A 55,482-nucleotide genomic window follows, 5' to 3' on the forward strand; every position below is an offset into this window, starting at 1 on the left:
CTCGCCGAACTCTGGCACCATTGGCAAGAGAACACCCTGGAATTTGCTCGCGAAGGACCCAACCTGGACGAGCAAGCAACGACACCACTCAAGACTCGCTCGACCTTTACCGAACTTGCTGACTTGCCACCACACCTCCAGGAGATCGCGCGACATCGCTATCAATTGATTCGTCCACTCCTTCTGTTATCATCTCGCCAGCGCACCAAAGAGGTGGTCGAAGCACGTATTCAAACATACCTCTCGTCTCTCAATCCGGCCAGTGCTCCACACACGCCTCAGCCACTTGAGCCTGAGGAACATCAAACCATGCTTGCATCATCCCCTCACCTTGCTCCCTTCTTTGACATCACCCCTCGTACGGTTTCGCGTTGGATTCGTCGCTACCAAGAGAGTCACGAAGACATTCGTAGCCTGGTCCCTTCCTATCATCAACGTGGTCCTCGCCACCACCGCTTCAGTCCTCTTCTTGAACATTTCTTGCAAGAAGCCATCAAAGAAACATATCTGACCAACGTTCGCGCTCCAGTGACGCATGTGATCACAGCCTTTAAGAAACGCATCATTCTTGAGAATGCGACACGACCTGCGGAAGAACATCTTCTTGCTCCTGGCAACATGACGATCTACCGCTACATTCAGCGGCTTGACGCCTTGGACGTTGACACGGCTCGATTGGGGAAAGCGCATGCCCAGCGCAAGCACCATCAGACCCAACTCGTCCTCTCCACACCCGGCCCAATCAGCGAGCAGAACTCGACTTCGCGCGCCTCGACCTTCTCGTTGTTGATCCCAATGATCGCCTCCCTATCGGACGGCCAACCATCGCAGCTATCCGCGATAAGTACACCGGCTACCCTCTTGGGTCTTTATCAGTTTCGACCCACCCTCGTATCGTGTGGCCATGGAGTGCATGCTCTATGCCTTTTTGCAAAAGAGCATGTGCAAACACAGTTTCACACCCAACATGCCTACCTGGCCTTTGGCATTCCAGAAGTGCTCGTCGTCGATAATGGCATGGAACTTGATCGAGATTTAGAGCTCGCGTGCTTGCAGTTGGGCATTGAACTCCAACACATGCCAGTACGCAAACCCTGGTTTAAAGGCAGTATTGAACGGTGGTTTCGCACGCTCAATACCGATCTCATTCACGTCACGCCTGCACCACCTTCTCTCACTTTCTCGAACGCGGTGACTATCAATCTCAGCACCATGCCTGTATCACGCTCGACAAACTCTGGGAACTGCTTCATCTCTGGATTGTCGATGTCTATACGCAAGAGGTTCACCGCGGGGTGGGAGGCCATCCCCGTGGGAAAGGAATACCCGCCAGGCTCTGGGAGCAAGCGCTTGAAGAACACTTTGTTCCACGTCTTCCCCCCAGCCGCAATGACTTACTGGTCCTGGTCAGCAGAACCGCCACACGCACCATTCATCACTATGGCATCGAATTTGAACAGCTACGCTATCAGGACCCAAGCTGGCCGCACTTCGCAGCAAGCTTGCACGTGCCAAAACATATCGGTCAACGCACAGCGCCATCGCTCGCCATCGGGAAGACGAGATCAAAGAAGGCATCGTCCACATCAAATACTATCCAGGAGACCTCTCACGCATCTGGGTCCTTGATCCTTTTTCCAACCGCTACCTCGAAGTGGAAGCCGTGGACAAAGACTATACCCAACAGCTCTCCTTATGGAAACATCGTGTCATCAAACGCTATGTTCAGGAGGAACTCAAGCGCCAGGTCAATCAGCAGGCTCTTGTGCTCGCCAAAGCGCGCTTGCAGCAATGTATTACGGATGAGATACGTCTGACACGCAAGCTTCGCACCCGCCAGAGCATGACACGCTGGTGGAATGAACAAGTGACGACATGGATCAATGCATCAACGCATGCGGCTGCCGAGACGTTCATCAACACTCCAGTGGACACATCGCAAGACGGAAACAGAGAGGTCACAGAAGAACATGCACCGCTGGAATCTTCTCTTGAAGCCGAGGCAATGGACCCACATTACCACTCAACCACCACAACACTCGCCGGTGTTGCCGATCTCTCTGCCCTCTCGGGACATACAGGAGCAGGTCTTCCTCCAGCCTGACCAAAATGGACAAACCCCATTCGAGCCATTCCCGCCTCTTTCGTTCGAAGAGTGTACCCCTTTCGACAAGAAACAGCGTCCACCGCGCAAGTCGACCACAGCCCCAAGACACAGGAGAGCGAGACAGGGCCAATCATCGGCCACCGCCCAGGAACCAGAGGAACATATCCCCCCTTACACACAGGTCAGCAGGAACACACAAGTGAACTCCCATTGACTTCCATAACAGAACTCACAACCACCATTACTGAACGGCAACAATCCTTTGGAATTGCCGTTCGTTCCACACACTGGCGCTCGTAACCGCGCCAAGGAGACGAAGAAACCATGACACAGGATCCTTCACCCACACCCGCATGGCAAACTCTCAGTGATGCTGAACGTTACGCCATCATTGATCACATCCTCATCATGCATAAAGGATTTACCGCCCTGCTTGCAGAACTCGACTACTGCAATCGCTTCACCCAAAGCAGCTCCACACATAATCCACCCTGCTTGGCCATTCTTGGCGAGACTGGAGCTGGCAAAACCACCCTGGTCCAGGAATGGTTAGCACGCAACAACAATACGCGCAGCGAAACACCGCAAGGGAGTATCATCCCCTATCTCTACGTCTCCGTTCCCGCTAAGGCCAGTATTAAAGGCACCGCTGCGGCGTTTCTCTCCACCCTGGGAGATCCCAACCCGGGACGTGGCACCCAATGGAATATGGTCACTCGCCTGCACATGCTGCTCAAAAGCTGCCAGGTACGCATGATCTTCGTCGATGAGTTCCAGCACATTCTCGACCGAGACACCCTCCGCGTCCTCAACGCCGTCACGGATTTCCTCAAAGATATTATCAATCAGAGCAACATCCCGATGATTCTTATCGGGCAAAAAGGGGAAGCAGAACCTATCCTTCAGACCAATCCACAACTCAGCCGACGCGTCGGGACACCTCGCTATATGACCCCGTTTCCCTGGGACCGCTCCCAATCCAAAACCACCGCCGAATTCCGCACGCTTATGGAAAGCATTGATCTCGAACTCCCCCTTGATCCTTCAGGGTTGGGAAGCCTGGACATGGCCTATCGCTTTCACTATGCCACCAATGGATATCTCGGCTGGATTATGCATCTGGTTCGCCATGCCGCGCACCTCGCTATCTCCCAGGGCTGCTCCACCCTCAATCGCATCTTATTAGAGCATGCTTATAACGCCTGCATTGCTGGCACCGTGATGGGCGAGAAAAAAATGAACCCTTTTTCGGTCAAGCGTTTTACCTAAATGCCCAGGCTTTCCGGCCACAAACGCGCCATCTGCGCTCACGACGCCGAGATGGCGCACACCCTGTCACGGACAGTCCGCTCATAGGCTCACACGTGCGCGAGAAAAACAGGAGAGACACGTTCACATGCACACCACCACACACAGCATCGCACCACTGCCAGTGCGCGTTCCTCCACAACCCTGGGAAGACCTGCATTCCTTCCTCACCCGTACCGCCAAACAGATGCACTACGAACGCGTGAATCAGGTCATTCAACCTGAGATGAGTCATTTCCGCATTGCCTCTTCTCAGGTGTCTCTGCTCGCTGAGCGAGCTGACTATCGGTTCCTTTCAGATCTTCTTCTTCTCAGTGAGGAAGCGCTCTACCAGATGACCTTACATCGGTTCTCGGCCCCATTTAAGCACCTCGAATACTTTCCCGTCATCAAAGTTCCTTCTTGGCGCTCCGGCCTCACTGAGTATCTCAAACCGAAAATAGCCCTCCACCACGATCCTATTGAGCGACCGCGGCTTCAACGAGATCTTCACCGCACCTTTTTTCTTCCCAACCAGACCACACAAATCTGCCCTCTCTGCCTCCAGGAGGAGGTCGCCTATGACCGCCTGTACTGGAAAGCCAGATACCTGCTGACCTGTCACAAGCATAGGCTGCTGCTCCTGCGACATTGCCCACACTGCTCCAGGCGCATTCCCTCACAACGGCTTGATCCAACCTCCTGTCCCTATTGCCGACACTCCTATGCTTCCACAGTAACGCTGCGCATCGCACCAGAAGCCATGGGGTTGGTCTCTGGGGATCAGTTGACCTCCGTGCTCTTGGCGTTCTTCCTCCTCTTGACCATCCATCTATTCCTTTGGAGCTCAATGATCCACGCACCCTCTTACCACCGCAGCAGTATATTGCGCTTCTGCGCGCCTTTTGTATCAGCCTCCATCGTCTCCAACCCGCTGACGTTCAATCGTTGCTGCCCAACGCGTTCACCGCCTTCCTTCACACCAACCAGCTGTTCCAACGTCCCTATCCAGACGCGGTCCCCCCACTCCAAGTCGCCATCACGCACTGGATCTTTAGCGCCTGGCCCGACCATTTCCTCGCCTTTCTCGATGTCCTCGCATGTTGGTCTCGGAAAACAAAAAAAAAGCATGCCTTTGACAACTTCCCCCACCACTTCCTCCTTGGCGACCTCGCCAAAGACGCCCTCGCCATCGTCTCCCACGCCTACCAGCAGTATCAACCAACCTATTCGTTGCAAACCCTTGAGCACCGCATCCAAGAACACCTCGACGCCTGCAATACCGCCTCCTCCTCTTCCCATAACACCTCAATATGCCTAATGACTATAGGATAAACTGGCAGCTGATGACCCAGCAGAGAGCGCAGTCCAGGAACCTCAAGGACACTATTTCTGGGATTCCCCACAAAACTCCTCTCCTGCACAGACGCCAAGTAGGATCCCACCAATCGTGTCTTTCTTCCCACAATTCCTGTCTTTGGACCCATCTCCCATCGCACTTATCGCGCGCAAAGAAGCCTATCAGCCGACTCCGCCATCACCAAGCCAGGAACACGCTGGAGGGTAAAGACATGTTTTGTGGGAATTCTGTAGGAAAATGACACATGTTGTGGGAAGCAAAGACAGGATTTGTGGGATTTTTCATATGAGGCGAGCTGAGGCAAAGACACTAATTATGAGATCCTACAGAAACATTTACAGAACAAATATGCCGCATGCACAATATATTACATCTGAAATGCCCTTAATACTTTCCAACATTCTTTTGCATTTTTCTCATGGCACCAAGAGAGGGATTTTTTCCTTGAGGTGAGTTGAGCCAAGGACACGAATTTGGGGATTCTACAAATGGAGATGTTACGGCGAGAAGAATCTCTGCCGTGGGGAAGGAAGTTCAGGCCAACAGCTCACCCAGGAGATCCATACCATCGACCTCACTCTCTTGCCCGCGCAAGCGACATGCACCAGGCCCGCCGCCAAACGCCCTCCTCCCAACTCCCGGCGTTCTCGCGCTCACCAGGAGCGCGCCTCGCGCCGTCCTCTCGCACACCATCATGACACCATCTCTGAGACGGACGTCATCTTACGTGAGACGGGCGACAACGCGCGGTGAGAACCGACACCTGCTCAAAGGGATCACTCCCATTCCATTACAGCATCATGAGGAGCAGCAGCTTTCAAAGCCGCTGCTCCTCATTGCTTCTCCTCACTCTGCATATGGTGCTCTTACGAAAAGTGGCAACCGGTTACCACTTTTCCATAGCCATGCCGCGCGAGAAAGGGACCATCATCAGAGCCAGGTGAATGGTGGCCATCGTGACAAGTATGCCCTTTGTCTTTTACGGCATCGACTCATACCTTCTTCCAGTATTTCGAAACATGACCTGCAGGCCATTGACCCTCACCACCAGATCCGGATGGCGCGCATCCCCTGAGAAAGTGAGGAGAAGAGGTGCCAGGTCAGCACCAGGACCAACCAGGTGAGGGCCCTGTAGGAGTCGGACATGCTGCGAATCGCCGCCGGGCACCTCAAAGATGAACACCTGGCCTCTGAGGTTCAGAGCCGTAAAGTGGGTTGGGACGTGTGGATCCAGTTCATGACCGACGATGTGGTCGACGTGCGTCGTTCGCGGATACCCATAGCGCATATCGTCCATGAGCGTGCTACTCCAGGTGACCACCACAGACCCGGCAAGGGCCAGGAGCAGCGCACACAACATCCCCAGCCCAAGGGGCAGGAGCCAGCTTCCTCCTCGGGACGCTTTCGGCTGTGGCGCGACCTCCCGCACGAATTCTGGCACCTCTTCGGTTGTGGTGGGACGCCGCGCTCGCGCTTTGGCGAACTGAGAGGCGCGCGCCGTCTGAACCGCTGACGCTTTCCCGGAGAGGTCCTCGCCGAGGACCTCGGACGGCGACGCACAACAAGGCTGCGTGGCGCGAGACGAGGCTCCTCTCCCTCGATGATTGCAGGCATACTGGTTCCCTCCTTTGATAAGCAAAGCACAACAAGGACGAAGAAGAAATAGAGGGACCACCGTCGGGCAGAGGAGAGGGAAGATCGCTCCCTCAGAGAGAAGCATACCTGAACCAGAGGCAAACGCACAACCCATTTTTCCACGAAGTTTTCCAGGGGGTGTGCACCAATTGTGCAGAGCTTCGCCAACGTTGGAGACAACAGCAGTCAGGACAGGATGAATATCGACTCATCCCGTCTCACGTCCAATCGCATGCAGAGACAGCTATCTCATGCATTTACATATTTTCATCTAGGGCATTGCAAATTGCGGTATTCCATGCTACAGTACAAGATGAAAAGAGGCATTCGTGCGTCGTGCGAATGCCTTCCCCAGGCGTCAAAAACACAGGCGCCATTTTTCACGGGGACATATATATAGCCCCGCAAACAGACACGCAACTGACGAGAGAAATCATCTGCTTCTCTCGTCAGTTGCGGACCAGACACGGCTGATCAGCACATCACTGATTATGTCGAGCATCCCTTTTGCTCTTCACCTTTTGAGGCAAGAAGGACAAAGCGTGTAGAGAGCACTGGAATGGTTCTGCCCCCCGTCTCTCCATGCTGCGTGATATTCGACGGCTCTAGAGTTTCACCGTCCCTTGATTTTTTCGCGATACTCAGGTATACTTTCTAGGTAAGCTTTTTTGAGAGATCCACATTGATCTCTCTTTTTTTGTGCCCTCTTCCTCACAGCACATCTCATTGTGATCCCATCCATCATCATCCTAGCAACACTCTTCTCCATGTGGACATCGAAATACACACCTCTGGGACGTCTCACGTTGCGTGCACATCATCTCCGGCCATGCTCACCCGGTCCTCTTGCAGCGCAACAGCTTTTCCCCAGGGAAACGCCGTCGGCTCCTCCGCGATCGTGATCATCTCCGTAATCGGTTCGGCCTTCCTATTGTAGGATGGCTTGATGTCCAGTTTGCGATGATGCTCCGCGATCTCTTCATGATAGGCCTCCAGATAGGTATTGATTGCCTCCTTCCGGCCACCGACCAACTTCTGGATCGAGAGCGTGGTAATAGACCACTGCTCCAACGGACCGTGGGTCTTGTTCCACTGCATCAGGGTATATACCGCTCGTCGATACCGTTCATGGCCTGCCTCCGGCACTTTCATCCCGACCAGTTTGGACGTGGGGAGCGCCCCGTAGCGCTCACGTTCCCCTCGCCTCGCCTGGCGGCACAGCTGCCTCGCATCCCGCACTCCGACCTCCAGCAGATACGAGAACAGATCGGGAGCACCGGTCAACGCTATCGCTTCCTGCAGCACCGCTTGTGTCTCCGCTGACAAATGAAGCTGCTCCAACGACTGCATCGGCCTTCCTTCTGGCAGGAGGACCCCTCCTTGTTGCTCACCGGCGACCATGGCATCATGGCACCCACACCCTCTTGCTTCTTGATCCTTCTTGCTGGACAGGGGAGACACATCAGTCAGCGCTTCCACTTCTTCCTGTACCAAAGCACTACGGTCTCCTCCCACCACCCCATCTTTGCTCTCCTCAGAGCGCATCCTCTCCTTGAACACCGAAAGCACTTCCACATCCGGTTCACCCAATCGAATCCCACGCCTCTGGTCAATCTTCCCGGCACCATCCGCAATCACATAATCAAAATAATGGGCGGCCCTCGCCAACTGATCCCGCCTCTCCGCAGAAGGTGCTTCTCTGATATATCGATGCCCTTCGATCGTTGCGAGATAGATGCTCGTTGAGACGGTTGCCGGACAATACCAATACAGCGCCAGGCTCCCATACACTGAGCGATAGAGCACCGTGTAGACATCGTGCTCCCCTGGAAAGAGGGGCACCCATCGGAGTACATGGCGATAGGCCGCCTCCCGCACCGCTCGTCCATACCTCAGGCTCACATCACGCCTCGTCAGTCCCTCGCACTCCACAATCCGACGCACACGCTCCACAGCCTCCACCACCAGGGACGCGGGTGCGAACGTCGGGATCTCAACGTGGCTCTCTCGAAAATCTGATCGATTCGGCGCCCCTTCATACCACACGGAATATTTCGTCTTTACGTGAAATTGCCCTGTCTTCACGATTTCTGCCACGCTTCGCGCCTGTATTGATCACCACCCCAAGCACCACCTCTGGCCACGACCTTGCCCGCAACAGCCGTTCTCCACATGCCACTATCGCCTCAGGATCTCGTAAGCGCAGCGGATGAGCCACCTTCCTCTGCACATCCTCCTGGCTGGGCAGATTCATGTGCAACCACTCCTCCTGAGAAAAATTGAGATCCTTCAGGGCAATATGCTCCCACTCACCCGTTCGTGGATTGAACCACCGATTCTCCGCTGTTAACGGCAATTGCCGCACACGCTGCCGGGTTTGGGTCAGCGCAATCCGTAAGGAGTTTGCCTTCCTCAGACCGCTTCTCCCTCGCCATGCCGCAACCTCCGCTTCACAGATGACACGAATCTCCTCTTCTTGCGTGCTCCATCTCTCTAACTCCGGAATCAACGTCCTCCATCGCTCTTCGAGCCACTTCAACGCCATACCTGTTCCCTTTCTCAGCCCTCTGCTCCCTTACCGCAACAATTGCGCACATGCCACATCGACCAGCTTCATCGTCACCCTCCTCCGCTTATTGATGCGCAACAAATACTCAATTTGAAGCAATACTTGACGCACCGATCGAAAATTTCCTTCCGTCCGCTGAAAAATAACACTCGCCAGCCTCCGCATCTATCTCGACTCCAGCCCCCTGGATATACCGCTGCAACAACACGTCCAATTCCTGAGCGTTCAGCCCGGCAAACTCCAGACGCATCCCCACTCGCGATGCCAGTGGCGCAATACTCCTCACCATCCTCTCCAGTCCTGGTCGCCCCACCAACACCAGTCCCATCTGCCCCCGGTCAAACACATCTCGCAACATCTCTAAGCTCACCGGACACAGGCGATTCGCCTCATCCACCATCAGCAAATCGACCTGCCCTGGACGAATATATCCACTTGTTGGCACATCCTCCCCATCCTTGCCCATGTCCCTGGCTACAGCCATATCAGCCATTTGCTGGATTTCCCACCGCAATAACGCCACATCCTGCTCCGTCCGCTTCGGCGTCGCGGTCACCTCCGGCGTATAGAATGCCGTTCTTGGCACCACTTCTGCCTCATTCAGATCATCCGGAGACAGCACATGACGGGCTAATCTCGGTTCAATCACATCCCGCTGGCTGTACCGACGGGCCGCCTGCGTTTTCCCGACTCCTGTCACCCCAGAACAGATCCCGATCGTCCTCGTTTGCCGACTCTATTCACACACATCCACAAACATCTGATACGCCTTCGTCACAAGAAAACGCTCGAACACAGCAACAGCACCATCACTTCCACCTCCAACCACCAGATGTTCTCCCGCAACGAGCTCGTTCCTCTTCTCCAATGGATACTCCTTCTCTCTCCTGCTCTCACTCATGCTCATATCTCTTCCACTGTGGTTCCTCTTCCTCCTGCTCAAATGGTTCCTCTCTCTCCTCTTCCACCACGACCTTGCCCGCTTTGTCCTCACCACGTGCGACCGCTTGATGCGCCACTGCCTTCCACCGCGCGCGCTCTCCTTCCGTTGACACATAGCCTTCCACACTCGCTCGATGCTCTCGTAATTCTCTTCGTAACACCTCACGGCGCCTCGCACGCACTTCCACCACCTCCCCAACAACTCTCCCCTCTCTTCCCACCTCCCAGCACCTCGCTCGGCACACAAACCGCTCTCGTACATCTTCCAATGCATTCGCCAGAGGGAGCTCTGGCACATACACCGCAATCTCCTCACGATTGGACGGATCATAACGCACCACCACGTCTTCCCCAACATACTCGGCTAATGCCACATCGAAATACCGCTGACCCTGGAACGCAATCCCATCTTGCTGGACTCTTCGACGCGTGGAAAACGTCAGCAACAAGACATCAAGGTGTTCTAACGACGCGGGCATCACTGGCACCACCCCTCCTGCCTCCCAGCGCCGCATCGGGGCCTCTCCTATCCCCTCCTGCACCTGCGTGTGATAGCGCAGAGCGCAACCATGTCCGACATATCGCGTCAAATTCCTCTAGCGTCAGACACGCCCCTGGTTTGCTCTGCCTGTCACTCTCCGCCTGCAACCGCCAATCCACCCCTCGCGTGCATATCCGGGCAGATCCACTAACAACTCTTGTTCCACCGTCCGAAAAAAACGCTCGATTTTTCCTCGCCCTCGGGGTCGCCCCTGCTGGGAATAAAGCAACTCAATCTTCAGATCAACCGCCAGGGCTTGCACATGATTCGACGTAAAGTCACTGCCATGATCACTATACAGGCTCTCGGGGATCCCGCAGATGGGCCAACGCTCATCACACGCGCGACCAAATCGCTCCCCGTAACGCCAACGCCGTTTGCGCGGCTGATAACCCTCCCCAACGAGAGCCGATATCCGGTCATACAACGACTATCGTCGTCAAGCACGATCGTCAGATACGGTTTGCACGCTCTTCCACGCTCGTTCACCAGCCAGATATGCAATCGGCAATGATCCACCTGCCACAACTCGTTGCCTCGACTCGCGCGCAAAACGGGTCAGGACCTCAAACTGCTCTCGATACGCCTTCGCACCCTCATGCGCCAGCGTCTCCAAGGCTGGCGACATCCTCCTCACAATTCGATACACGCGGATCATAGCTCGGCTCCTTCCATCCCTGTTCCCTGGCCACCCGACACACCTTTCGATACACACTCCTCAGCTGCGGACGTGGTCGGCTCAGATAGAATCCCTCGATCAGCTCGATCTCCTCCTTTGACAAATCACGACTGTGCCCACGATCTGCTCGTTCCTCTCGCGCTAGGCCCACCAATCCCTGCTCTCGGTAGCGCTTGATCCACCGCTGCACCGTCGAGGACGACACTCCATGCGCTCGCGCCACCTCCGCTTGCGACACCCCTTCTTCCACGCATGGCCGAATCTTCGCAAACCGCTCCAATGCGCGGCTCCCGTTGCCTTTCACTCAACTCCGCACTCGTCTTCGCCTGAGTTCTCATCGGCTTCCTTTCCCTTTCCTTTCTCTCCTGGGTGCTGGCATGTACTTGTCCCAGTTTGGATGACTCAATAAACTGAATGTGAAGAGTCGTAGAAGAAGTGAGGAAATGATGGCAACGGGACAGACATACGATAAGACATTGAAGCAAGAAGCAGTGCAATTGGTGAAAACGAGTGGAAAATCACAGAGACAGGTTGCTGAAGACTTAGGGGTAGCGATGAGTACGCTTAGCCGCTGGTGCTCAGAGCTGGCTACTCATGGAGAACAAGCCTTTGTCGGCAGTGGACATCTGCAGCCAGAAGCTGAGGAGATGCGCCGCTTACGCCGAGAAAATGAGACCCTGAGGCAGGAGCGTGACGTCCTAAAAAAGGCGCTCGCCATCTTCTCGCACCCGTAGAAGAGCGTTTTCGTTTTATCGAGCAGCATCGAGGGCAGTTTGAGGTACGCCTCATGTGCCGCGTGCTCTCGGTCTCAGTAGGCGGATTCTACGCCTGGAGGAAGCGCCCTCCCTCGGCGAGGGAGCAAGAAGATGGCACCATTACAGAACAGATTGTGAACATCTACCATCAACACCAAGGGCGATATGGCAGCCCACGTATTCATGCACAATTGCGTGACGAAGGCATCTCTCTCGGGCGCAAACGGGTTGTGCGCCTCATGAAGCAGGCCCAACTCGCGGCTCATCACACGACCCATCGTGTAGTGACAACACGCACCGATCCGAGAGCAACGCCTGCGGACAATGTGCTTGATCGCGCCTTCCAGGCGCAGCGGCCTGATGAAAAGTGGGTCGCTGATGGGACATACATCGCGACAGGAAGTGGCTGGATGTATTTGGCAGTTGTGCTAGATCTCTTTTCTCGGCGCATTGTCGGATGGGCGATGAAAGGGAGGCAAGACGAGGTGTTGGTGGAGCAAGCTGTCGCGATGGCAGTGAAGCACCGCAAGCCAGCGGCGGGATTGCTGCATCATTCCGATCTCGGTTGCCAATATACGAGTCAGGCTTATCAAGCCTTTCTCAAAGACCATGATATTCTGGTCAGTATGAGTCGCAAAGGGAATTGCTGGGACAATGCGGTCATGGAACGATTCTTTGGTACCCTCAAGCGAGAGTGTACCTCACGGACACACTTTGCGACCTATGAGGAGGCTCGTACGGCCCTTTTTGAGTACATAGAGGTCTACTACAATCGAGTGCGCAAGCACTCCACGCTGGGCTATCTCAGCCCAGTGCAGTTTGAGATCATGAAGCGTTGACTTTTCACTTCATCTGATCATTCAAAGCGGGACAACAACAGGCACAAGATAAAAAAAAAGAGCCATTCCTGTCAATGGCTCTAGGACGCGCCTCGCATCTACCTCGCAAAAAATTCATTCAATTAGTTCGCACATCTCATACCATATCTTCCCCTCTCTCACGATGCGTTTTCTTTGCTTCTCTTTTTTGCACGCTTTTTGCTCGATGCACTCTGTCTTTCCCTCCCCTACACTCCTCCTTCTCCCCCTGATCTGCCTCTCCTCTTTCTTTCTTTAACGACTATAAGAAATAGTCCGCCCAAATAAGTCGCTCATAGTCCCTTCTTTTTACAGACACATTTACATTCACAGATAAACGCTTCATGCTTTCTTTTCTGTGTTCGTACTAGGGGTCATTGCATCATTTTGTGAAAACTGGGGTTTGCCCATAGTTGGGGTAGCGCTGGGCTGGCTCTATTGCCTCTTTTACTCCTTTCTCCTATGTCCTATTTTCCGCGTATCTCGGCTTTGGGTCTTCTTCTCTCCACAAGAGATCATGGCATGTGATTGTGGCTGATCCAGGGAGCGGCAAAACGATGAGCATTCGCGACCTGGTCGAAACAACGGGTGCTCCGGCGATTCTGGCCGTGACGTGCCGCAAAAACAATGATGATGAACAAGCACTGGGAGACCAGTTATTTACTGCATTGGGACTCAAGCTTGGCGGCCATTGGCGCACCCGCAAGCCCAAACTGATGGGGCAGCTTCACCAGTATGGGACGAAATTGATTGTGGTGGATGATGCGCATGATCTCTCGCTCCAGCATTTGATGTTCCTCAAGGAAGTCACCGATCAAGGACGATTACAATACAATCACCGCCTTGGCCTGTGTCTGGTCGCTGCCGGGCGTGGAACCACGATCCCACTGAAGGAAATCCTGGATCAGCCTGAGACCATGTGGTTGCAATTCCGCCGTCGCATGGACAAGTTAGAGCCATTCTGTCGAATTACAGGACATACCTCCGAAGAAGTGCGCGAGGTCCTGGCGACGTTGGAAACCCCGTACCGGGAACTGTTTCCCCAATTGAACTTGCGCCAATGGTCAGGCATCATCTACACCTGGCTTACCCACTCGCTTCTTGATCCAACCAATTCTGGCCGTGCAACAATGGATAACCTGATGAAATTGGTGACGACAGCTCTGGAATGGACATATGAGGATGGGCAGACGGATGTGCAAGAAGAAACGCTAGAGCGAGCTGCCGAACTGCTCATGCTTCGTCGTGATACATTTCGGATTATTGATGGTGCAGGGCCGAGCGTCGATGAACAGGATGCAGCATCGATCAGTCCGGCACAAACTGAGCCTGGCAACACGAAAAAGGAGAGCCAGGCACTTTCCCCGACACTTGAGCAGATGTCTGATCACAAGAGAGAGCAAAGCCAGAAACAACCTGCCACCCAGCCAAAATGTGCTTTCTTCGGGGAGGTTCCCATTGACCTGGAGCAGTTTCTGGAGAGCGGTGTTTCCCTGGTCCAATGCCCCGACTGTACCAGCACCAGTGCGCTTTCTCCACACAAGGGAATCCTGCACTTCAAACCTCACAAACGGCGCAAAAGGCGCTCGACTTCCACAGAACCACGATGGGTCAGACGCGAAATGATCTGGGCGGTCGCGAACTTCTAGTGCTTTTTCTCGGCCCGAATGTGTAAATTGTTTCATTCAATACCGGAAAACCTTTACAATTACGTCAGATAATTGTAAAGGTTTTCCGGTATTGAATGAAACAATTTACAGCCTCTTCCTGGCCGGTGCCTGGCAACACAATATGCGTGTTGGCATTCGTCACAATGGTCGGACGGCGGGCGCGTCCATAGATATCGTCAAGCTGCGCAAAGTTCTGCACGGCGTAGATTAACGCGACTCGACGCGAGCGCAGCATCGCAAGGTGCTGCGCAAAGTCGATCAGCCGTCCGGCTGCCGGCAGGTCCCCGCCCGACGCCGGCCGTCCGGCGAGCACCGCGTCAGCGGCGCCTTGATCCCGTAGAGCCGGATTCCGCAACGCAGAGGTACGTGCCGTTGCCTTGTGCCAGGTGATGCGCGACACCCGCGCCAGGTGACGAGACGTTATCGCGCAGGACGATGACGTCGCCGTCGAGCTGGTCCTCACCGCCGAAGTGCAGAAGCGACGCGTGCGCAAGCGCGACCTCGGTGCGGTACGCACCAACGAGGACGCCTCGGATCGACCGCCCGTCCCGCGTATGTACGACGACGGTGTCGGCCGTGACGGACTTGAGCCAGCTCACACGCCCAGATTCGGGTGCAGGTCACGATGTCCCGTGTAGGCGCGAAGACGACGACCTACCAGACGAGTCCATCTAGATGGTTATGGCCGGAAAGCAGGCGAGCGATGCGGTCCTGCGCGGCTTCGCGTATGTCAGGCAGGGGGTGGTGTGCGTATAGCGCGAGCTCCCCCTGCATGTCATAGAAGAGCAACCGCTCGCGCAGATGCTCGCGCTCGAACAGCTCCGGATACGCGCCGTGCAGCCATCCGGGGACCTCTGTGAGTGTGGTCTCGTCGAGCCCTCGTTCGTCGGGTACGGGTGGGTATTCTCGCGCCTTCGCGCACCAGCGCAGGATGGTATCGAGCTCGACATCCGCTGGCTGAGCCAACGCCTCCGCGAAGTCGATAAGACCGGTGACGCGTCCTTGGTCGACGATCACGTTGGATCCATGTAAATCACCATGGACGAGGACGGGTTCGTCGGCGGCGAACAACGCCAGCCGCTCCTGGATCCAATCGGCGACGTCCGCGAGCAGGCGCGAGTCATGACCGGGCAGTCGCCGGGCAGCCTCGACCTGCTGGAGCGCCGCACTCACTACGGGTGGGTGGTACGCAGCCCGCGGCTTGCCGGCGAGCGCGTCGGCCAGCCAGGGCGGCAGCAGGTCGGCCGTGACAGGAACGCGGTGAAGTGCGCGCAACGCAAAGCCGAGGCTTTCGATCATTGCTTGGCGCGTGTGCGAGTCCGCCGCCGGCCATACGTCGTACATGGTTCGGCCGGGCACGCGTTCGGAGACACACCACGGCCCGTCCGGGCCGTCGCCGTGGGCGAGGTGCCGGGCGTGTGGGACCTCGCTGCCGGCGAGCAGGTTGACGACTGTAGCCTCGTGGCGAAACGAGTCGCGGAACTGTCCGTTGCTCAGTCGTACGACGTATTCGTCGCCGACCCACACGCGGCTAACCCAGCCGGCCTTTGAAAGAAAGCGCCCGGTTGCTGGCAGACCAGCGGCCGCCAGCGTCCTCAGCAGCGCCGGATCGGTAGCCGGCTCGACGACTACCGGTGCTTGCTCGTTCATGCGTTTTTCTCCCTTCTAACTCGCCCTGGCCGATTGTCGGCCAGGGCCATTATATCATGACAAGTACGCTATCGCGATCAGCTTTCGGTGCTTGATCGCTCCAGCAGCCAGGACGGAGGCCGACCGCCTTGCTTTTTGTGGTACTCTCGCCAGTGGCAGCGAGCACACACGACCGCCAGGATTTCAGGCTCATAGCTCAGGTGATGCGCCTGGAGCCATACAAAGACATCACGCTCTAAAAATTCGCTATACCGTTTGGAACCATGCACCGCGCCGCACTTCGTACACTTCCAGTTCGCCGCCTCTTTGGAGGCCCGTGACTGTAAATTGTTTCATTCAATGCAGGAAAACCTTTACAATTATCTGACGTAATGGCGGTATTGCTGTTCTCTTTCAGTAACTCCGCAAAGAGCTTTGCAGGCCGCTTCAAAGATTTTCACTTGGGAAAGATGTACCGGGATGTACGTCAGATAATTATCAAAAACTGCGTCATCGAATTATCATCTTTACACCGAATGTGCTCCTAATTTACAAAATGGTGATGGGCGAATCCAGGTGAGAAGCTCTTCCTCCTGGTGTCAAAATGCTTCTGCTCGCTCTTCTGGGCAAAAGCTTGTTCTCTTGGGCAAGAGCTGCTCACTCTTCGGGTCATTTACTAATTGCGTCAATGTGGCGAGAAAATGCGGCAACACCTTGCTTTTGAAGGAGTCCGTTACTTGCCATCTGGGCTGCACCGCTGCTATGCTACAGGAAGATCCATTGTCCACTCTTACTCAAGGAGGTAATGATGCCCGCTTTGTCAACCGTGACCCTCTTTCTCTTGGCGGCGTTGGGATTGCTCCTCATTCCTGGCCCCTCTGTCTTGTATATTCTTACTCGCAGTGCAGCTCAAGGGAGGCGAGCAGGACTGGCCTCAGTTGGAGGGATTGAGCTTGCGAGCCTCGCGCATGCAGTTGCAGCGACGCTTGGCCTCTCAGCTCTGCTGCTGACCTCAGCCCTCGCCTTTAGTCTCGTGAAATACCTGGGTGCTGGCTATCTGATCTATCTTGGTGTGCGTACCCTGCTCTCACGGCAGGAGCATGCTCAGGCACCAGTACCCGCTCCCAAAAGCGTCTCTCGGTTGTTTGCCCAGGGATTCCTGGTGCAATTGCTCAATCCCAAGACGGCCCTCTTCTTTTACGCATTCTTACCCCAGTTTGTCGATCCTACCAGAGGGGCAGTGACCGAGCAGATTCTCATTTTTGGGGCGCTGTTTGTGCTGCTGGCATTCTGTACGGATTGTCTCTACGCTCTCCTGGGATCGACCGTGGGGAAGTTGCTTACTAGAAATGTGCGCTTCCGACAAGTCCAACGGTATGTGACAGGAGGCGTGTATATCGCGCTTGGTGTGACCGCAGCAGTCACAGGCGAGACGAAAAAGTAAGCAGAGAGAAACCGAAACTTTCTCGATGACATCGAGGAGCCTTCCCGGCGATGGCGCAGGCTCCTCGGCAGAGTGCTCAAGTATTCAAAGGGGAACTTTCCCGCTGGAAATGATGAAGTTCCTCTTTGAATAGATGATCGAAATTTGACACATATCCTCGCCATTTCCCTCTTCTGACGCATATCTCGGATCTTGATTAGATTTGATGCATAATGCTTGTTTGCTGAGAGTAAAGATATTAAAGGGGGACATATATGAAAAATCTGTTTTCACTCATCTTGCAGGGGAAGGAGTAGGCTGATCGAGCACTACTCCTTTTCTTGACCCTTTAACAGAGATGTGAAATGTCATTGATGCTGAGGATTTCTACTTCCATACGAGGATAGAGTGGGAGATACGCTATCTGTTTTTCCTCGGGACGAAGCGAACATGATTGATTGCACCATACATAACGTCAAACCAGCTTGGGGTGAGTGGCGAGATCTGGAGCAAAACATGGAAGAGATAGGTGAGCATTCCTCCGTGAGTTACGACAACGATGGTATCATCGGGCTTGAAACATTGGCGCAACAGGTTGATGATCTGTCGGCAACGCTCAAACATGCTTTCTTGCGTATCACCGCCATGGTCCCAACCATCAGGTGTAATTGTAGCGGGCAGGACTGCAAGTGGAAAGCGTTGGAGTAATTCCAGGCTTCCATATCCTTTGTATGAACCATCAAGGCCTTCACGAAGCTCCGTCCATACCTCAACCGGACAATTTCCGAGATGGTGGGCGATAATACTGGCAGTCCCTAATGCTCGCAAGAGTGGGCTACTCAAAAGTGCTGTGATGGGTACACTTGCCAGCCGCCCAATTTGCTGTGCCTGCCATTCTGTTGATTGTCGAATAAATAAAACGGTTCATACACAGCTTTGGTGAAACTATGCTCCCTTGTTTTTGATGCATTGAGAAAGGATGATATATTCTCCAAGAGAAAGGAGTTTCTAGTGTTCATGAGGAGTTGATGATGGAGGGATTTGCTTGTTTGCCTCTTCCCCCAGGATTGCGCATCGTCGAAATCTGCCAGCAGGAAACCGGCTTGCTCATCACAGTGTTCTCGGAACGAACCATGGCTTCCTGCCCGCTTTGCTCTCAGGAGTCAGATGCGCTACATAGCCACTACCAGCGGCGGCTCAAGGATGTTCCCAGCGGAGGGCAGACTGTCTCTATCCTGCTTACGGTCCACAAGTTTTTCTGCCACAATACTCAATGCCAGCGCAAAATCTTTACCGAACGTCTCCCAATGTTTGTTGAACCCTGGGCACAAATGACGCTTCGTCTTGTTGACGCTCTTCAGGCAATTGGGTTAGCGAGTTCAGGGAGCTTGGGAACACGATTGGCAGCACGGCTTGGGATGAAAACCTCTTGGATGACCATTCTCCGGCGAATCATGGATATCCCTTCTCCCGAGGTTCCCTCTGTGACGGCTTTGGGCATCGACGATTTCTCTTTCAAGCGGGGCCGCAATTTTGGGACGATCCTGGTGAATCTGAGCAACCACAAGGTGATTGATCTGCTGCCTGAGCGCAACGTTGAGAGTGCCGCCGCCTGGATGCAACGTCATCCAGAAATTGAGTATGTGAGCCGAGATCGCGGTAACGATTACACGCAGGCAACACGCGCAGACGCACCTCAGGCAACCGCTGTTGCTGACCGGTTTCATGTCTTAAAAAATCTCATTGAATCTATCGAGCCTGTGGTCGCGAGTTGTTACAAAGAACTGAGAAGAGCGCAGGAGCCGCTTCCAGCACCTCCGGTTTCTCACGCGAAAGAGTGGCGCCAGGCGAGCGCCCCTCAGCATGAACATCAACGGATGACACGGCTTGCCACGAATCAAGGGCGATACGCAGAGATGCTTGAATTACAGAAGCGGGGAGTCAAAACTAGCGAGATTGCCCAACGACTCGGAGTCACCACGCGTACCATCCAAAACTGGATCAAGCGAGGGGGGTGTCCGGGGAGCCAACGTCGGCAGCACCGCAAAAGCATTTTTGACCCGTATGCACCTTACGTCTTCTCACGGTGGAACAAAGGCTGTCGAGATGTGAGTCTCTTGCATCAGGAAATTCAAGCCCAAGGTTTTTCTGGGAGCATCCGTGTCGTCTACCGCTTCATACAAACGCTCCGTCACCAAGGAACGGTCGAACTCCCAGTCCACCCTATTCTGAACCGTATTTCTGTTCGAGAAGCGCTCTGGCTCATTGCTCACCCATCTGACGAGTTGAATGAAGCGGAACTGGTTGATCTGAAGATGCTTTGTGAGGCAAGTGCCCGCCTTTCGACCTTGCATAGCCTCATTCAAGCATTTGAGAGGATTGTCCGCAAACGCGAAGGTCATCAACTAGAGCATTGGAAACAGCAGGTTGCCGAGAGCGGAATCGCAGAAGTACAGCGTTTTGTCAAAGGACTTGAACGGGACAAAGAAGCAGTTCTTGCTGGGTTAACGTTGGTTTATTCCAACGGTCAGTAGAAGGATTTGTGAATAAACTTAAGCTGATTAAACGTATGGGTTATGGGAAAGCCAGCTTCCCGCTCCTGCGTCAACGTGTTCTACATGCCCTGCAGCGCCTTCACATCTCTCTGTCTAGCAAGAAAAAATAGATACTATTTTACTCAAGCTGTGTAAGAACTGGAACGTTCTTCAAGTAGAAGAACATTTCTCTATCTGCTATTCTATTGCCCGTTTCTCAATTTTGATACTCTCCCAAAGAATATGTTGACGGCAGCGAAAAATAGCGTTAGAAAAGGAACTAGAGCTAAGATAATAATACGGGCAAAATTTAGATTGCCACTAGGTATAGAGTAAGTATAAGACCATGCTAATATCAAGCAAAACAGCGTGCTTATCCATAATATAAGTGAAGCAAGAGCGAGAAGTATTCTTTGAATTTTTGGACTTTTATGAATGATGAGCCTCTCTCCTTGAAAAGTGGATAATGAGTGGTCTCGCAGGGAACCTTCATAAGGAGAATTAATGGAATGAGATCTCTCAAATTGAAAATCTTCATACGATTGTTCTGGCATAGAATAGCATCCTTTCCTCTTTTAGGCTGTGCTGGAATTGTAGTGGCTATTACAAGTAATTCTTTAGTTTATCATACCTATGTTAGGTGTGGTGTAAAAATTATTTAGAGGAGAGATGAAGCAGCAGATGCCATATGACCATTGAGATAGTTTACTCTTTGCTCTCAACAGAAGAGGAGAAATCAAGTGGACAGTATTTCACCAAAGCTGTGTATGAACCAAGTTATTCGACAATTAACACATTCTCCCAGAGAGGTGAGAACATCATCAGTTGAAGTGGTGCCACATTCTCCATGGCGAATGAGGATGAGATCCATAAACCCTTTCTCAAAAGAAATATGTGTTGAAAAATAAAAAAAGCTTCAAAAGAAATATATCTCAGTTGCCTGCTGAAAACAGTATGGCTCGTTACAGACGTATGAAGCGTTTTCTGTTATACTACTATAGCGGGAAGAGCAATATGTTCTCTTTCCTGCTATAGAGCATGAAGCACACGTTGACGAAGCAAAGCAAATCCTGCTCTGCCATACATAGTTCGCTTGATCAGTTTGAGTTTCGTCACATGCCCTTCCACCATCCCGTTGTTGATGGACCAGGTCAAACCCGCTCTCACTGCATCTTTGTCCTTTTCTATCCCAGCAGCAAAGGACTGAAGTTCTGGAAGTCCACTCTCTACCACCCTAGCAAGCCACGTTTCTAACCGTTGTCCTTCTCTTGTATGGACCATTGACAAAAACGCTTGGAGAAGGTTATATGCCTTTTTGAGAGCAGTACTGGCCTGGCAGTAGGCGGCCAAATCCTCTCGCTCGCTCTCATCCAGCTTCTTGGGGTCACGTACAAACAGCCACATTGCAGTCTTCACTGAATATTTCTGGATACGCCTGGGGTGACCACGTTCTAAGTACATCACTGTCACCACCGCTACCAGTTGCAGAAAGACAAAAGGCCCAGCAATGAGGAGATCTGTCGTAATATCAGGAGTAAACACGTTGGTCGTGAGAAAAATAGCGATGGCAATCACTCCAAGCACAATAGAGAACACGGCGGGACCAATTCCCCAGATCATGGCCACCATGACGGAAGCCAGGCCAAAGGGGCGCCGACAAACAGTGGAGCATTGGGAAAGTATTGGTCAATCTTTTCGATTACTACCAGCGCACCAATGAGGAAAACGCAAGCAAAATATCCAAAGATAGGCGATTGAATCCAAGGGAGGCGCGCCAGGACACGCCGATGAATTTTACCCCGGCGTTGAGAAGGGACTCTTGTGGAGCATGACCATTGCTTGTTGTTTGCATAAAAGGCATCTCAAACGCTTTCTCCTCTTTTCGCCTCGTGTAGAAAGGTTGACCAGGGAGTGAAATACGTTCACTCCCTAGTATATGCTTTGGAAAAAAGAGAGGCATTTTGTCTCTGGTGAAGAGTGCTCGTGGGCTTCGCTTTTATCTTTCCCATCCATACTAATCATGGACTTTCCTCGGCTTCAATGTACTAGGGGCGTGCAGACCCAGGCCATGGGATCATCCCTTCCAGGACACGCATCGCCTTGTTCTTGTTTTTGGCAAACACCTGGACCCGTGGGAGGAGCTTGGCCGCTTGTGCAAAAGCTGTCACTGCTTCACGATAGTTGCCAGTCATCAGAAGAAGACCTATGCCTTTGAGAACGTACACACTCATGAGCGTGTCTGGCCCATGCTCCAAAGCCTGGTTATAGGCGGCCAGCGCCTGGTCGTATGCGCCTTCTAACGCGCATACGACTCCGTCGAGCATACCAGTATACGGGCTATCGGGAGCAAGCCCACGTAGTTCTTCGTGAAAACACTCACCAGCGCTACGCCCAAACCGTTGGTAATTTTGCAGTGCCTGGGTAAACAACCGTTCCAGGTATGCGTGGTCTGATTGAGTCGTACCTGTCATCATCCTCGTCCAGATTGTATTTACACAAAACAATCCTCATTCCTGTTCATCACACTCCATAACATCTTATGCATGTCATACATCTCTAAGTGAGTTCGGTAGCATTTTTACGATCTAGCCAACGTCACTGTTCATCCGACTATTTTCGTCCTTTCAATCCTATAAATCACAATTCTCCTCCTCCCATTCTCATGGTAGCAGCCACTCTTTGCTCACGCCCTGAAGAATATTTCACAGCTCGTCTATGAGTATTGCATAAATGCAGCTATATAAATCAGCTTCGGCAACTACTCCAAGAGCTATACTTTGAAAAAGCATCACACGTTTTCGTGTCTATCGCGCGAAAGAGAGCCCGGGAAAGCCAGGCTGACCACGCTCTCCACCTTGGCGTTTTCTCATGAAAGGATGCGCTACCTATGCGCCGGGCAACCACAGGAACACTAGCACTCGCTGTACGTGGAAGTCATCGATCTCGCACCAGGTCGCGGGCCCCTGGAGACGCGAGCCTGGATCTTATGAAGCAACACATCCCAAAGCAGCCTGTAAGCTTGATCAACTCGTTCTCGTCTCCTGATGACAGTGCTGAAGTGGCCTGCCCAATGCGCGCAGGGGAACGCCGTGTGCCCAGATACCATGGCTTTGGCGAATCCCTCTCAAGAGCGCTGTGTTTTTTGCAGGTTTGCACGTCTCTTGCAAGAGATGATGGTTTTTAGCAAAGAAAGCGTAAGGTGCAACATAGCAGATCCGGAACAACTTGCACGGCTCAAGCGCAGCGTGCTCGAATGCAATGCCTGGTGGTCTCCTGACGTCGCTATCGACTTGCGTGAGGCGTGCCTTTTTGGCGCCTCGCTGAGGGGGTCAACCTCTATCGAGTCGATCTTGGGGGTGCAAATCTAGGGGAAGCCGATCTCAGTGGAGCCGATCTCTATCAGACCAATCTGAACAATGCTGATCTTGGAAGGCCCATCTCAATGGAGCTGAGATCAGCGACACAGAGCTGGCAAACGCTGATCTGCATGAGGCAGAGCTGCGAGGAGCCAATCTCTGCGGCGTCATGTTGCGTCATGCCAATCTCACGGAAGCCGATCTGCGGGGAGCCAATCTGACGTGGGTTGATTCACAGAGAGCCTGTCTGCGGGGCGCCAGGCTCACAGGGGCTCATCTCACGAAAGCCTACCTTAAGGGCGTGGATCTCACGGGGCCGATCTCGAGGGCACGAATCTCATTCACGCCTATCTTGACGGCATGGATCTCACGGGGGCGCGAGGGATTGCTTTGGCTCCTCCTCCCTTGTCCTCCTTCCTCATCTCCTCACCCATCCATTGGCGCAGCCTGGTTGTGGAAGCTGAAGAGCATCTCTTACTCGGGGTCGCGACTCGCTCACAGGTGTGCGAGGGGTTGGCTGCCCTTGAGATGCAGTGGCGTCACTACCATGCCCATCCCTCAGCACACAGCGCCCTCGCCTCCTCGTCTCCTCCCCCTTCCACGATGGGGAAAATTCATTCTTTGGCAACCTGGCTGAAGCGACGGATGAGGGCGCACGCCTCCCCACAGGCGTTGCCAACCACAGCAGCGCACGCTTCCACCCCACCACCACAGATTGTCGCGATCACGCTGACCTTTCGCCAGGCCAGCCCAAAAAAGTTCACCTCCAGGCGCATCGACAATCCTCCCGCCCTCAAAAATATGCTCGTCCTCTTGAACACTTCCAAAAACTGGGAGAACCTGGTGCGCGTTATGTTCGAAAAACGCAATGGCCAACACCTGCTCATCCACGTCGTTCCAAACGCGCACTCTCCTGCCGCTTGCAATGTCATCCTGGGGTTTGCAGGAATACATACCTCATGCTCCTAGCAGATAGGAACGCCGGTTTCTCATAGCGCCGATGAGGGACCTCTTCGTGTTGCTCGACGCATACCTGCGAGATTGTCTCGAAGAATGGTGTGCTTCTGGCGGTCAGCTTCCCACACGCTCTATCGTGCTACTCGATGACTGTGCCCGAAGCATCACCAGACGCTTCCGACTCCTGGATGGCGAAGGGCAGTATTACTTTGGGCAATTCAGGCGACTGGCGCGGCGGGTCTGGCGCGGCGTCGATATGGAGCAGGCATATGAGAGGATGATGAGTTACCCCTCTTTTTTCACCTTATCCAGCCAGGCGCGCATATCTGGCTCGTGCTCCTCGTGAAAATGAGCGAAGAACGTGCTGCCGCTGACCTGCTCTTCTTCCAGCCCGAGGATGCGCCGCAGATCCTGGAGCTCATCCTCAGAAAAGGCATCGAGGGTATCTACCAGTTGCTGGAAGACTTCCCGCGAATCGCTGAGGACATCTGCCAAAGGACGATTGCGATTGGCTTCGTAAATCCAGGCATTGATTTCATCGTCTTCCCGCAGTTCTGGCGGCCAAGGCGGTGAAAAGTCTGGTTCATGATTCAGAAACGCCTGGAAGCGCCGAACCGACCGGCGGCGCCAGCCAGTTAAGTGAGCTACGATATCCTTGATCGACCAGCCACCGGCGACCTCTGGCTGCGTCATATGAGCTTCCCCAATCTCGTCGAGCAAGGCTTCCCAGGCCGTCTGTTCCTTGCGCAATTCAGTGAGGAGTTGCGTTTTGCTGAGAGAAATTCCCATGCTGCTTTCCTTTCATTCGGGACCGTGTGTGCCCATTTCCTCACAGATTAGCACAACAAGCGGGAAAATGCCCCCTTTTTCAGCAGAATCCCCACGCGTGACGACTCCTCAATGAAGCCCCCCGAGAGAGGCGAACCATCCCCAGAGGGAAAAAGAGGCTTCCTCTCTGCCCCAGAGAGGCATTGAGCATTCTGGCCTGTGCCTGTGTTCAGTGGAACCTCACAAGAGGGCTTCTTTTTAAGGCGTACAAGCAGGCAAAAAATGCCTATTCCCCCCTTTATAGTGAAGCATGAGTGAGGAGCAGCAAGGCCCTTTGCGCCGTTTGCGTTATTGGCCCCTTCGTACTCAAGGGCCGACTTTAACTTTTTCCAGTTTTGCATATGCCAGGTTTAGCGTCTTCGGTTTTGTCCCATCTCCAAATTGAACAGTAACCATGTCAGGCTCCGTGCTGGGGATCACGATGCCATTCCCGTATTTAGGATGATGTACGATATCTCCTGGCAAAACATGCTACTGAGAATTGCCTTTCATCCATTTGTAGGTTCATGAATATCGCGTAAGGCTTGCCAGACATCATCAAGGTATTGTCAACTTATTGATCAGAGCAAAACATTTTTCTGAAAAAGGGCCCATGAAGAGAAAAAGAAGTGCAAGGTAAGGGGAATTGCGTTCGCTACGCAGCTTGCTGCATGCTGGTGATGTCGTTCCATGTCTGAAATCGCTCCCGCATGAGCGCACGAGATGCTGACGCATTAAGCCGATGTCGTCATGGTCGAAAGTGGTCTGAGATGGGTCCAAAGGCAGAGAGAAAGCGTTGAGCATGACCAGGGGATTTGAAGCGGCGCATGCTGCGTTCTCGTTGTCGTGTCGGTTGATGGGAATTCTCAGCTCGATTGTTGAGACCTTTGTGCTGCCGGTGCTCGCGACTTTCCATGATCTCCTTCTTGGCTGCAGAGTAACTGGCCAGTTTGTCGGTAATGATCACACGTGGCACATATTGAAGACCTTTGAGCAGTTTGCGAAAGAACTTCTTGGCAGCTTTTTTATTTCTCTTGCTTTGAACCAGGATATCAAGCACGTTGCCATATTGATCGACCGCTCGCCAAAGATAGCTTCGCTTCCCATTGATGGTCAGAAACACCTCATCAAGATGCCACTTGTCTCCAGTGTGGCTACGTCGATGTTTGAGCTCATTGGCGTAGGTCTGGCCAAAGTTGAGGCACCACTGCCTGATTGTTTCATACGTCAGAATGACACTGCGTTCAGCCATGATCTCCTCAACATCACGAAAACTGAGAGAAAAGCGGAAATACAACCAGACGCAATGTCCGATGATTTCAGATGCGAAACGATACCCTTTATACAGAGAAGGTCTTGTGTTATTCATTCCACCAGTATGTCAAAGATTGTAGCTTCTTCGCAAGTTGACAATACCTTACTTTGCAAGCAGGAGGCTGATGATCATTTCTTAAAAAAACAACTGACGCGGTTCTCCTCGCCTGCAGAAAGGAAAAGGCAAGCGGTAGCACTCTTAACCCAGAGAAGCCATGCAATTGAGTACATGGCTTCTCTGAGCAGCTTTGCTTGTCTGGTTGATTCTCAATTGGTTCTCTCAATTGAAATGCATAAAGACCATGCAGGAAATGATCAGCACAAAGCCCAGTGACTCCCAGGAGCGAATAATTTTTAGACGGGAGACTGCTCGTGTGTTAACCTGCCCCTCCTCATCCCACAGCTCCCCAATCATCTTGCGGCGGGTCTCCGAGACGACAGCCAGCGCTATGGTGAGTAACAGGGCAACCATCCAAGCAAGGCCATAGGGCTCTATGAGCCGCTCCCAAGACTGGATACGTCCGAAGAATGTCCCCAAGAGGATGCCAACCAGAATCAACGTCGCTCCCGCAATAGCGCCAACCCGGTTAATCATGGCTGGCACACTGATGGAAAGCCTACGCCCCTCGTCGGCAGAGCCTTTGACTAACAGAGGATAGACGATATACAAAAGCGAAATCTTATCACCAAGCCAGATTATACCAGCAAATATATGTACATATCTCAATATCGCAAGAATCAGAATGATATCCATAAGATCTTCCTTTGCTATTACAACACACAACTCATGCTAACGGCCTGTCAGTGTTTTTCTGGCGGAAAAGTATGATGTGCCATATAACTACGTATGAGCTTTTGATAAATCGGCTCTAGAGGCCCTTGCATACTTCTTAAAGATGTTCATTTCGTGGCATTGAACCTGAAGCCTCGTGAGATGCTCGACATCTGACAAAGCCTGCTGGCAGGGAGAAAATTTAGGTTTTTAAGGCATAGAAGAAGAAAACTGGCAAGCTCAGTCTCAGTTATATGGTGCATTATAGTTCCGTCGTGACTAGCGAATCCTGACAGAGGCCAGGATTTTCTCGCGAGCGGGTTTGTGAGGGAATGACAGCCTCACGGGATGGACTACCGGCAGATGAACCCTGCGCTCCCCATCCTCTACTCCCTCCGACCCGAAGGCATCAGGAGCTGCTTTTCTGATGATGTTATAGGACCCGTTGCAATCGGCGTGAATGAGTTGGCCATTGGATGCCCGATAGAGCCTCCGTGTGATCCGTTTGCCGCTGAAAACAGGCGCATGCTCCTGGCTTTGCTGGTAGATCGGCAAAGGATCGCGATCCAGGAAACTGGCCTTGCTGGTGTAGCTTTCTTCGGTGAGGATCACCTGGATGCCTTTTTGCTCAGCTTTGTAGGTGAGCATCTGGATGAACTGGGCATGAGGCACCTGAACAAAGTTCTGATTTGTCCGTTTCCCCAGGTTGATCTCCTGTTTCCAGCCCACGTTGCGACCAATCACGAGCGTTCCGATCCCCTCAGCCACCAGCACATCAATCACAAAACGCGAGATGGTGTGCAGATCATGCTCAATCCGCCGATTGCGCCAGAGAGTCAAGCGCTCCATGCGCCGCGTGTTTCCAGGACGACCAAGAGCTTGTTGGAGTTCTGCTCGCCGCTTGTTGTAGAACTGATTCGTACTTTTCAGACCGCGCCCGTTAACGACGACCGGGACAAAACCCGGTTTATTTGAAGTTAGTGCGATCAGATTTTCCAGACCAGGATCGATGCCAGCGATGAGCGCGGGATCGACGGCGGAGCGGCTCGGCTCCTGTTCATAAATGATCTCAACGACGACAAAACCGTGTTTGGGAACCACACGGACCTGAGTGATCGCCTTGGGATCTTGTTGGGTTTTGATCTGAATGCCCAGTCCCGAAGGCTGAATGAGGTGTCGTCCAAGGGTCCGTTTGCTGCGGCTTACGGCCTGCATCGTGTAGATGAGTACGTTGCGGCCTGTCGTTTTGTGCTTGTATTTGGGGAATTGGGGGCGTCGGCGAAATTTTGAGGGATCGCGCTTGTAGGCATCGAGCGCTTCAAAGAAGGATTTCCAGTTGCGTTCGAGCAGCAGCAATACCTGTTGGGCCACTTTCGCAGGCAGTGCTTTGTACGCTTCATGCGACTGCATCCGCCGATCCATTTCATTGTAGTTGAGGTGTTTTCCCTCAAAGATGAAGGCCTGACGGATCTCATACAGCGCCGTATTGTAGAGATTTTTGGAAGCAAAACAGGCCGCGTCAAGCGTGGCATAGCGTGGATCACTCCGAAGAATGATGTGCTTTTCAACCAGGTGCACGGTCGGCCTCCAATTCCTGCACAAGACGCTCTGTTTTGCGTTTGGCACGCCGTTGCCCATAGAGCCGGGCGCAGAACGAGTACACGATGCTGGTGAGGTCTGAGAGCAGGTCTTCTGTGCCATTGTCGGCCTGATTGACGACCTCGATCTCACGCCCATAGGTTTGAAGCAGGGTCTCGATGTAACGGAACCCGAAGCGGGTCCCCCGGTCCTTGTGTTCAATGACGATACGGCCCACACTTGGATCGGCCAAGAGAGCCAGAAACTTCGGCCGATTGTCATTGACGCCAGAGCCAATTTCCTTGACAACTTTGCCCACTTGATAGCCACGGGCAGCGCAGTAGGCAACCAACCGCTCAGCTTGACTGTCCAGGTTGGTCTTGTTTTCTGCGGAAGACACCCGCGTGTAGACCACGGTTTGAGGCTTCGATGAGGGGACTGACACCCTGGTTGGCTCGTCGATGAGAATCGTGTGAGCCCCTACGCGCCGCCCCTGGATTTTCCCGTCCCGGAACCAACGCCAGGCTGTCTCATAGCGGACCCCTTGTTGTTTCGCGTAATCACTGAGTTTCATGCTCAAATCATACTATGCTACTCAATGATTGTCAAGAATTCGCTATACTTTCAAAGATCGGTTTCAATACTTTTCCATCAGAAAAACACTGACAGGCTAGATCTCCCCCGTCATGAGCACCGTCCGGCCCATGCGCATCCTGTGATTGCCATTCCTTTCGGCGCGCGACGTGTCGGTCGGCGCCTGAGCTTCCGCCTCAACTCGCCTGGGGTGCCGAACCCGCAAGCGGTGTGGTATCAAGGTATCTGACCTCGTAGACGCGCTCGGCGAATTTCCAGCCGTCCTCGGTGCGCCGGTAGCAGTCGTGATACACGGCGTAGTTCAGCTCGCACCTGCCGTTGCGCCCGTGCATGAGCTCTGAAACGTAGGCACGGCCGACCGCGGTGTCGCCCGCAAGCTGGATCGTGCCCGGGTGCGTGGTTTGCACGAAGTAGTCCCACAACCCTTGCTGCCGCTCGGCCCCGGCGCGGATCTCTTTCCGGCTGACGGCCTGGGCGTTGATGTGGGGGACCCGCACCACGCCGTCCTCTGTGAACAGCGACGCGAGGCGGTTGTAGTCGCGCATCATCACCGCATCGGTGAACTCGCCGCGCAGCGCCTCAATCTCGAAGCGATCAACAATGCTCTCTAGGTTGCTCATCGGTTTCCTCCTTCGTCTGGGTGGATTACTCGTCATAACACCGAGGTGTCACGCGCACACCATCCTGGTTCGCGTTCTTCTCGGACAAGATATACATCATGCGCCCAACCATCACCAGTTCACACCCGGTTCTTTCGGCGAGCCTGCGAAATGGACAAGCACGTTGCCCTACAGGACCCCAGGAGTGGGAATTCCACCAACGATGATGCCAGTGTCGTCACCATTGCGGGCAGGAATGTGCCGCAATTTCTCTGGGTTGACGATGATATCGATTTCCTGGACCTCTTTGTCGGTGCACACCAGTCCTATGGCAAAAGCCGCCTCTCCCTTCTCAAGGGCACGTTGATGCCACGCACCCGGCTTTTTGCTGTTCTCCTTCCTTTCTCGTTCCTGGCGTAGCTGTAGCTTTTTCTCTAGATCTTCCTCCAGGTAGCCAATCAGACCTGGTTGACCATTGATCAACGTCGGTCGGATCGCTACCTTGATCACATGGAACACGTTCTGCTGAATCCCAAGCAGATAGCGAGCCACGCGATCTGGCCCGTACAAAGGATGGCGTGCCGCGCGGACTTTGCCTCCGCCATCGGTGTGGAGCACGATCTCGTCTGAGAGCACCTGCAGCAGTCCTTCCATATCGCCGTTCATGCACGCCTGGAAAAACTGCGTAAAAACCTGCCGAGGTTTCGCATGAGGTGCAGGCGTGTGGGTGGGACGCGCAGGCAGATGCCGCCGCGCTCGGTGCAGAATCTGGCGGCAGTTTTCCGCGCTTTTTCCCACGATGGTTGCAATCTCTGCGTAATCGTAGTCGAACACCTGGCGCAGGAGAAAGACCGCCCGTTCGATGGGAGACAGGCGTTCCAGCAGCAGGAGAAACGCGAGAGAGAGCGATTCGTTGAGCTCCGAATGTTCGGACGGATCGGTGGTTTCGATCAACGGCTCGGGGAGCCAGAGGCCAAAGTACGTTTCACGCTGCGTTTGAGCGGAGCGCAGCCGATCAATACATCTGCGCGTCACCAGTGTGCAGAGATAGGCTTTGGGATTTTCTATCGTTTCTTTCTCTTCGGAGGCATACCACTGCAAGAAGGCTTCTTGCACACAATCTTCAGCATCCATCACGCTGCCTAACATATGGTATGCGATGGAAAAAAGTAACTGTTTATACTGCTGGAACACCGTTTCCAGCTGTGCGACTGATCTTTTCATCGTGAAGTATCTCTTGTGCTGGTATGCGCGCTCGCTGTCAGAAGCCGCGAGCGCGCATACCAGCACAAGAGACGTAGCCCCTTTCAGTTTATTCTACGACATCCGATAAGCTGACCAGGGATGCGCTCTGCCTGTCGCTGAACTGAGCCATTATCAGCCTGGCAGCACTCCTGGCACTGGCAAAGCAAGCGTCAGCCTTTTCCCCTTCTGAGCCGACCCAATCGCCGGCGACATACAGATTGGGAGGCCCTGGAACCTCTGGACCGGGACGCCCGGAGAGACCGCCAAGTCTCGCCTGGACAATGGCATTGGACGCAATCATATGCGGCAAGAAGGATTGCTCTACGACTTCAGCACGCCAGCCAGGCTGCAAGAGATCCATCAGCGCTTCCAGCTCTTGCCTGCTCGCCTCTTCACCGGGTCGCAGATATTTCATGAGATGGATCAGGGCGCTCCCCTCCGGCGCGAGGCGCGCTGAGGCGGAATGCACCGCATAGTAGAGCGGACGATCCATGCACAGGGCGGCAAGGTTCTCTGCTCTGGGGAGACGGCGCAAAGCAATATCCAGGCAGGCAACACGAGCCGGGACCGACTGCGCGGCCCAACGGAGAAGCGCCTCATGTGTCCCATCGGCGACCAGGGCAGAAGCTGTCTCTGGGTCAGTGGCAAGTAACACCGCGCTTGCTTCGTAGCATGAATCATCCGCCAGACGCACGCGATATCCTTCTCCAGCCACTTCAATCGCCTTGACCCTGGCCTCCGCGATGAGGCGTGCTCCCGCCTCCTGTGCTTTTTGTCGGAGACCATCCACCAGGGTTTGCCAGCCACCATCCAGATAAAGTACCTGCCTGGTCAGCAGAGAAAAAGTCAGACCGGCGGAGAGCAGATCAGGCGTATCGGTATAGGTCGAGATGCGTGCTCTTGCGAGAAGAAGCTGGCGGACCTGCAGATGCTGTACCTGCTCTTCGAGCCATTCCTGCAGGCTTTTCCCCTGGAGCTCCTCAAAGTTCAGGTGTTTGAGAAGACCAAACACGCGTGTCAATTCTGCTTCGGCGGCGGGTGTCAAGAAACCTGTCCCCAAGAGAGATCCTGCTCCGGCCGGCAAGGGATGGAGCTTCCCATCCGCAACTATGGAAGACCCGGAGGGCTGTGGTAGCGAACCGCTATAGGAGACGCCAAGTTCGCTCAGCACTTGTTCACCTGGTCCTTGCAGACGGAACGCATGTGCTCCCTGATTGAAAAAGAAACCATTCTGCTCGCGGGTTCTCGCACGTCCGCCAAGAGTACTGGCCTTCTCAAAAAGCATCACGGCATGACCGGCTCGCGCCAGATAGGCGGCGGCTGAGAGGCCCGAGAGACCGCCGCCAACAATGATCACCGGAGATTGAGTACGTGGATGTGTCGTCATCAATATATCCCTTGCTTGTTGTGTCTGTCTTACCTTGTGGCTAGACGCTTGTGCGCATTCGAACTGTATTGAGAGCGGCAGAGAACCATTGCTCCCATCCTCACGCGAGTTCTAATGTGCTCTCTCGCTTCACCCCCTTATACACGAGTCGAAACAGTCGATCTGTTTGTGACACGAGAACAATTATACAAGTTGAAGAAGGCGCTTCGCGTTGTTGAGGGAGGCCCGTATACGCGAAAAAAACTCTCACTATGAGTGGTTTTCACACGTATCCTGGGCCTCCCTCACGTCGAGATGCCGGATGCACAGGTTTTAATCGATGTTCTGACTCTTTGTCTGATAGGATTGGAGGCTATCGGTCAACGTCACTGCCGGAATTTGTAAACCATCCGGCCCTTAAGTGTTTTTTTTGACGAAAGGATACCTGGACTTTGCACATTTTAAGCTGAAGAACACACGATATCAGCGAAGCGAGAGAGATCTGAGCGTAGAAGTAAAATGACATTAGGGTTTTGGGGTAATGTCGAATAACAGAAATCATTCCACAGGTGACATCGTACGGCAGCAAGCACATCGGTGAATGTCGCCTGCCGCTTTCGATACCACGCTGTAGGCGCCATCACCAACGAGCTTGATAGCTCGGTCGGGAAGCCATCGTCGGACCACCTTTCCCACCTGCTGGGTCCATTCTGGGACCGTTTTGTGTCGGCGCCCCAGGGCTGTATCCACCTCTTCTGGGGTCAACAAGACGCAGAGAAAAGGAAGTGCCCATGGCCGCCTTGTCCAGGGGGTGACGATGAGCATCAGGCAGAGCCACTTCAACCCACGGCTGATCCTTTTGTGCTTCTCTGACGAGCGGACAGGGTCATGGTAGTAGCCACACTTGGGAATGCGCGGTCCCCATCGCCGCTCTCGCATGCGCGTCTACCACCAATTCTACAGGTCCCTCTGCAGGAAGAAACGTCCGTACAAGAAGCAAGAACAAGACCCGACTGACCAGAAGAGGGGACCAACGCGCCCGGCTCAAAACATGGTGGAACAGATTGAAATGTCTTTCCTCTTGTCGTCCTACAGCTCGTAGAGCTACCGTGACGGTCCTACGCCCATGCGCGAGGAGTGTTCCTTCAACAAGCAGCACAACCTTTTGCCACGTTGGTCTGGTAAAAGCAGATTGAAATGGGGCTAAGAACCTCGCAAGAGGATGTGATAACAATGGAAGAAACCTCCTTTTCTCGCACAGAGGCTGTTGGTCTCATGCAGGGTAAATGGTGATCTTCTGCGCACTCATTTGCTTGAGCTTAACTCGTTGCGCAACCCGTGGGATTTTGGAACGTTGAATTCAACGGCGCAGCCAACACGCCAGTGGATTCGCAATGGCAGTTTGACCTTGGCACCGGCTGGGGTAACAATCAGCAGGAGACAGATACAAATAGCACAGCCAACATTTATCAGGATGGGAATGGCCATCTGGCGATTAAGGCTATCAACACTAATGGCTCCTGAACTTCGAGGCGTATCGAAACCGTGGCTAGTAGCTTCGCTGCTCCGGCAGGCGGAGAACTAGAAGTGACCGCCTCTATCCAGTTGCCCAATGTAACTGGCGCTGCTGCTCAGGGCTATTGGCCAGCCTTCTGGCTGCTTGGAGCGCCTATACGCAATGGCGGAGTCTGGCCCAGTATTGGTGAGATCGACGCTATGGAGAGCGTCAATGGGACCAATGTAGAGTATGGCACGCTGCACTGCGGCGTTAATCCCGGCGGCCCCTGTAACGAAACAAATGGTCTGGGTGGCAACACCGATTGATCACCTTTCACCCTAAAATGTGTCAACTCGTCGCGCTTACTTCCACTACCTTTCCCCAAAATGTACAAAGTCGAACTATGAACATTGGCAAATTCTGGTGATACATCTCGCTCATGTCCCGCAGATATTGTCAACTTGGCGAAAAAACAGAAGAGCTTTTTTAAGGAGAAGGGAGAAGGGCAGGAAAGAAGCGGAAGATTGGAGAGGATAGTTCGCTGTTAGGCGGCAGTTTGCCCACTGGTCACTTCGTTCCAGACGAGGAAGCGACCCTGCATGAGCACACGATAATCCTCTGCAGTGAGATGGTATCGTTTGGGTCGAAAGTGATCCAAGATCGGTCCAAAAGCGGAGAGGAAGCGCTGGGCCTGTTCAGGGGATTTGAAGCGCCGCATGGTTCTCTCTCGTTGCCTGGTTGGCTGATGCAAACGTTCCGCTCGGTTGTTTAAACCCTTGTGTTGTCGATGCTCCACACTCACCATGATCTCCCTCTTTGCGGCAGCGTAACTGCCCAGTTTGTCCGTAATAATCACTCGTGGCACGTATTGCAAGCCTTTGAGCAATTTCCGGAAAAACTTCTTGGCGGCCCTCTTATTGCGACGACTTTGGACCAAGATATCAAGGATGTTGCCATCCTGATCGACGGCTCGCCACAAATAGTGCGTCTTCCCGTTGATTTTGAGAAACACCTCATCCAGGTGCCATTTGTCGCCACAACGAGGGCGACGACGACGCAATTCATTGGTGTAGGTTTGCCCAAATTTCAAACACCATTGCCCAACCGTTTCATAGGTCAGCACGACCCCACGCTCGGCCATGAGTTCTTCGATATCACGGAAACTGAGCGAGAAGCGGAAATAGAGCCAGACGCAGTGACTGATGATCGTTGAGGGAAAGCGATACCCTTTATAGAGGGTTACGGATGGTTGTGTTTTCATGCTAACAGTATGCCAGAGTATCCACCCATTCAGCAAGTTGACAATACCCGCTCGACGCCCACAGCAGGAGAAGAGGACGTGGCGCTATGCGTGGCCACCATCAAACGCATCTCAGGGCCGGTTTGGGTCAAGGGAACAACGGAGCAGTCGTACATGGCACGCATCATTCCGCTTTCTGGATGTCGGCTCACCTGATCGGGGAGCGCGCGAGTCGAAGCTTCACCACCTCCAGCTCCAGGAGGCTGTAGTCACGACTTCGGGTGATGACCCCAAAACCAGCCGTCAGAATATCGATGAGCGGAGCTGCATCACCGTAAAGGCCATCGAGACACAGCAGCACAGAAGTGAGGGGAAGCGCACGCTTGGTCGCATAGCTGGTGATGACCTGGATAGCCCGCAACAACTCTCCTCGATAATCTCCATTGCCTGGCCCACCAAACGTGCCGAGAAACTGATGCGTATGCGCCTGAAGAATGACAGTACGTGTGTGCACAACCTCTCCTCGCTTGCGTCCCTGATAGCCTGGCACGCAGACCTGATCGAAAGACAATGAGGGGCGGGCAGCGACTCAACTTGCGGCAGTGCGCGTTGGCGGGCAGCTTGTCTCGTGCCATCCACATCCACTACCGTCCATTGCTCTCCCGTCCGATCGAACAGACCGCCAGGAGAAGCAAACGGGGTGCGGGCCAGATGAGCACGACCATGAAATCGATCAGGTCGTAGGTCCCAAAGCGTGCTCGGGCAAAGCGCACCTGCTCCTGGATCGCATTGAGGATTCCCGCATGCTCCAGGACTTGAGCAAAGGCGGCTACTTCTCCCATCCAGGAAGGGGTATCGATCCAGATTATAGTATGATCTGGATCGATACCACAGAACGTTACTTCATGACGCGCAAGACGATTTTCCCGCGCAGGTGCTGGCTCTCGCCATGCTCGTGCGCCTGGCGCGCTTCCCAAAGAGGCACCACCATCTCCAGAGCAACACGCACGCGCCCCGAGTCGATTAGTCTGCCAATCTCGCTCAGTTGTGCGGTATCAGGATGCATCAGACAGAGAGAAATGGTCACGGAAACCGAAGCCGCCCGTTCAGCGGAATACTGGCCCAGGAAAATCGGAACCAGCCTGCCGCCTGGTTTGAGAACATCGAGCAGGCGATCACCATTCTTGGCACCCACTGCATCGAGGACCAGATCGACCTCGTGGGCTGCTTGTTCGAGTGGAGTGGTTGTGTAGTCAATGAAGTGATCGACACCGATGTCGCGCAGAAACGCCTCATGGCGTCCCGAGGCCACTCCGATGACCCGCGCCCCCCTGGCCTTTGCCAATTGCACTGCCAGATGACCGACCCCACCAGCAGCACCGTTAATCAGAACGCTCTGTCCAGCTTCCAGCTTCCCATATTCAAAGAGCGCTTGCCAGGCCGTGAGCGCTGCTGTTGGGACGGCTGCCGCATGGAGATGGTCGATGGTTGCTGGTTTGGGGGCCAGATTCGTGGCAAAAGTCGTGGTATATTCTGCATATGCCCCAATGCAAGCGCCGGTCCCTCCCGCAAGAGTTTCTCCAAGGCGCGTTTGACCATACACGGCATCGCCTGGCTGAAACATGATGACACCTGGTCCCACGGCCTCGACGATCCCTGAGACGTCATGGCCCAGAATGAGCGGGAGGGGTGGGCGAGGAGGCCGACGACTCTCCGGGAAGTCTGCAAAGCCGCGACGGGTTTTCCAATCACTGGGGTTGACCCCGGCAGCGGCAACACGAAGCAGCACCTCGTCCGGTCCTGCTATGGGGCGCGGCACCTCCTCGTATGTCAAGACCTCTGGGCCTCCATAGGCATGGATCTGTATCGCTTTCATCGTCGCATTGTTCATGATGCTGTCCATTCTTTTTTCCTGAGCGTCAACTGGTTTCTACAGTTAACACGAGCCTTTTTCTCAATCGTCTTTATCCGCTTGTCATTGTAGGATAAGCAGGATAAAATGTGAAGTAGGCACTCTTTTTTTACCTTGTTTCAAAAAAGAAACTTGCTCTCTCTTAAAGGGGGAAATGGGATGGAGACTCCATTGGAAGAAAAAACATGCGTGTTGCTGGCTCGCGAAGCGCTAGACATCCTGGGGGGGAAATGGTCGTTTCTCGTTCTTGCAAAACTGTCTCTGGGTCCACGACGCTTCAATGCCTTGCGAAAAGCGTTAGAGCCCATCAGCACAAAAGCGTTAACGGATACCCTGCGTCACTTAGAGCACAGCCAGGTCATCCAGCGCCGGGCGTTCCCGACGGTGCCTGTCACCGTCGAGTACTCCTTAACCGAAAAGGGGAAAGATTTTCAAACCGTCCTCTTTGAGATGTACTCCTGGGCCCAGAAATGGGGAAGCTCTCATCCTGAGAGCCATCGAAGCAGTGAAGCTTCTCAAGAAGCCAACAGGATTTCGCTCCAGGAGCGGTCTCTCGAGTAAGACACGGGAAATTTCATGCCGCCAATCCCTCTCTTATTGTTCAGCTATGAGCTCTCGTTGCGCATCCCGTGGGAGAAGCTGCCCTGCCGTCGAGCCACCCAGACACGCGAACAGCGCTCGCGCCAACGCGATACTCAGACTTTGTCCCAGAATACGCCCAGTCGCCAGCAGGCCCGATGCACTGCCCCGCTGCTCATCGGGTGCCGCCCCCAGCAACGCGCTGTTATTGGGCGATTGAAAGAGCGCCTGCCTCAATCCCGTCAGCTCCAGGCGCCAGACGATATCTCCCGGCGAACTCCGCGCATCCAACTGGCTTAGCAAGACCAGTCCGCAGGCCAGTGCCAACCCTCCCGCTGCCAGCCAGCGCGCCGCTGAGGGACGCCACTTCTCAACAGCTCAAGCGGGACGGACGTCAACAGCAGTCCCGCTTGAGCTGTTGAGAAGTGGCACAGTTGTTCCAGATAGAACGGCATCACGAAGCTCACTGCGAACAGCGCCAGATAACTCAAGAGCAGGCTCACCAGGGCTGACGAGAAGACCTGATGGCGCAACAGGCTTAGCATAATGATGGGAGAACGCACCCGCCTCTCGATCAGCGGCAACACGAGCAGCGCCAGCACGCCTGCGGTAAGCATTCCCAGGATGGGCACCGAGGACCACCCCAGCACCTGTCCAAACGAGAGCCCCGCCGTCAGACCCGCCATCCCCAGCGCGCCGAAAGGATCGAAGGCGCCCGCGTGGCGAGGCGTCCGTCCGGGCAAGACGCGCACCGTCGCTGCGATTCCGATCAGGCCCAGGGGAGATTGACAAAGAAGATCCCGTGCCAGCTCCAGGCCGCAAGGATCACGCCACCCAGCGTTGGCCCGATGCTGACTCCCAGCGCGGCAAACACGGCATTGAGCCCAAGCGCGCATCCACGTTCCTGCACCGGGAACGCACTGGTCAATAGGGCGGGGCTGACAGACATCAGCAGCGCTCCCCCAGGCCTTGCAGGCCGCGCGCGACAATCAACACGGGCAAGGAACGCGCCGCCCCGCAGAGTGCCGAACTGCCCGTGAACACCAGGAGCCCGGCCAACCAGACCGTTTTGTGTCCGAACATATCGGCCAGGCGACCAGCCGTCAGCAGGACCGACGCGATGGCGACCAGGTAGGTAATCACCACCCATTCGACCACGCCGCTCAGCGCGACCCCAAAGGCAGTCGCAATGGAGGGCAGGCTGATATTGGCAATACTCGAATCGAGGTTCGCCATGAAGACGCCTACCGCGACGATGGCCAGGATCGCCCACCTGGACGGCCTGGCACGTTCAGAACCAGTCAGAGTGTGCCTCTCTTCGACCTGAACGCCGGTACGGGGCGTCTGCATCTCCTGTACGTTCATCGTCTCTCCCGATTGCTCGTGAGCCACTCCGTGGAGCGCTTCCGCTCGACCATCAGCAGCCTCTTTGCCACCGAAAAGAGGGAGGGCCGAGAGGGCTCGAATGGTTCCATGGTTACGAGGTTCTCTGCAAATGAAAAAACGGGTGGGTCATAGCGGCCCGCTCAAATTCCTCCAATGAAGATTGAGGAGTCACCCCATAGGAGCGGACAAAGGGATTGTCCTTCTTGAAGGCCTCTTTGAGCACCGGTGCCGCTTCTTTGGGAGACAGTTCCCTGGCCGTGAACGTTTCCGTGCGTCGTCCGCGCGTCAGCGTGGCTTCTCTGGCGGCCCGCAGATTGCGTACCCAGTCGACCATCCCATAGGGCGAGCCCAGATAGTACTCATTCTGTCTCATAAGCACGACAATTGGTGTTGTGCGTAGCAGACCACTTTTTCTCCCTCGCACCGTCAATAGGTACATGGGATAGCCCAAGCCGTTGAGCTTGATACCTGTACGCAGTAACGCTGTTATCACTCTATTCCCTACTCGCGCAAAGCGCAGAATCGGTTGTTTCTTTACCATATATACGTGCCTTCTTTCTTTCTTTTTCTATACAGTCTGTCAAGACATCATGCCGGGTAAGTGAAAGCACGTACCGCCTGAATTGAGCCTGGTCAAAAAAACTGCTTGAACACAAGCATAACCCTAACCTATCCATGTGCCTTCACGAGCCGACTCCTTTACCAAGAGCGAGCCAGAAAGCCCCTGTGATTCATCCAGGGGATGAATGGCTCTTCCTTGTTTGGGGTGTGGGAGGCATAGGAGCATACGTTGGGTCATCCCATGCCAGGAAACTATCAACAGCACGTCGCACCAATTCCGCTATGGCCACCCCTTCTTTTTCTGCACGCTGATGAAGGCGCTCCATTTGTTTTTCTGTGAGATACAAATTGGTTCGTTTCATATGCCCCCTTCGCATTGACATACAGCATTTATTGCTGTATAATATAGCAGAGAATGAAGGAAAGGTCAAGGATGCCCATGCTCATCTACGAATACAAACTTGACGGGGAATACCAGCAATATACTTCTATAGATGAAGCTATTCGTATTGTGCAGTTTATTCGCAACAAGTGTCTCCGTCTCTGGATGGATGAGCGCGCAAACAAGAATGATTTGCAATGCTATTGTGCCGTTCTTGCCAAAGAGTATCCTTTTGCGACTTCTCTCAACTCTCAAGCACGCCAAGCCAGTGCCGATCGTGCGTGGTCTGCCATTCAACGCTTCTATGACCACTGCAAAGCCAAGAAGCCAGGAAAGAAGGGATATCCGCGCTTTCAACACGATAACCGCTCGGTCGAGTATAAACAGACTGGCTGGAAGCTTGAGCCTGATGGGCGCCATATCACCTTCACCGATGGCTGTGGGATTGGCCGTCTTCGCCTTGTCGGGACGCGTGACATGGAAACCTTCCCCGTGAAGCAGATCAAGCGTGTGCGGCTCATTCGGCGTGCAGACGGCTATTATGCTCAATTCTGTGTCCAGGCAGAACGCCAGATTGAGCATCTGCCCACTGGCAAGTACGTTGGGATTGATGTTGGCTTGAAAGCCTTCTACACCGACTCGGAAGGTAACACGGTTGAGAATCCTCGCCACTATCGCAAGGCAGAAAAACGTCTCAAGCGACTGCAACGGCGTCTCAGCAAGAAACAGAAGAGGAGTCAGAACCGCAAGAAAGCTCGTCAAGCCGTCGCCAAGGCCCATCTCAATGTCCAAAGGCAGCGCGAAGATTTTGCCAGGAAGCAGGCAAACGCGTTGGTGTCATCTCACGATTTCATTGCCTTTGAAGACCTCCAGATCCGCAACATGGTCAGGAACAGGCACCTTGCCAAGAGCATCCATGATGCCGGCTGGGGTCGATTCCTGACTTGGGTTACCTACTATGCCTCTTTGCATCACGTCCCGGTGATTGTCGTCTCACCCCACTTCACCAGTCAGAACTGTAGTGCGTGTGGCACGCTCGTCAAGAAAAGCTTGAGCATCCGTACCCATGTGTGTCCTGACTGCGGCGTGGTGCTCGACAGGGATCACAATGCGGCATGCAACATTCTGCAAAAAGCGCTCAGTACCATCGGGCAGATGGGAACTGATGCACCAGTGAGTGCATGAAACGCTTCTGGACAGGAAGACCGCTCCTGGCTTTCAGCGATGGGAGTCAGCACGTCGCCTGGATGAAAGAAGAATCCCCCTGGATGTATCCGGGGGAGTGTCAATTAGTGGTCTAAATGTCAATGAAGAGACATAGGTAATATTCCTTTCAACTCGACTTGCTATGTGCGTCATAGCCTGCTGCACATAATGGAAACTCCAACGGAATCAACGGTTCGTGGCGGCCTTGATACTCGTTACCGTTGAAGCATTCGTAGCCGATGGAGTACTGGTCACGGAGCATCCGGTTTTCGCAGCAGAGAGCGGTTGTACCCACTCGCCGCTCTCTGCAGGCGCCACGTCAACCTCCAGGAAGGTGGTTCCGCTCAACTGAGGCATGAACCACCTTCCGATGCGATTACTCTTCCTCAGCTTGGCTCGATCGTGTCAGCGCACCAATGTAGAGGTAGGTGTTTGTCGGCTGCTGACCGGTGAGCGTGGTGGTTCCCGCCCGAAAGGCATTCATGTGTTCGCCGTCGTCGGTCACTATCGCCCAGTAGTGGAATGAGATATCACCGCTGGCCAGGTGGCATGTCTGTGTGGCCGGATCAAGTTCGGCGGTGTCGCCCCGAACGGCGAGTGTCCAGTTGCAGCCATCGGGGGTGTGAGCCAGGATAGTGCCGAGGTCCTTTTTGGTGAACTGGATGCTCCCCTGCTCAAGGAAGACGGTGCCATGGTCCGTAGCTACCACGTTCGTCAGGGTATGGAAGTCCGCTGGATCGTAGCTATACCCGCCGAGGAAGCGTGAGAAGGACTCGGTTCCGCCGACACCGTTGACTCTGGTGCGGGAGCCGGATTTCATCGGAGCGATGAGGTCGATGCCATTGGGCTGATGACTGATGGCAACAATCTCCTCATGTTCCTTATTGCCGTCCACTGTGACCGACCATTTGATGATGTTGCCTACAGAGCCGACGGCGGGGTTGAAGCACTCTTGGGTGGTCGACGAGAGTTCAAGACCAGTAGCAGTGACCCGGAAATTCCAGGTGCACCCCTGGTCAGTATGTCCGTTGACGGTACCGTTCGAGCCTTCTGAAAACAGCACCCAGCCGACCTGGGGGGGTCTTCAATGGCAGAGGGAGTTGGGGGTCGCACTGGCCTCCGCCGTCCGGACAGGCCAGCACGGCAACGTTGTTCAAGGTCGTCAGGTTGGGCTGATCGTAGTTCCAGTAACCCAGGTATTTCTGCACGCTCGGGGCAGGCGAGGCGGAGGCCCGGGTGAGCCCATAGAGCCCGTATGAGGCGCCTACTGCCACCGCGAAAAGGGCGACCAGGCCGAAACGCAGAGCAATGCGTATCCACGCGCGACCGCGCGGTCCAACATGCATGAGTCGTTGTGAGAATGACATGACTCCTCCTTCGAGAAGATTGCGCCTACCACAGGGGATAAGCAACGGAACAGCTTTGTGACGGTAGCAAAAAGAGCGTAGATGACTGTCTGTGAGTGGAGGCTGACCTTGCATCCGCCGATCGGCGCACTTGAGGTCGTCCGCCACAGAGTCCTCTCAGTTCCGAAAGGTGGCGGAGTGCTCAGCTGCCCATTGGGCGAAGGTGAGCGCGGGGCGGCCCAGAAGCCGCTCCAGAGCAGGTGAAGACGGTTCCTGCCGCCCGACGTGGTCGGCCCAATAGCCGATGATCCTGTCAGGGACATCCTCGGGCACACCCTGAGCGAGCAGGGCCTGGCGAAGCTGCTCAGGGGGCACCTCCACCCAGGGCACCTCGCGGCCGATGGCCTCGCCGATCAGGCGAGCCTTCTCGCGCTGAGTGAGGGACTGCGGGCCGGTAAGCACGTAGGTGCGTGCGGTATGCGCGGCGTCCACTAACGCCAGGGCACTGACTGCGGCGATGTCCCGTTCGTGGATGGTCAAGGTTGCCGCGTCACCGTAGACGCCGCGCACTACACCAGCCGCGCGGATCTGAGGTGCCCAGGCCAGGGCGTTGGAGGCAAAGTCCGAGCAGCGCAGGATGGTCCACGGTAAGCCAGAAGCACGGGCCGCATCCTCGACCGCCTTAAAAGCGTTAGCGAAGTGCTGATACCCGACGCCGTACTCGACGGTCACAGCCGATAACACAACCACGCGCTGCACACCCTGCTTAGCGGCCAGCTTCAGCAGTTCAACAGTGGCAGCGCCAGCAGTGGCATCCCCAAGGGCACGCGGGCTGATGAAAACCGCCTCGATGCCGCGCAAAGCCTTTGCCAGCGTCTGTGGGCGAGTGGGGTCGCCTTCCACCACCACAGCACTATCGGGCAGCACGGCGGTGGCGGGATGGCGGGTGACTGCTACAACCTCCTCGCCGGAAGCTCGCAGCAGATTGACAACTTCACGTCCGACGTTTCCCGTCGCTCCAGTAATGAAGATCATGAGAAGTTCCTTATTATCCTTTCATAGGAAACATGCATCCGGCATCGCCTTTTTCTTCTCGAAGCGCGAGGCAAGCCCGGAGGTGTTCGTCTCAGCCCACAAGCGCCCGTTTCAACGCCGCTAAGAGATCTCTTATACCGGCCTGCGCCACCTGTGCGTTGGGAGCCAACACGAAGCCATGGTAGGTACCAGGATAGACGTGGAGTTCCGTTGGCACGCCCGCTCGCATCAGACGCCGGGCATATTCCATATCTTCTTCTAGGAGCAGATCCAGGGAAGCCACGCAGATGAAGGCGGGTGGAAGCCCTGCCAGGTTCTCTGCACGGGCGGCAGCCGCATAGGGAGAAATGCCAGGCGAACCCGGCTGTTCCCCCAGCAGTGCTGTCCAGCCGAACTGATTCGCCTGGGCTGTCCAGAGAAATTCGCCAGTATAAGGATGGGGATCAGCCGTGGTGACGGTGCGGTCATCGAGCATGGGAAAGAGCAGGAGTTGGAACACCAGAGGAATTTCCCCGCGATCATGGGTCAGCAGACCCAGCGCGGCAGCGAGCCCGGCTCCCGCGCTGCCACCGCCAATGGCGATGCGCGTCGGATCGACGCCGAGTTCGCTGGCATGGGTGTACAGCCACTTCAAGGCCGCGTAAGCATCCTCAACCGGCCCGGGATGGGGCGTCTCAGGAGCCAGACGGTAGTCCACTGAGACGGCAGCACACCCGGCGGCTGACACCATGGTCTTGACCAGGAAATCTTCCTGCTCAGGCGCGCCCATGACGTACCCGCCCCCGTGGGTCCAGAGCAACGCGGGCAGTGGCCCCTGCACGGTGGTCGGCAGGTACACCAGCACTCGTACCTCAGGTGCCCCTTCTGGACCGGGGACGAAGCGCTCGCTGACAGCAATGCTGGCGAACTCGGGGCTGTTCACAGGCTGCCTGTTCTGCTTCATCATGGCGCGGATGTGCCCCAGGGATTCTGTGGTGAATTGTATATCAGGAATATGATCAAGCGTGGGCAAAAGTTCAAGGTCAACAAGGTGTCTGGTCGTCATCGTACCTTCTTTTTCAATACGCAAAAAATGGAAAACAATAAAAGAAGAGAAACATACGCATATGTGTTACATTACAGTCAAGACATCACGGAATCATCTTCCACGACGCGTAGCGCGAAGCGCCCACATCCCTGACCGCTCTGCGCGTAGGCATGGGACTGGGCCGCCTCGCGCAGGGCAAACGTCTTGCCCACCGGCACCTTGAGAAAGCCCTCCTCCGCCAGTTGGGTCAGCGTCTCCAGGGGGACCGTTGCCACTCCTTGACTCGTCACCACACGTATCTCACGCGCCTGCACCTGTTCCTGTTCCTCGGGGCGAAGCGCGGCATTTGAGATCAGCGTCCCTCCGTCACGCAGCGCTGCCAGCGCGCTACTCACCGTCGCGCTAGCCCCATGCAGCACCAGGTCCATCCGCTCCGCGGGGGTCGTCGTAATATCCACAAACTGTTCTGCACCCAGGGAGAGTACAAATTCGCGATGCTTCTCCAAAGCGCTGCTGATCACCCGAGCGCCCTTCCATTTCGCCAGTTGTATCGCGAACACGATCATGCCGTTGACGCCCTGGATCAGCACCTGTTGTCCAGCGGTCACCCCTGCATTGTCGAACAGCGCCCGCCAGGCGGTGAGCGCTCCATCCGGGAATGCGGCCGCCTCAATGAAACTCAATGCCTTTGGCTTAAGCGCGAGTGCTTTGACCGAAACCGAGACATACTCGGCATAACCGCCTCTGGCGACCCGCCCAAGCACCGCTTGCCCGAGCAGATCAGCGGCCACCCCAGGCCCCACTTCTTCGACGACTCCTGCCACTTCGACACCAGGAATAAATGGAAAGGTGACAGGCTGAGACTCCTTGAACACCCCCTGAGGGATGAGCCAATCTTTGGGTTGCAGGCCTACGGCATGAACCCGCACCAGCACACAGCCCTCCTCCGGGACTGGGCGGGGCGTCTCTTCCAACCGGAGCGATTCAGAGCCACCATAACTATGAGTGAGCATAGCTCGCATCATCTGAGTTGCCATCGTTATTCTTATCCTTTCTTACTCAAGCGTTTGTATCCAATTCACCAATGCCTGCCCCACCTCGTCAGGAGCGTCCTCCTGGGGATAATGGAGTCCGTGCGCAATCATCTCGATCTGCGCGGGCCAGGCCCGGCAAACCGCCAGAGAATTCGGGGTCATATTGCCTGGCTCAGTGCGAATAAACAATTTGGGAATGGGGTTATGGGAAAGCCATTCCCCATAGGTCGCAACAATCTCGGTGACATCAGCAGGCTCGCCATCAAAGGGAAGCTGACGTGTCCAGGAGAGGGTGGGACGACGCCCTTCACCAGGATCTGCAAACGGGCGGCGATACGCTTGCATCTCTTCCTCGCTCAAGGTGCGCTGGATCGTCGCGGGCAGGTACACCTCGATAAACGAGTTCTGTTCTAGTACCACCTGTTCGCCCGCAGGAGATCGCAAGTTCTGGAAGCTCTTGCGCACGCGCTCGGGCATCTCATCCCATTTCCTAGAGGCGACCACCGCTTCCATATAGGCGAGACCTTTCACTGCATCTGGATGACGATAGGCCCAGTCGAAGGCCAGAGCCGATCCCCAGTCATGCACGACAAAGGTGATGCGCTCCCGAACGTCGAGTTGTTCCAGGAGCGTGTCCAGGTAGCGCCGATGCTCGACGAAGGTATAAGCGTCGGGGCCACTATGGGGCAACTTCGCTGAATCGCCCATGCCAATCAGGTCAGGAGCGATACAGCGTCCGAAGCCCTCCAGAGAAGGGATGATGTTGCGCCAGAGGTAGGAAGAAGTCGGATTCCCATGCAGGAAGACAATCGGGTCGCCGCTCCCGACCTCTGCGTAGGCCATTTGTAGTCCAAGCACCTCTTGAAACTTTTTAGGATAAGGAAAGGTTGCGTTAATCATAAGTGCTCTCGTTCTTTTCTACGAACTACGAGTCTTCTGGATGACCGGTAGTGATGTCGACGGTCTGTGATCTCAAGCAAGAGACGTCGAAGAAAACGTCACATTGCCGGGAAAATGCTTTCTCTTCAACGGTGGACTTCACCAGGAGAAAGCTTCCTCCCGCACGATTTACCTCACAGGGATGCCTCCCGACAAGAGCGTTTGCACCATGCCAGCGACAAACTGCTCTTCGGAGACAGGGAAGGGATTGAGCCCCTGAAAGTGTTGGATAAAAGCATACTGATGGCAGGGACCTAGCAGCAGCGCCGCGAACGCAAACGGCTCGATCTCTGGCTTGAGACGACCCAGACGCTGCTCAGCGGCAACATAGCTGGCAACGATCTCGTAGAGCCCCAATGGTCCACGCTGGTGCTCCTGCAGCCAGAGGCGAAAGTGAGCCAGTAGGTCCATGTCGGCGAATAACGCCGTCGTCAATGGGAGGAGTTTTTGGTAATAACGAATAGCAGCCCGGGCGATTTCCTGGATATTTTCTTCAATGGAGCGTTCTCCAACACGATCCTCCTCAACCACGGTGAAGAACTCCGGCTGGTTTTCTTCAATAGCCGCCAGAATTAATGCTTCCTTGGTCTCAAAGTGGTTATACAGGGTTCCTTCAGCACATCCAGCGGCCTCTGCAATTTCTTTACTGGTCAGGCGAGCCAGGCCCTTTGTTTGCAGCATGCGTTCTGCCGCCTCCAAAATGTATCGACGTGTTCTCATCAGAAAAAACGTTCCTCCTTCCAATGTCTTACGAATTATAGTGAATGCTCACTACAAAAATATAGCATACACTCACCTTTGTAGCACTGGTCAAAAGAACAGGTTTCGCGACCAATCTGTTGCAAAGCTGAAAAGGGCAATGGCCCACACCCCCGCTTTTCTGAAGAAGCTGACGGGAGGCCAAAGCGCTTGTAAATTTCTCCAGCGAGGCTTTGATGCTTTTCCGTAGAATGGAAAACGGCCCGGTCCACGCGGCCAACGACGCCTTCCAGAGGGTGTTTGAGATCCCACCACTCGAAGCTCTCCAGGAGCCACAACGCCATCTCTTCCATTTCCTGTTTCATCCCAACTTCCCAATGCGCGTACATTCAACGTTTAATGACCAGGCCAGGAATTGGGAATGGGGTTCAACACTATTTGCGGCATCGACATCTCCCTGTTTGTGTTTTTATCATCTTCGCGACATCAACACTGCGTACACCTCGTCATCATCATAATGAACTATGGCAAAACGCTCAAACGCGAACTGACGGCTCGAGCTCTCCGCGCTTCTCGCTTGCCTCAAGAGATAGGCGCGATAGTGACGCAAGTAGTGATTCTCAAAGGGAAGCATCTGACCACAAAGAACGCGTAATTCAGTTCGTTGGGCGCTGCCTTTGGGCAGACCATATCCCCACTGCAGCTTTCCCTTCTCAAACATCTCTAGGAGGAAGGGACTCCATTCCCCACCGATCATCTCCTGATAGTGTCCTACGCTCTCACGCTTGGTACCAACATAGCAATCGGTCTGGAGAGTCAGCAAGGCGGTTGCCATGCGGCAAGCGCACTCTACAAGCTCCCGCGTGGCGTAATACGTGTTCTCGGCATCCTCGGCAGAGGCGTGAATGCTTGCCACATGTACAGGCAGCTTGACCAAGTGCTCATACCCATAGAACTCATTCCCTGCTTGCGGATAGGTGAGAGGATACGTCAGATAGTCCTGATGATGCAGGCGAAATAAGAAATCAAGTACGGCGTCAGTCGCGTCACGGGTGTAGGTCTCTCTCGTTGGTAGCTCCATCGTCGGGCGCGTATCACTTCCATAGAGCAACACACTGTTTTGCTTCAAGGCCACACGCATGATACTCTGCTCGTTGCCTTCAGCCAGTTCTTGCTCACAACAGAGCTTGATTTCAAGCCGCAGCGTACTCATCTGCGCGCAGACATGCGCAAGTTCTTGGGCACGTACGATCTCCTCTGGCGCGACAAATGCTTCCCCAAACAGGATGTACATATCAATATCGCTACCAACCACGGGACAGCGATCAGCGTAGCTACCAAGAAGATAGTAACCGCGCACACGCCCTGAGAAAACACGCTCATAGCGCTGGATAGTGTTGACAAGAGGTTCATCAACAGCCGACGTCCCTGTTTCGTAGAAGAGTTGCACCATATCCCTTTTTTCCTTGTTGCACGTATTTTTCACGGCAGTATAGCGGTATGGCATGGTGGAGTCAAGCTTCTTGATCGTGAAAACCTTCACGCCCACGCCCTCCCCCCAAACCATCTCCTCGCCTTCCGCACTCTTTGAATGACATTAGGAATAGCATGGCCAACAGAGCAGACAGAGCCAGAAGAGGGACTATCAGAGATCACCATCCAAGGGCATTAAGGACACTATTCCTGAGATTTCTCCACAACATCTCCTCCCGCGAGCACACCCAGTAGGATCCCACCAATGGTGTCTTTCTTCCCATATTTCCTGTCTTTTGAGCATTCCCGCTATGACACCTCCTCTTCGCAGAGAAGCTTATGAGCCGATTCCGCCATTAGAACGCATGGAAAAAGACAGTTCACTGGTAGGGCAAAGACACGTTTTGTGGGAATCCTGTCGGCTGATGACACGTTTCTTGGGAAGCAATGACATGAATAGAGGGATTTTTCGCGCGAGGTGAGCTGGGCCAATGACACCAATTCTGGGATCCTACAGAGGATGAATCCTACAAAGAATCCTCAAGTATGTTTTTAAGGCTATAGGAACTTGAGCGAAAGATATATAAGCCAAAAGGAACTGCGCTACAGCGGAGTGTAAAACAATTGAACCGAATAGCTGAACCATTCTTCTCCTCCTTGACAGCATTTCTGTGCCTGTGCTATTCTCTCTGTGGAACTTACTGATCGTTTAGTAATTTACTAAGGAGTCGTGCCATCATGGAACAACCGGTGAAGCAACAGGTGGGGCATGCATCCTCCCCTGTGGACCAGGAAACCCGACGGCAGATTTTGACCAAAGCGGCAGATCTGTTTCTGGCGAAAGGCTATAAAGGCGTGTCCATGAAAGAGATCGCCGAAGCCGTCAAGGTCACCTCCGCTGCCTTGTATTACCATTTTCCCAAAGGGAAGGAAGATCTCTTCACCAGGATGATCCAGACCGTGTTCGTGGACGAGGGAGTGGCCGGGATCGATCAGGCTCTTGCCGCGACCCAGGATGTCCGAGAACGGTTGACGCTGCTCACTGCCGCATTGCTCTCCCTTCCCCTTGACGAGCGCTTGAGCATGCTGTTACGCGATGCCAGAGAACATCTCAAGGACCCGGAACACCAGCAGGTCATCCTGTCCTTGCTCGACCGGATCAGACAGCAGGTCACGGGTCTTTTTCAAGCCGCCCACGATGCGGGAGTGATTCGCTCTGATCTGCCAGTCAACGTCTTGGTTGGTCTCTACATGGGCATGCTGCGGGAGGCGAAGAGCCTGCCAGGGACGCATCCGGCGGCCTCCCTGGTCAGTGTGCTGTTCGATGGCATCGCGGATCGGGAGCAACGGCCTCTGCCCTGATATATTTCTCGCAGCAACTTACTAAACGATAAGTAACCTCTCGACTCGTGCATCTATCGAGAGAGCCTCTTCTTGCAGAAAGGAATAATTGCAACATGAGATCCCATGGTTTCTCCGTTCTCCCAGATAGGAGGCCAACACAAGGAGGTGCCTATGTCCCTTTCTCCTGACCGGCTTCCGGCATCCCAGGCACAACCTTCCACGGGTTCTGCTCCAGACAGCGCCTCGGGCGCCTTCGCCATTGAGACGCATGGCTTGAGCAAGCATTTTGGGAAGCTGACTGCTGTCGATGGACTCACCATCAGCGTTCCTGCCGGAACCATTGCTGGTTTTATCGGTCCCAATGGAGCCGGGAAAACGACCACCATTTGCCTCCTGCTCGGACTGGTCCGACCAGACGCAGGAAGCGCGACGATTTTGGGCCAGCCGCTGACCCATTCGCTTGGCTACCTGTCGCGTGTTGGGGCTCTGATCGAAGCGCCCGCCTTCTATCCGAGTCTCTCCGGGCGGGCCAATCTGGAAGTGCTTGCCCGCCTTGGCGGCTACCCCAGTTCCCGCGTGCGTGAGGTGCTCGATCTGGTGGAGCTCTCCGATCGAGCGCGCGACCGGGTTGGGAGCTATTCTTTGGGCATGAAGCAGCGGCTCGGGGTCGCTATGGCGCTGCTTCCCGATCCCGACCTCTTGATCCTGGATGAACCGGCCAATGGCCTCGACCCCTTGGGCATCATCTTGACCCGCGATCTGCTGCGCCGTCTGCGCGAACAGGGCAAGACCATCTTCCTCAGCAGCCACTTGCTGGGAGAACTGGAGCAGGTCGCGGATTGGTTGGTCATGCTCCATCAGGGCAAGGCGCTCTACAACGGCCCCGCCCGCGCTTTCCTGGACCAGCATCAAGGGGTCAGTTTTGAAGAGCGTTTCCTGGCACTGTTGAAAGGAGAGCAACAATGACCCCACTCACTCCCCTCCTGCGTGCGTTTCGCAGTGAGGTGCTCAAGTGTCGCCGCTGGAGTATGTTCGCCGGGACCGGGATCATGCTGGCTGTCAGCGCCTTTTTTACCTACCTGACCTTCCATCAAATTACGTCTGGTGCCACCGGCCAGGAGGTAGATCCTCTCGCTCACGCATTTCCCACCGAGCTTGGGCTGATTACGGTGGTGGGACAGGCGCGCTCGTTCATCATTGTTGTCGCGCTCATCATCGTCACGGCGAACCTGGCTGCCGAGTGGTCCCAGGGCACCTGGCGCAACCTGCTGGTGCGCGAGCCGCGCCGCCTGCGGCTGCTCGCCGGCAAAATGCTGGCGCTGCTGCTCTTTGTCCTCTGTTCCATGACGCTGACCCTGGTGGCAAGTAGCGTGCTCGTCCTTGTCGTCGCCCACGCTCAAGGCGTCCAGACCGCTGCCTGGACCTCGTCGGCAGGGCTGAGTGCCTGGCTTGCCTTCTTTAGCAACGAGGTGCTCTGTCTCGTCGGGGTCTGCCTATTGGGCATGCTGATCGCGGTCCTGACGCGCTCAACAGGCATAGCAGTTGGAGTCTCCCTGGCCTACGTCCTGGTCCCGGAGGGCATCATCGCGATGGTGTGGCAATCAGGGTCGCGGTGGTTCCCGATTCGCACCTTCAACTTTTTGCCCGGCTCGGTGTTTCCCACCGATGTTGGTCCCATCCCTCCCCAGGGCTATGCCGCTGCCTTACTGGTCGCGCTGGTGTGGATGATGGTCTTTGTCGTGGGAAGTTTCGTGGCCTTCCGCCAGCAGGATATCAATGCCTAGCAGAGGAAAGGAAGCGTCATGCCTGCACACATACCTGGAAATGAGTTCCCTGAGCATCCATCCGCAGCGATGCATCAGGAGCACAAGGATGAGGAAAAGCACGTAGAGGTGATCGGCAATGAGCGGCTAACCGCGCTGGTCAGCCTTGTGCTCCTGATGCTGATCATCGTGGAACTGGTGACGTCAGCATTCTTACGCATCTGGCTTCCCGCCCATACCGTTGTCGGAGTTCTGCTGGTTGGCCCGCTCCTGGTGAAGATGGGCTCAACGGGCTGGCGTTTTCTGCGCTACTACACCGGGGCACCCACCTACGTACGCCGGGGACCGCCGCCCCTGGTCCTGCGCGTGCTCGGCCCGGTGCTGCTCGCCACCACACTGGTGATGGTTGGCAGTGGGATTGGACTTGTCGTAACCGGCCCGATCCAGCTGTTCCTTCTGGCACATGTGTTTAGCGCACTGCTCTGGCTTCCGTTGATGGCGGTCCATAGCCTCGCGCACTGGTCGCAGGTTCCCCGGCGCCTCGCCGATGACTGGAGCAGCAGGCTCGGTCCTCATTCCCAGATTGGACGCGGACTGAGGCTGGGCGTGAACCTTGGTGCATTGTTGCTCGGCGTCATCGGGGCATGGCTCTTGTTCCCTGCGGCGACCCCGTTGTTTGCGTGGAGTCAGACGAACGCCATTGGCGTGGGTCCGTTCCTCGTGGGCATGGGTGCTGCTCTCCTGGTGGGGCTGATCACTAGGCCGTGGAAAATGGAGAAGGTTGGTTAAGGGGGCGTAGGGGTGGGCGCTCTCAGTGCGTCGGGTCTGCTCAAAGAGATGCAGACTCGACGCGCCATCGCTGTCTTTTTGTTCCGTCTCATTTCTTTGCAGGAGCCAGGTGATGAAGGCATATTCTCAGGATTCCCGCGAGCATGTGTTGCAAGCGGTGGACTCCGGCTATCCCAGGGTTGAGATTGTTCGGCTGTTTGGGATTTCTCTCTCCACGCTCAAGCGGTATGTGAAGCAACGACGAGAGGAAGGACATGTTCGACCCAAAGCCATTCCTGGTCGCCCACCGAAGAAACGGACACAAGTGGAGGCTGGCGTGCTCCCCTATTTGTGACTTAAAGCAATTAATGGCCGCCAAAAAAAGCATAACTTGGCCGATAGCCTGAACTATTCAAGCTCAAAATTTGCTGTGTTAAAAAAGCAATTTGTGGCCGAAAGTGCAAAAATAAAGCGTAAATTGGCCGGAAGTATAGTTTTCCAGATTGGTTTGTATCGGCTTCTGAAGGGCTTTCTACTTTTAGACTCAGCCAGAGCAGAGCAGTTTGAGCGGAAAATTCCGTTTCGGAAGCGTAGATAGAAAACCGTATCGTGACCGAGGTGGCCGATTAATGCTTTGTGTCACACTATTACAGGCGCATGTCGACGCGACGCTGGAACAACACTGTGCCATGTGGGAGCAAGCGCAAGGGGAACGGGTGAGCCGGTGGACCATGAGTCGAGTCATCAAACGGTTGGGCTGGACGCGAAAAAAAGTCGATTGGGGCGACGGAGCGCAATGCAGAGGAGCGTGCCACGTGGTGCGAGAACGCACAAAAGCTTCCGACAAACGAACTGGTCTTTCTTGATGAGTGCGGTTCCAACATTGCCTTAACGCCCCTGTATGCGCGAGCGCCCAACGGCCTTTGAACTGTATGTCGAACAGATTTTGGTCCCCAGTCTTCATGCCGGGCAGATTGTGATTATGGACAATCTCCAGACCCACAAAAGCGCGCGAGTGAGAGCGGCGATCGAGGCGAAAGGCTGTCAGCTCCTCTTTTTACCGAGCTATTCACCTGACCTTTCTCCGATTGAAGAAGCGTTTTCCAAACTCAAAACCGCCTTACGTCGAGCTGGAGCCAGAACCAGAGAGGCCCTGGAAGAAGCCCTTAGCCACGCATTGCTGACCATTACCGCTCAGGATGCACATAGATGGTTCCAGCACTGTGGCTATCCTCCTCCTGGTCAAGAAAGGCAGAGTTAGACATAGTCCAATTTTTTAGCACGCCGCTGTAGGATGCTCCACATGAGGAAGATAGAGACATCCTAACACAGTCCTGGGGAAGAACTCAAAGGGTATTGTCAACTTAATTACAATTGTAGAGCTTATAGAAGAGAAACAGACCTCAAAGTGGGGATTGTGCCCTATTTCTTGCCCTTGTTTGTTCGAGAATTCTGGCTGATATGGCATCGAAGTGGTGAAAGCTCATCAACAAAAAAATTTAAGTTGACAATACCCATAGACGAGATATTGCTCCAACATGGAGAGGAGGAGAAGCTTTGCTAAACAGCTGGAAAAGGTTGAAGTCTTGAGTCAGACTCCGAAAGAGCCGTCAATTTGGATACGGTATCTGTCCCCGAGACAGGAATGGAAACAATCATGCGTAAATCGGGATGATCTGCGACGTGAAAGGTCATTGCAGGCATGGCTCTCCCCACAACACACAAGTACCCTCCTCCACTTCCACCACACAAGGAGCCTCACACCGCCCGGCCAACATGACTACACGCAAATCTATGCGATATCCCATGCATTCTACACACGCACAAATCTAAGTGATCCTGGTCGCGGGTGTCTCGATGAGACACCCGCGATGCGTTTTACCCCGCCGCTTGATTATTTGACCGGTGCACTAGGGTTTCCTGTCTTGAGGCAGGGGGAGGATGTCAATGAGACAAGTAATACTACTCATCGCACTAAGTTGGTGTTATGTTTAGCGTCCCTTACTGCGCATTTCCAAGCGACGCAACGGATAATAGACGATCGATGCCGTAATGATTGCCAAGGGGAAGCCAATATCTGCGTCCGCGAGCAGATGCGACAGGGGCCCTTCATAACCAATCACTGATGCTTGATTGATTCCTAAAGCCGCGATAGCCAGGCCCAGTATTAAGGCCACAATGGCCGCAATACCCAGAGGCAACTTCTTCGCATTCGCGTAATCATCCAGGGGATATTGCCCCTTGCGCAACAGATGTTCAATCAGCACAATAGCGCACCAGGCACCCAGCCAGTAGGCCATCAACAGCAAGAACCCCTGCAAATTAAGGTTGAGATTCGACTGGACTAACAGAGCCACAGCCAGGTAGCATAATGCACCAACCACCGTCAGCACCCAACGCTTTACCCTGACACCAACTGCTTGCACGGAGAGTGCAAAACTATAGTCTGTTGGCACATTATTGGAGATGATGCTGATTGCCAGCAGCAAGATCACAATGCTTGCGATAGGGCCATTACCGAGAAGATCGACAATCAGTTTGCCAGTATCGGGAAGAGCCGCCGTGGGGGCTAGCGATGTAATCAGCAAGGTTCCCAGGATCTCAAGGACAATATTGGCACCAAGAATGCCAATGAAGGAATAGGAGAAAACCTTCTTACTCGATGTATTTGCCGGCTGGTGGCGTGTATAGTCAGCGGCATAGGATGCCCAGCC

Annotated in this window: 61 protein-coding genes and 10 pseudogenes (1 of these 71 only partly in view); 24 read left to right on the forward strand and 47 right to left on the reverse strand. The window is 54.4% G+C overall.

The genetic code is table 11. The features are described from left to right. The 4 genes and pseudogenes from JMJ04_RS32335 to JMJ04_RS49065 form a co-directional block, all read left to right on the forward strand. Positions 1-1,629 (forward strand): annotated as a pseudogene (locus JMJ04_RS32335) (DDE-type integrase/transposase/recombinase); the annotation flags it as partial. Positions 1,630-1,663: 34 nt separating this feature from the next. Next, positions 1,664-2,104 (forward strand): hypothetical protein, encoded by a 441-nt coding sequence (locus tag JMJ04_RS32340; RefSeq protein ID WP_201374548.1) that lies wholly within the window; start codon positions 1,664-1,666, stop codon positions 2,102-2,104. Between the two features lie 327 nt (positions 2,105-2,431). After that, positions 2,432-3,376, forward strand: a complete 945-nt coding sequence (locus JMJ04_RS32345) for a TniB family NTP-binding protein (protein ID WP_201374549.1) — start codon at positions 2,432-2,434, stop codon at positions 3,374-3,376. Between the two features lie 127 nt (positions 3,377-3,503). Continuing rightward, positions 3,504-3,977, forward strand: a pseudogene (locus JMJ04_RS49065) (TniQ family protein); the annotation flags it as partial. 284 nt (positions 3,978-4,261) lie between these two features. Here the strand turns inward: JMJ04_RS49065 and JMJ04_RS47230 are convergent. Both JMJ04_RS47230 and JMJ04_RS32355 read right to left on the reverse strand, forming a co-directional pair. Further along, positions 4,262-4,696 carry a hypothetical protein gene (locus JMJ04_RS47230; protein WP_236038682.1) on the reverse strand — a complete coding sequence of 145 codons (435 nt, stop codon included), beginning with the start codon at positions 4,694-4,696 and terminating at the stop codon, positions 4,262-4,264. Between the two features lie 592 nt (positions 4,697-5,288). Beyond that, on the reverse strand, positions 5,289-5,450 hold the full coding sequence (locus JMJ04_RS32355; RefSeq protein WP_201374551.1) for a hypothetical protein: 162 nt from the start codon (positions 5,448-5,450) through the stop codon (positions 5,289-5,291). A 448-nt stretch (positions 5,451-5,898) separates the two neighbouring features. On the opposite strand from JMJ04_RS32355, the gene JMJ04_RS32360 reads away from it, so the two are divergent. Next, on the forward strand, positions 5,899-6,267 hold the full coding sequence (locus JMJ04_RS32360) for a hypothetical protein (protein WP_201374552.1): 369 nt from the start codon (positions 5,899-5,901) through the stop codon (positions 6,265-6,267). Positions 6,268-7,190: 923 nt separating this feature from the next. Here JMJ04_RS32360 and JMJ04_RS32365 read toward each other — a convergent pair. From JMJ04_RS32365 to JMJ04_RS32395, 7 genes are all read right to left on the reverse strand, one after another. Beyond that, the gene (locus JMJ04_RS32365) at positions 7,191-8,486 is read right to left on the reverse strand and encodes a protelomerase family protein (RefSeq protein ID WP_201374553.1); all 1,296 of its coding nucleotides are present in this window, start codon (positions 8,484-8,486) and stop codon (positions 7,191-7,193) included. After that, positions 8,425-8,934 carry a hypothetical protein gene (locus tag JMJ04_RS32370; RefSeq protein ID WP_201374554.1) on the reverse strand — a complete coding sequence of 170 codons (510 nt, stop codon included), beginning with the start codon at positions 8,932-8,934 and terminating at the stop codon, positions 8,425-8,427. The genes JMJ04_RS32365 and JMJ04_RS32370 overlap by 62 nt, the downstream gene beginning before the upstream one ends. Positions 8,935-9,043: 109 nt before the next feature. Beyond that, positions 9,044-9,676 (reverse strand): AAA family ATPase, encoded by a 633-nt coding sequence (locus JMJ04_RS32375; RefSeq protein ID WP_268887426.1) that lies wholly within the window; start codon positions 9,674-9,676, stop codon positions 9,044-9,046. Positions 9,677-9,694: 18 nt separating this feature from the next. Further along, entirely contained in the window at positions 9,695-9,826 is a 132-nt protein-coding gene (locus JMJ04_RS48220) for a hypothetical protein (RefSeq protein WP_268887410.1), read from the reverse strand. Positions 9,827-9,851: 25 nt separating this feature from the next. Further along, positions 9,852-10,490 (reverse strand): Mu transposase C-terminal domain-containing protein, encoded by a 639-nt coding sequence (locus tag JMJ04_RS32380; RefSeq protein ID WP_201374556.1) that lies wholly within the window; start codon positions 10,488-10,490, stop codon positions 9,852-9,854. A gap of 12 nt (positions 10,491-10,502) precedes the next feature. Further along, positions 10,503-10,868 (reverse strand): DDE-type integrase/transposase/recombinase, encoded by a 366-nt coding sequence (locus tag JMJ04_RS32385; protein ID WP_201374557.1) that lies wholly within the window; start codon positions 10,866-10,868, stop codon positions 10,503-10,505. Positions 10,869-11,037: 169 nt separating this feature from the next. Next, a complete protein-coding gene (locus JMJ04_RS32395; protein WP_268887411.1) occupies positions 11,038-11,424 on the reverse strand; it encodes a helix-turn-helix domain-containing protein in 387 nt (128 codons plus the stop codon). 139 nt (positions 11,425-11,563) lie between these two features. Between JMJ04_RS32395 and JMJ04_RS32400 the strand changes: the two genes are divergently transcribed. Next, positions 11,564-12,714, forward strand: a protein-coding gene (locus tag JMJ04_RS32400) for an IS3 family transposase (protein WP_420799535.1) whose coding sequence is annotated in 2 segments (ribosomal slippage) — positions 11,564-11,827 and positions 11,830-12,714 — 1,149 coding nt in all. Because the reading frame shifts where the segments join, the coding sequence is not laid out codon by codon here. A gap of 542 nt (positions 12,715-13,256) precedes the next feature. Next, positions 13,257-14,381, forward strand: a complete 1,125-nt coding sequence (locus JMJ04_RS32405) for an ATP-binding protein (RefSeq protein ID WP_236038684.1) — start codon at positions 13,257-13,259, stop codon at positions 14,379-14,381. Between the two features lie 64 nt (positions 14,382-14,445). Here the strand turns inward: JMJ04_RS32405 and JMJ04_RS49070 are convergent, their stop codons facing one another. From JMJ04_RS49070 to JMJ04_RS32420, 3 genes are all read right to left on the reverse strand, one after another. Continuing rightward, positions 14,446-14,637 carry a TraM recognition domain-containing protein gene (locus tag JMJ04_RS49070; protein ID WP_420799536.1) on the reverse strand — a complete coding sequence of 64 codons (192 nt, stop codon included), beginning with the start codon at positions 14,635-14,637 and terminating at the stop codon, positions 14,446-14,448. Positions 14,638-15,056: 419 nt separating this feature from the next. Further along, positions 15,057-16,052, reverse strand: a complete 996-nt coding sequence (locus JMJ04_RS32415; protein WP_201374561.1) for a phosphotransferase family protein — start codon at positions 16,050-16,052, stop codon at positions 15,057-15,059. Between the two features lie 77 nt (positions 16,053-16,129). After that, positions 16,130-16,321 (reverse strand): hypothetical protein, encoded by a 192-nt coding sequence (locus tag JMJ04_RS32420; protein ID WP_201374562.1) that lies wholly within the window; start codon positions 16,319-16,321, stop codon positions 16,130-16,132. Positions 16,322-16,836: 515 nt separating this feature from the next. Here JMJ04_RS32420 and JMJ04_RS32425 point away from each other — a divergent pair. Continuing rightward, a complete protein-coding gene (locus tag JMJ04_RS32425; RefSeq protein ID WP_201374563.1) occupies positions 16,837-17,475 on the forward strand; it encodes a LysE family translocator in 639 nt (212 codons plus the stop codon). A 399-nt stretch (positions 17,476-17,874) separates the two neighbouring features. Here JMJ04_RS32425 and JMJ04_RS32430 read toward each other — a convergent pair whose 3' ends face one another. Further along, positions 17,875-18,297: a histidine phosphatase family protein gene (locus JMJ04_RS32430; protein ID WP_236038688.1), complete on the reverse strand. Its 423-nt coding sequence runs from the start codon at positions 18,295-18,297 to the stop codon at positions 17,875-17,877. Positions 18,298-18,485: 188 nt separating this feature from the next. Between JMJ04_RS32430 and JMJ04_RS32435 the strand changes: the two are divergent. After that, positions 18,486-20,119: pseudogene (locus JMJ04_RS32435) on the forward strand (ISL3 family transposase). Between the two features lie 72 nt (positions 20,120-20,191). Here JMJ04_RS32435 and JMJ04_RS32440 read toward each other — a convergent pair. The 4 genes and pseudogenes from JMJ04_RS32440 to JMJ04_RS32455 form a co-directional block, all read right to left on the reverse strand. Next, positions 20,192-20,542: a hypothetical protein gene (locus tag JMJ04_RS32440; RefSeq protein ID WP_201374565.1), complete on the reverse strand. Its 351-nt coding sequence runs from the start codon at positions 20,540-20,542 to the stop codon at positions 20,192-20,194. 475 nt (positions 20,543-21,017) lie between these two features. Next, positions 21,018-21,422: pseudogene (locus JMJ04_RS32445) on the reverse strand (transposase); the annotation flags it as partial. 268 nt (positions 21,423-21,690) lie between these two features. Then, entirely contained in the window at positions 21,691-21,849 is a 159-nt protein-coding gene (locus tag JMJ04_RS32450; protein WP_201374566.1) for a hypothetical protein, read from the reverse strand. A gap of 184 nt (positions 21,850-22,033) precedes the next feature. Next, positions 22,034-22,462: a tetratricopeptide repeat protein gene (locus JMJ04_RS32455; protein WP_201374567.1), complete on the reverse strand. Its 429-nt coding sequence runs from the start codon at positions 22,460-22,462 to the stop codon at positions 22,034-22,036. Between the two features lie 827 nt (positions 22,463-23,289). On the opposite strand from JMJ04_RS32455, the pseudogene JMJ04_RS49075 reads away from it, so the two are divergent. From JMJ04_RS49075 to JMJ04_RS47240, 4 genes and pseudogenes are all read left to right on the forward strand, one after another. After that, positions 23,290-23,403: pseudogene (locus JMJ04_RS49075) on the forward strand (pentapeptide repeat-containing protein); the annotation flags it as partial. Between the two features lie 53 nt (positions 23,404-23,456). Next, a pseudogene (locus tag JMJ04_RS49080) lies at positions 23,457-23,651 on the forward strand (pentapeptide repeat-containing protein); the annotation flags it as partial. 11 nt (positions 23,652-23,662) lie between these two features. Then, positions 23,663-23,716, forward strand: a pseudogene (locus JMJ04_RS49085) (hypothetical protein); the annotation flags it as partial. An 18-nt stretch (positions 23,717-23,734) separates the two neighbouring features. Beyond that, a complete protein-coding gene (locus JMJ04_RS47240; RefSeq protein WP_236038690.1) occupies positions 23,735-24,313 on the forward strand; it encodes a hypothetical protein in 579 nt (192 codons plus the stop codon). 273 nt (positions 24,314-24,586) lie between these two features. Here the strand turns inward: JMJ04_RS47240 and JMJ04_RS32475 are convergent, their stop codons facing one another. The 10 genes and pseudogenes from JMJ04_RS32475 to JMJ04_RS47250 all read right to left on the reverse strand — a co-directional run bounded on the left by JMJ04_RS32475 (position 24,587) and on the right by JMJ04_RS47250 (position 33,735). Further along, positions 24,587-25,090 carry a ClbS/DfsB family four-helix bundle protein gene (locus JMJ04_RS32475; protein ID WP_201374571.1) on the reverse strand — a complete coding sequence of 168 codons (504 nt, stop codon included), beginning with the start codon at positions 25,088-25,090 and terminating at the stop codon, positions 24,587-24,589. A 673-nt stretch (positions 25,091-25,763) separates the two neighbouring features. Beyond that, positions 25,764-26,477, reverse strand: a pseudogene (locus JMJ04_RS32480) (IS6 family transposase). Positions 26,478-26,702: 225 nt separating this feature from the next. Next, positions 26,703-27,176: a hypothetical protein gene (locus JMJ04_RS32485; protein ID WP_201374572.1), complete on the reverse strand. Its 474-nt coding sequence runs from the start codon at positions 27,174-27,176 to the stop codon at positions 26,703-26,705. Between the two features lie 297 nt (positions 27,177-27,473). After that, positions 27,474-28,772, reverse strand: a complete 1,299-nt coding sequence (locus tag JMJ04_RS32490; protein ID WP_201369097.1) for an RNA-guided endonuclease InsQ/TnpB family protein — start codon at positions 28,770-28,772, stop codon at positions 27,474-27,476. Next, on the reverse strand, positions 28,759-29,346 hold the full coding sequence (locus tag JMJ04_RS32495; protein WP_201370004.1) for an IS607 family transposase: 588 nt from the start codon (positions 29,344-29,346) through the stop codon (positions 28,759-28,761). The genes JMJ04_RS32490 and JMJ04_RS32495 overlap by 14 nt, the downstream gene beginning before the upstream one ends. A gap of 196 nt (positions 29,347-29,542) precedes the next feature. Then, positions 29,543-29,986 carry a YybH family protein gene (locus tag JMJ04_RS32500; protein ID WP_201374573.1) on the reverse strand — a complete coding sequence of 148 codons (444 nt, stop codon included), beginning with the start codon at positions 29,984-29,986 and terminating at the stop codon, positions 29,543-29,545. A 168-nt stretch (positions 29,987-30,154) separates the two neighbouring features. After that, the gene (locus tag JMJ04_RS32505; protein WP_201374574.1) at positions 30,155-31,189 is read right to left on the reverse strand and encodes an RNA polymerase sigma-70 factor; all 1,035 of its coding nucleotides are present in this window, start codon (positions 31,187-31,189) and stop codon (positions 30,155-30,157) included. Positions 31,190-31,277: 88 nt separating this feature from the next. Continuing rightward, positions 31,278-32,597 (reverse strand): phytoene desaturase family protein, encoded by a 1,320-nt coding sequence (locus tag JMJ04_RS32510; RefSeq protein ID WP_201374575.1) that lies wholly within the window; start codon positions 32,595-32,597, stop codon positions 31,278-31,280. A 537-nt stretch (positions 32,598-33,134) separates the two neighbouring features. After that, entirely contained in the window at positions 33,135-33,515 is a 381-nt protein-coding gene (locus tag JMJ04_RS47245) for a hypothetical protein (protein WP_236039013.1), read from the reverse strand. Further along, a complete protein-coding gene (locus JMJ04_RS47250; protein ID WP_236038692.1) occupies positions 33,463-33,735 on the reverse strand; it encodes a transposase in 273 nt (90 codons plus the stop codon). Before JMJ04_RS47250 ends, JMJ04_RS47245 begins: the two co-directional genes overlap by 53 nt. 224 nt (positions 33,736-33,959) lie before the next feature. Here JMJ04_RS47250 and JMJ04_RS32520 point away from each other — a divergent pair, with 224 nt between their 5' ends. After that, on the forward strand, positions 33,960-34,100 hold the full coding sequence (locus JMJ04_RS32520; protein ID WP_201374576.1) for a hypothetical protein: 141 nt from the start codon (positions 33,960-33,962) through the stop codon (positions 34,098-34,100). Between the two features lie 21 nt (positions 34,101-34,121). Beyond that, a complete protein-coding gene (locus JMJ04_RS32525; protein ID WP_201374577.1) occupies positions 34,122-34,400 on the forward strand; it encodes a LamG domain-containing protein in 279 nt (92 codons plus the stop codon). A gap of 218 nt (positions 34,401-34,618) precedes the next feature. On the opposite strand, the gene JMJ04_RS32530 is transcribed toward JMJ04_RS32525, so the two are convergent. Beyond that, complete coding sequence (locus JMJ04_RS32530; RefSeq protein WP_201374578.1) at positions 34,619-35,335, reverse strand: IS6 family transposase; 717 nt, start codon at positions 35,333-35,335, stop codon at positions 34,619-34,621. A 9-nt stretch (positions 35,336-35,344) separates the two neighbouring features. Between JMJ04_RS32530 and JMJ04_RS47255 the strand changes: the two genes are divergently transcribed. Continuing rightward, a complete protein-coding gene (locus JMJ04_RS47255) occupies positions 35,345-35,530 on the forward strand; it encodes a hypothetical protein (RefSeq protein ID WP_236038694.1) in 186 nt (61 codons plus the stop codon). On the opposite strand, the gene JMJ04_RS47260 is transcribed toward JMJ04_RS47255, so the two are convergent. The 3 genes from JMJ04_RS47260 to JMJ04_RS32540 all read right to left on the reverse strand — a co-directional run bounded on the left by JMJ04_RS47260 (position 35,523) and on the right by JMJ04_RS32540 (position 37,205). Beyond that, on the reverse strand, positions 35,523-35,828 hold the full coding sequence (locus JMJ04_RS47260; protein ID WP_236038695.1) for a hypothetical protein: 306 nt from the start codon (positions 35,826-35,828) through the stop codon (positions 35,523-35,525). The genes JMJ04_RS47255 and JMJ04_RS47260 overlap by 8 nt on opposite strands. A gap of 130 nt (positions 35,829-35,958) precedes the next feature. Continuing rightward, a complete protein-coding gene (locus JMJ04_RS47265; protein ID WP_236039016.1) occupies positions 35,959-36,291 on the reverse strand; it encodes a hypothetical protein in 333 nt (110 codons plus the stop codon). Beyond that, on the reverse strand, positions 36,213-37,205 hold the full coding sequence (locus JMJ04_RS32540; protein ID WP_420799558.1) for an NADP-dependent oxidoreductase: 993 nt from the start codon (positions 37,203-37,205) through the stop codon (positions 36,213-36,215). Before JMJ04_RS32540 ends, JMJ04_RS47265 begins: the two co-directional genes overlap by 79 nt. Positions 37,206-37,385: 180 nt before the next feature. Between JMJ04_RS32540 and JMJ04_RS32545 the strand changes: the two genes are divergently transcribed. Continuing rightward, positions 37,386-37,787, forward strand: a complete 402-nt coding sequence (locus JMJ04_RS32545) for a winged helix-turn-helix transcriptional regulator (protein WP_201374580.1) — start codon at positions 37,386-37,388, stop codon at positions 37,785-37,787. 33 nt (positions 37,788-37,820) lie between these two features. Here JMJ04_RS32545 and JMJ04_RS32550 read toward each other — a convergent pair whose 3' ends face one another. From JMJ04_RS32550 to JMJ04_RS32575, 5 genes and pseudogenes are all read right to left on the reverse strand, one after another. After that, the gene (locus tag JMJ04_RS32550; protein WP_201374581.1) at positions 37,821-38,132 is read right to left on the reverse strand and encodes an MFS transporter; all 312 of its coding nucleotides are present in this window, start codon (positions 38,130-38,132) and stop codon (positions 37,821-37,823) included. Continuing rightward, positions 38,102-38,548: an MFS transporter gene (locus JMJ04_RS32555; protein ID WP_201374582.1), complete on the reverse strand. Its 447-nt coding sequence runs from the start codon at positions 38,546-38,548 to the stop codon at positions 38,102-38,104. Before JMJ04_RS32555 ends, JMJ04_RS32550 begins: the two co-directional genes overlap by 31 nt. A gap of 26 nt (positions 38,549-38,574) precedes the next feature. After that, positions 38,575-39,170, reverse strand: a pseudogene (locus JMJ04_RS32565) (MFS transporter). A 112-nt stretch (positions 39,171-39,282) separates the two neighbouring features. Then, entirely contained in the window at positions 39,283-39,732 is a 450-nt protein-coding gene (locus tag JMJ04_RS32570) for a nitroreductase family deazaflavin-dependent oxidoreductase (RefSeq protein WP_201374585.1), read from the reverse strand. Between the two features lie 190 nt (positions 39,733-39,922). Next, positions 39,923-40,135: a ribbon-helix-helix domain-containing protein gene (locus JMJ04_RS32575; protein WP_307811788.1), complete on the reverse strand. Its 213-nt coding sequence runs from the start codon at positions 40,133-40,135 to the stop codon at positions 39,923-39,925. Positions 40,136-40,191: 56 nt separating this feature from the next. On the opposite strand from JMJ04_RS32575, the gene JMJ04_RS32580 reads away from it, so the two are divergent. Further along, the gene (locus tag JMJ04_RS32580) at positions 40,192-41,319 is read left to right on the forward strand and encodes an RNA-guided endonuclease InsQ/TnpB family protein (protein ID WP_201376117.1); all 1,128 of its coding nucleotides are present in this window, start codon (positions 40,192-40,194) and stop codon (positions 41,317-41,319) included. Positions 41,320-41,526: 207 nt separating this feature from the next. Here the strand turns inward: JMJ04_RS32580 and JMJ04_RS32585 are convergent, their stop codons facing one another. The 9 genes from JMJ04_RS32585 to JMJ04_RS32625 all read right to left on the reverse strand — a co-directional run bounded on the left by JMJ04_RS32585 (position 41,527) and on the right by JMJ04_RS32625 (position 48,873). Continuing rightward, entirely contained in the window at positions 41,527-41,697 is a 171-nt protein-coding gene (locus JMJ04_RS32585; protein ID WP_201374587.1) for a hypothetical protein, read from the reverse strand. Positions 41,698-41,716: 19 nt separating this feature from the next. Continuing rightward, the gene (locus JMJ04_RS32590) at positions 41,717-42,160 is read right to left on the reverse strand and encodes a hypothetical protein (protein WP_201374588.1); all 444 of its coding nucleotides are present in this window, start codon (positions 42,158-42,160) and stop codon (positions 41,717-41,719) included. Between the two features lie 196 nt (positions 42,161-42,356). Then, positions 42,357-42,707: a hypothetical protein gene (locus tag JMJ04_RS32595; RefSeq protein WP_201374589.1), complete on the reverse strand. Its 351-nt coding sequence runs from the start codon at positions 42,705-42,707 to the stop codon at positions 42,357-42,359. A gap of 156 nt (positions 42,708-42,863) precedes the next feature. Beyond that, the gene (locus JMJ04_RS32600; RefSeq protein WP_201374590.1) at positions 42,864-43,721 is read right to left on the reverse strand and encodes an NAD(P)H-binding protein; all 858 of its coding nucleotides are present in this window, start codon (positions 43,719-43,721) and stop codon (positions 42,864-42,866) included. 91 nt (positions 43,722-43,812) lie between these two features. Next, on the reverse strand, positions 43,813-44,766 hold the full coding sequence (locus JMJ04_RS32605) for an alpha/beta hydrolase (RefSeq protein ID WP_201374591.1): 954 nt from the start codon (positions 44,764-44,766) through the stop codon (positions 43,813-43,815). 77 nt (positions 44,767-44,843) lie between these two features. Next, complete coding sequence (locus tag JMJ04_RS32610; RefSeq protein WP_201374592.1) at positions 44,844-45,785, reverse strand: NADP-dependent oxidoreductase; 942 nt, start codon at positions 45,783-45,785, stop codon at positions 44,844-44,846. Between the two features lie 18 nt (positions 45,786-45,803). Further along, positions 45,804-46,682, reverse strand: a complete 879-nt coding sequence (locus JMJ04_RS32615; RefSeq protein ID WP_201374593.1) for a haloalkane dehalogenase — start codon at positions 46,680-46,682, stop codon at positions 45,804-45,806. A gap of 168 nt (positions 46,683-46,850) precedes the next feature. Further along, positions 46,851-47,441, reverse strand: coding sequence for a TetR/AcrR family transcriptional regulator (locus tag JMJ04_RS32620; protein WP_201374594.1), 591 nt, complete (start codon positions 47,439-47,441; stop codon positions 46,851-46,853). A 451-nt stretch (positions 47,442-47,892) separates the two neighbouring features. Continuing rightward, positions 47,893-48,873: a hypothetical protein gene (locus tag JMJ04_RS32625; RefSeq protein WP_201374595.1), complete on the reverse strand. Its 981-nt coding sequence runs from the start codon at positions 48,871-48,873 to the stop codon at positions 47,893-47,895. Positions 48,874-49,631: 758 nt separating this feature from the next. Here JMJ04_RS32625 and JMJ04_RS32630 point away from each other — a divergent pair. From JMJ04_RS32630 to JMJ04_RS32650, 5 genes are all read left to right on the forward strand, one after another. Beyond that, positions 49,632-50,255: a TetR/AcrR family transcriptional regulator gene (locus tag JMJ04_RS32630; RefSeq protein ID WP_201374596.1), complete on the forward strand. Its 624-nt coding sequence runs from the start codon at positions 49,632-49,634 to the stop codon at positions 50,253-50,255. 153 nt (positions 50,256-50,408) lie between these two features. Beyond that, the gene (locus JMJ04_RS32635) at positions 50,409-51,203 is read left to right on the forward strand and encodes an ABC transporter ATP-binding protein (protein ID WP_007917380.1); all 795 of its coding nucleotides are present in this window, start codon (positions 50,409-50,411) and stop codon (positions 51,201-51,203) included. Further along, a complete protein-coding gene (locus tag JMJ04_RS32640) occupies positions 51,200-52,021 on the forward strand; it encodes an ABC transporter permease (protein WP_201374597.1) in 822 nt (273 codons plus the stop codon). The genes JMJ04_RS32635 and JMJ04_RS32640 overlap by 4 nt, the downstream gene beginning before the upstream one ends. Positions 52,022-52,039: 18 nt before the next feature. Then, a complete protein-coding gene (locus JMJ04_RS32645; protein WP_201374598.1) occupies positions 52,040-52,789 on the forward strand; it encodes a hypothetical protein in 750 nt (249 codons plus the stop codon). Between the two features lie 112 nt (positions 52,790-52,901). Further along, positions 52,902-53,123 (forward strand): helix-turn-helix domain-containing protein, encoded by a 222-nt coding sequence (locus tag JMJ04_RS32650; protein ID WP_201374599.1) that lies wholly within the window; start codon positions 52,902-52,904, stop codon positions 53,121-53,123. Between the two features lie 292 nt (positions 53,124-53,415). On the opposite strand, the gene JMJ04_RS32655 is transcribed toward JMJ04_RS32650, so the two are convergent. Then, positions 53,416-53,652 (reverse strand): hypothetical protein, encoded by a 237-nt coding sequence (locus JMJ04_RS32655; protein WP_201374600.1) that lies wholly within the window; start codon positions 53,650-53,652, stop codon positions 53,416-53,418. A 62-nt stretch (positions 53,653-53,714) separates the two neighbouring features. On the opposite strand from JMJ04_RS32655, the pseudogene JMJ04_RS47270 reads away from it, so the two are divergent. After that, a pseudogene (locus JMJ04_RS47270) lies at positions 53,715-53,919 on the forward strand (transposase); the annotation flags it as partial. 840 nt (positions 53,920-54,759) lie between these two features. On the opposite strand, the gene JMJ04_RS32665 reads toward JMJ04_RS47270, so the two are convergent. Beyond that, positions 54,760-55,482, reverse strand: partial view of a purine-cytosine permease family protein gene (locus JMJ04_RS32665; RefSeq protein WP_201374602.1) — the 3' portion only. It continues 690 nt past the right edge of the window; 723 of the gene's 1,413 nt are visible here — the last part of the coding sequence; its start codon lies beyond the right edge, outside the window; it ends in the stop codon at positions 54,760-54,762.

Origin of the sequence: Ktedonobacter robiniae (genome assembly GCF_016587375.1) — a bacterium.
In the GTDB taxonomy this organism is placed as follows: Bacteria; Chloroflexota; Ktedonobacteria; order Ktedonobacterales; family Ktedonobacteraceae; genus Ktedonobacter; species Ktedonobacter robiniae.

Excerpts from the sequence above, each read along its gene's own strand:
- JMJ04_RS32345 (WP_201374549.1), top strand. The coding sequence starts at position 2,432 with ATGACACAGGATCCTTCACCCACACCCGCATGGCAAACTCTCAGTGAT.
- JMJ04_RS47230 (WP_236038682.1), bottom strand. The coding sequence starts at position 4,696 with ATGGGAAGAGGAGGAGGCGGTATTGCAGGCGTCGAGGTGTTCTTGGAT.
- JMJ04_RS32355 (WP_201374551.1), bottom strand. The coding sequence starts at position 5,450 with ATGATGGTGTGCGAGAGGACGGCGCGAGGCGCGCTCCTGGTGAGCGCG.
- JMJ04_RS32360 (WP_201374552.1), top strand. The coding sequence starts at position 5,899 with ATGCTGCGAATCGCCGCCGGGCACCTCAAAGATGAACACCTGGCCTCT.
- JMJ04_RS32370 (WP_201374554.1), bottom strand. The coding sequence starts at position 8,934 with ATGGCGTTGAAGTGGCTCGAAGAGCGATGGAGGACGTTGATTCCGGAG.
- JMJ04_RS49070 (WP_420799536.1), bottom strand. The coding sequence starts at position 14,637 with ATGCTGCGCTCGCGTCGAGTCGCGTTAATCTACGCCGTGCAGAACTTT.
- JMJ04_RS32415 (WP_201374561.1), bottom strand. The coding sequence starts at position 16,052 with ATGAACGAGCAAGCACCGGTAGTCGTCGAGCCGGCTACCGATCCGGCG.
- JMJ04_RS32425 (WP_201374563.1), top strand. The coding sequence starts at position 16,837 with ATGATGCCCGCTTTGTCAACCGTGACCCTCTTTCTCTTGGCGGCGTTG.
- JMJ04_RS32440 (WP_201374565.1), bottom strand. The coding sequence starts at position 20,542 with ATGCCAGAACAATCGTATGAAGATTTTCAATTTGAGAGATCTCATTCC.
- JMJ04_RS32450 (WP_201374566.1), bottom strand. The coding sequence starts at position 21,849 with ATGCCTTTTATGCAAACAACAAGCAATGGTCATGCTCCACAAGAGTCC.
- JMJ04_RS32455 (WP_201374567.1), bottom strand. The coding sequence starts at position 22,462 with ATGATGACAGGTACGACTCAATCAGACCACGCATACCTGGAACGGTTG.
- JMJ04_RS32475 (WP_201374571.1), bottom strand. The coding sequence starts at position 25,090 with ATGGGAATTTCTCTCAGCAAAACGCAACTCCTCACTGAATTGCGCAAG.
- JMJ04_RS32485 (WP_201374572.1), bottom strand. The coding sequence starts at position 27,176 with ATGGATATCATTCTGATTCTTGCGATATTGAGATATGTACATATATTT.
- JMJ04_RS32495 (WP_201370004.1), bottom strand. The coding sequence starts at position 29,346 with ATGAAACTCAGTGATTACGCGAAACAACAAGGGGTCCGCTATGAGACA.
- JMJ04_RS32500 (WP_201374573.1), bottom strand. The coding sequence starts at position 29,986 with ATGAGCAACCTAGAGAGCATTGTTGATCGCTTCGAGATTGAGGCGCTG.
- JMJ04_RS32505 (WP_201374574.1), bottom strand. The coding sequence starts at position 31,189 with ATGAAAAGATCAGTCGCACAGCTGGAAACGGTGTTCCAGCAGTATAAA.
- JMJ04_RS32510 (WP_201374575.1), bottom strand. The coding sequence starts at position 32,597 with ATGACGACACATCCACGTACTCAATCTCCGGTGATCATTGTTGGCGGC.
- JMJ04_RS47245 (WP_236039013.1), bottom strand. The coding sequence starts at position 33,515 with ATGCGAGAGCGGCGATGGGGACCGCGCATTCCCAAGTGTGGCTACTAC.
- JMJ04_RS32530 (WP_201374578.1), bottom strand. The coding sequence starts at position 35,335 with ATGAAAACACAACCATCCGTAACCCTCTATAAAGGGTATCGCTTTCCC.
- JMJ04_RS47255 (WP_236038694.1), top strand. The coding sequence starts at position 35,345 with ATGCCAGAGTATCCACCCATTCAGCAAGTTGACAATACCCGCTCGACG.
- JMJ04_RS32540 (WP_420799558.1), bottom strand. The coding sequence starts at position 37,205 with ATGAACAATGCGACGATGAAAGCGATACAGATCCATGCCTATGGAGGC.
- JMJ04_RS32545 (WP_201374580.1), top strand. The coding sequence starts at position 37,386 with ATGGAGACTCCATTGGAAGAAAAAACATGCGTGTTGCTGGCTCGCGAA.
- JMJ04_RS32570 (WP_201374585.1), bottom strand. The coding sequence starts at position 39,732 with ATGGTAAAGAAACAACCGATTCTGCGCTTTGCGCGAGTAGGGAATAGA.
- JMJ04_RS32575 (WP_307811788.1), bottom strand. The coding sequence starts at position 40,135 with ATGTCAATGCGAAGGGGGCATATGAAACGAACCAATTTGTATCTCACA.
- JMJ04_RS32580 (WP_201376117.1), top strand. The coding sequence starts at position 40,192 with ATGCTCATCTACGAATACAAACTTGACGGGGAATACCAGCAATATACT.
- JMJ04_RS32585 (WP_201374587.1), bottom strand. The coding sequence starts at position 41,697 with ATGCCTCAGTTGAGCGGAACCACCTTCCTGGAGGTTGACGTGGCGCCT.
- JMJ04_RS32590 (WP_201374588.1), bottom strand. The coding sequence starts at position 42,160 with ATGAAATCCGGCTCCCGCACCAGAGTCAACGGTGTCGGCGGAACCGAG.
- JMJ04_RS32595 (WP_201374589.1), bottom strand. The coding sequence starts at position 42,707 with ATGTCATTCTCACAACGACTCATGCATGTTGGACCGCGCGGTCGCGCG.
- JMJ04_RS32600 (WP_201374590.1), bottom strand. The coding sequence starts at position 43,721 with ATGATCTTCATTACTGGAGCGACGGGAAACGTCGGACGTGAAGTTGTC.
- JMJ04_RS32605 (WP_201374591.1), bottom strand. The coding sequence starts at position 44,766 with ATGACGACCAGACACCTTGTTGACCTTGAACTTTTGCCCACGCTTGAT.
- JMJ04_RS32610 (WP_201374592.1), bottom strand. The coding sequence starts at position 45,785 with ATGGCAACTCAGATGATGCGAGCTATGCTCACTCATAGTTATGGTGGC.
- JMJ04_RS32615 (WP_201374593.1), bottom strand. The coding sequence starts at position 46,682 with ATGATTAACGCAACCTTTCCTTATCCTAAAAAGTTTCAAGAGGTGCTT.
- JMJ04_RS32620 (WP_201374594.1), bottom strand. The coding sequence starts at position 47,441 with ATGAGAACACGTCGATACATTTTGGAGGCGGCAGAACGCATGCTGCAA.
- JMJ04_RS32625 (WP_201374595.1), bottom strand. The coding sequence starts at position 48,873 with ATGGTGCAACTCTTCTACGAAACAGGGACGTCGGCTGTTGATGAACCT.
- JMJ04_RS32630 (WP_201374596.1), top strand. The coding sequence starts at position 49,632 with ATGGAACAACCGGTGAAGCAACAGGTGGGGCATGCATCCTCCCCTGTG.
- JMJ04_RS32635 (WP_007917380.1), top strand. The coding sequence starts at position 50,409 with ATGTCCCTTTCTCCTGACCGGCTTCCGGCATCCCAGGCACAACCTTCC.
- JMJ04_RS32640 (WP_201374597.1), top strand. The coding sequence starts at position 51,200 with ATGACCCCACTCACTCCCCTCCTGCGTGCGTTTCGCAGTGAGGTGCTC.
- JMJ04_RS32645 (WP_201374598.1), top strand. The coding sequence starts at position 52,040 with ATGCCTGCACACATACCTGGAAATGAGTTCCCTGAGCATCCATCCGCA.
- JMJ04_RS32650 (WP_201374599.1), top strand. The coding sequence starts at position 52,902 with ATGAAGGCATATTCTCAGGATTCCCGCGAGCATGTGTTGCAAGCGGTG.
- JMJ04_RS32655 (WP_201374600.1), bottom strand. The coding sequence starts at position 53,652 with ATGTTGGAACCGCACTCATCAAGAAAGACCAGTTCGTTTGTCGGAAGC.